Source organism: Geminicoccus harenae (assembly GCF_019800005.1).
Taxonomy (GTDB): Bacteria; Pseudomonadota; Alphaproteobacteria; order Geminicoccales; family Geminicoccaceae; genus Geminicoccus; species Geminicoccus harenae.
Map to the genome: position 1 here is coordinate 56249 of NZ_JABGCL010000013.1, position 56929 is coordinate 113177.

General features: G+C 67.6%; 55 protein-coding genes (2 of these 55 cut by a window edge). 40 read left to right on the forward strand and 15 right to left on the reverse strand.

Annotation, left to right across the window (positions count from 1 at the left end):
* Positions 1–1547: the 3' portion of an ABC transporter permease gene (locus HLA95_RS14070; protein ID WP_191059416.1), read on the forward strand. Its footprint begins 97 nt before the window's first position; the window shows 1547 of its 1644 coding nt (coding positions 98–1644); its start codon lies beyond the left edge, outside the window; its stop codon occupies positions 1545–1547.
* Here HLA95_RS14070 and HLA95_RS14075 read toward each other — a convergent pair.
* The 9 genes from HLA95_RS14075 to HLA95_RS14115 form a co-directional block, all read right to left on the reverse strand.
* Complete coding sequence (locus HLA95_RS14075; RefSeq protein ID WP_222183668.1) at positions 1528–2319, reverse strand: ABC transporter ATP-binding protein; 792 nt, start codon at positions 2317–2319, stop codon at positions 1528–1530. The genes HLA95_RS14070 and HLA95_RS14075 overlap by 20 nt on opposite strands.
* On the reverse strand, positions 2316–3107 hold the full coding sequence (locus HLA95_RS14080; protein WP_222183669.1) for an ATP-binding cassette domain-containing protein: 792 nt from the start codon (positions 3105–3107) through the stop codon (positions 2316–2318). Before HLA95_RS14080 ends, HLA95_RS14075 begins: the two co-directional genes overlap by 4 nt.
* Positions 3104–3925, reverse strand: a complete 822-nt coding sequence (gene nikC, locus HLA95_RS14085; RefSeq protein ID WP_191060419.1) for a nickel ABC transporter permease subunit NikC — start codon at positions 3923–3925, stop codon at positions 3104–3106. Before nikC ends, HLA95_RS14080 begins: the two co-directional genes overlap by 4 nt.
* The gene (gene nikB / locus HLA95_RS14090; protein WP_191060418.1) at positions 3922–4863 is read right to left on the reverse strand and encodes a nickel ABC transporter permease subunit NikB; all 942 of its coding nucleotides are present in this window, start codon (positions 4861–4863) and stop codon (positions 3922–3924) included. Before nikB ends, nikC begins: the two co-directional genes overlap by 4 nt.
* Position 4864: 1 nt before the next feature.
* On the reverse strand, positions 4865–6436 hold the full coding sequence (gene nikA / locus HLA95_RS14095) for a nickel ABC transporter substrate-binding protein (RefSeq protein ID WP_191060417.1): 1572 nt from the start codon (positions 6434–6436) through the stop codon (positions 4865–4867).
* Positions 6437–6582: 146 nt separating this feature from the next.
* A complete protein-coding gene (locus HLA95_RS14100) occupies positions 6583–7599 on the reverse strand; it encodes an aldo/keto reductase (RefSeq protein WP_191060416.1) in 1017 nt (338 codons plus the stop codon).
* A gap of 322 nt (positions 7600–7921) precedes the next feature.
* Positions 7922–8329: a VOC family protein gene (locus HLA95_RS14105; RefSeq protein WP_191060415.1), complete on the reverse strand. Its 408-nt coding sequence runs from the start codon at positions 8327–8329 to the stop codon at positions 7922–7924.
* A gap of 115 nt (positions 8330–8444) precedes the next feature.
* On the reverse strand, positions 8445–8822 hold the full coding sequence (locus HLA95_RS14110) for a DUF6481 family protein (RefSeq protein ID WP_222183670.1): 378 nt from the start codon (positions 8820–8822) through the stop codon (positions 8445–8447).
* A gap of 90 nt (positions 8823–8912) precedes the next feature.
* Positions 8913–9701, reverse strand: coding sequence for an SDR family NAD(P)-dependent oxidoreductase (locus HLA95_RS14115; RefSeq protein ID WP_191059965.1), 789 nt, complete (start codon positions 9699–9701; stop codon positions 8913–8915).
* Between the two features lie 181 nt (positions 9702–9882).
* Between HLA95_RS14115 and uxaC the strand changes: the two genes are divergently transcribed.
* From uxaC to HLA95_RS14140, 5 genes are all read left to right on the forward strand, one after another.
* Positions 9883–11286: a glucuronate isomerase gene (gene uxaC / locus HLA95_RS14120; protein ID WP_223861534.1), complete on the forward strand. Its 1404-nt coding sequence runs from the start codon at positions 9883–9885 to the stop codon at positions 11284–11286.
* A 26-nt stretch (positions 11287–11312) separates the two neighbouring features.
* Entirely contained in the window at positions 11313–12302 is a 990-nt protein-coding gene (locus HLA95_RS14125) for a TRAP transporter substrate-binding protein (RefSeq protein ID WP_222183671.1), read from the forward strand.
* Between the two features lie 40 nt (positions 12303–12342).
* Positions 12343–12897 carry a TRAP transporter small permease gene (locus tag HLA95_RS14130; protein ID WP_191059967.1) on the forward strand — a complete coding sequence of 185 codons (555 nt, stop codon included), beginning with the start codon at positions 12343–12345 and terminating at the stop codon, positions 12895–12897.
* A 4-nt stretch (positions 12898–12901) separates the two neighbouring features.
* Positions 12902–14182 carry a TRAP transporter large permease gene (locus HLA95_RS14135; RefSeq protein ID WP_191059968.1) on the forward strand — a complete coding sequence of 427 codons (1281 nt, stop codon included), beginning with the start codon at positions 12902–12904 and terminating at the stop codon, positions 14180–14182.
* 73 nt (positions 14183–14255) lie between these two features.
* The gene (locus HLA95_RS14140; RefSeq protein ID WP_191059969.1) at positions 14256–14582 is read left to right on the forward strand and encodes a cupin domain-containing protein; all 327 of its coding nucleotides are present in this window, start codon (positions 14256–14258) and stop codon (positions 14580–14582) included.
* On the opposite strand, the gene HLA95_RS14145 is transcribed toward HLA95_RS14140, so the two are convergent.
* Together HLA95_RS14145 and wrbA are read right to left on the reverse strand one after the other, a co-directional pair.
* Positions 14579–15790 (reverse strand): MFS transporter, encoded by a 1212-nt coding sequence (locus HLA95_RS14145; RefSeq protein WP_191059970.1) that lies wholly within the window; start codon positions 15788–15790, stop codon positions 14579–14581. The two genes, HLA95_RS14140 and HLA95_RS14145, sit on opposite strands and share 4 nt — an antisense overlap.
* Positions 15790–16416, reverse strand: coding sequence for an NAD(P)H:quinone oxidoreductase (wrbA, locus tag HLA95_RS14150; protein ID WP_191062051.1), 627 nt, complete (start codon positions 16414–16416; stop codon positions 15790–15792). The genes HLA95_RS14145 and wrbA overlap by 1 nt, the downstream gene beginning before the upstream one ends.
* 97 nt (positions 16417–16513) lie before the next feature.
* Between wrbA and HLA95_RS14155 the strand changes: the two genes are divergently transcribed.
* Entirely contained in the window at positions 16514–17419 is a 906-nt protein-coding gene (locus HLA95_RS14155; protein WP_191062050.1) for a LysR family transcriptional regulator, read from the forward strand.
* 8 nt (positions 17420–17427) lie between these two features.
* Here the strand turns inward: HLA95_RS14155 and HLA95_RS14160 are convergent, their stop codons facing one another.
* Complete coding sequence (locus tag HLA95_RS14160) at positions 17428–18501, reverse strand: adenylate/guanylate cyclase domain-containing protein (RefSeq protein WP_222183673.1); 1074 nt, start codon at positions 18499–18501, stop codon at positions 17428–17430.
* An 84-nt stretch (positions 18502–18585) separates the two neighbouring features.
* Between HLA95_RS14160 and HLA95_RS14165 the strand changes: the two genes are divergently transcribed.
* The 7 genes from HLA95_RS14165 (at position 18586) to HLA95_RS14195 (ending at position 25709) form a co-directional block, all read left to right on the forward strand.
* On the forward strand, positions 18586–19509 hold the full coding sequence (locus tag HLA95_RS14165; protein WP_191060193.1) for a LysR family transcriptional regulator: 924 nt from the start codon (positions 18586–18588) through the stop codon (positions 19507–19509).
* Between the two features lie 156 nt (positions 19510–19665).
* Entirely contained in the window at positions 19666–20091 is a 426-nt protein-coding gene (locus HLA95_RS14170; protein WP_191060196.1) for a formate dehydrogenase subunit gamma, read from the forward strand.
* Positions 20088–21647, forward strand: a complete 1560-nt coding sequence (locus HLA95_RS14175; RefSeq protein WP_191060194.1) for a formate dehydrogenase beta subunit — start codon at positions 20088–20090, stop codon at positions 21645–21647. Before HLA95_RS14170 ends, HLA95_RS14175 begins: the two co-directional genes overlap by 4 nt.
* A 14-nt stretch (positions 21648–21661) precedes the next feature.
* Entirely contained in the window at positions 21662–24502 is a 2841-nt protein-coding gene (gene fdhF, locus HLA95_RS14180; RefSeq protein WP_222183674.1) for a formate dehydrogenase subunit alpha, read from the forward strand.
* Positions 24499–25338, forward strand: a complete 840-nt coding sequence (gene fdhD / locus HLA95_RS14185) for a formate dehydrogenase accessory sulfurtransferase FdhD (RefSeq protein ID WP_222183675.1) — start codon at positions 24499–24501, stop codon at positions 25336–25338. The genes fdhF and fdhD overlap by 4 nt, the downstream gene beginning before the upstream one ends.
* Positions 25335–25559: a formate dehydrogenase subunit delta gene (locus HLA95_RS14190; RefSeq protein WP_191062340.1), complete on the forward strand. Its 225-nt coding sequence runs from the start codon at positions 25335–25337 to the stop codon at positions 25557–25559. The genes fdhD and HLA95_RS14190 overlap by 4 nt, the downstream gene beginning before the upstream one ends.
* 12 nt (positions 25560–25571) lie before the next feature.
* A complete protein-coding gene (locus HLA95_RS14195; protein ID WP_191062341.1) occupies positions 25572–25709 on the forward strand; it encodes a hypothetical protein in 138 nt (45 codons plus the stop codon).
* Between the two features lie 85 nt (positions 25710–25794).
* Here the strand turns inward: HLA95_RS14195 and curA are convergent, their stop codons facing one another.
* The gene (curA, locus tag HLA95_RS14200; protein ID WP_222183676.1) at positions 25795–26820 is read right to left on the reverse strand and encodes an NADPH-dependent curcumin/dihydrocurcumin reductase; all 1026 of its coding nucleotides are present in this window, start codon (positions 26818–26820) and stop codon (positions 25795–25797) included.
* Positions 26821–27244: 424 nt separating this feature from the next.
* On the opposite strand from curA, the gene HLA95_RS29150 reads away from it, so the two are divergent.
* From HLA95_RS29150 to HLA95_RS14220, 4 genes are all read left to right on the forward strand, one after another.
* Positions 27245–28474: an MFS transporter gene (locus tag HLA95_RS29150; RefSeq protein ID WP_222183677.1), complete on the forward strand. Its 1230-nt coding sequence runs from the start codon at positions 27245–27247 to the stop codon at positions 28472–28474.
* 72 nt (positions 28475–28546) lie between these two features.
* The gene (gene msrQ, locus HLA95_RS14210) at positions 28547–29431 is read left to right on the forward strand and encodes a protein-methionine-sulfoxide reductase heme-binding subunit MsrQ (RefSeq protein ID WP_222183679.1); all 885 of its coding nucleotides are present in this window, start codon (positions 28547–28549) and stop codon (positions 29429–29431) included.
* A gap of 382 nt (positions 29432–29813) precedes the next feature.
* Positions 29814–31259: an MBOAT family O-acyltransferase gene (locus tag HLA95_RS14215; protein WP_191057923.1), complete on the forward strand. Its 1446-nt coding sequence runs from the start codon at positions 29814–29816 to the stop codon at positions 31257–31259.
* On the forward strand, positions 31231–32337 hold the full coding sequence (locus HLA95_RS14220) for an alginate O-acetyltransferase AlgX-related protein (RefSeq protein WP_191057922.1): 1107 nt from the start codon (positions 31231–31233) through the stop codon (positions 32335–32337). Before HLA95_RS14215 ends, HLA95_RS14220 begins: the two co-directional genes overlap by 29 nt.
* Before the next feature lie 8 nt (positions 32338–32345).
* On the opposite strand, the gene HLA95_RS14225 is transcribed toward HLA95_RS14220, so the two are convergent.
* Positions 32346–33401 (reverse strand): alkene reductase, encoded by a 1056-nt coding sequence (locus HLA95_RS14225; protein ID WP_191057925.1) that lies wholly within the window; start codon positions 33399–33401, stop codon positions 32346–32348.
* Between the two features lie 134 nt (positions 33402–33535).
* Between HLA95_RS14225 and HLA95_RS14230 the strand changes: the two genes are divergently transcribed.
* On the forward strand, positions 33536–33850 hold the full coding sequence (locus HLA95_RS14230; RefSeq protein ID WP_191057921.1) for an ArsR/SmtB family transcription factor: 315 nt from the start codon (positions 33536–33538) through the stop codon (positions 33848–33850).
* 102 nt (positions 33851–33952) lie between these two features.
* Positions 33953–34780 carry an SAM-dependent methyltransferase gene (locus HLA95_RS14235; protein ID WP_191057920.1) on the forward strand — a complete coding sequence of 276 codons (828 nt, stop codon included), beginning with the start codon at positions 33953–33955 and terminating at the stop codon, positions 34778–34780.
* Positions 34781–34784: 4 nt separating this feature from the next.
* On the opposite strand, the gene HLA95_RS14240 is transcribed toward HLA95_RS14235, so the two are convergent.
* Positions 34785–35948, reverse strand: coding sequence for a dihydrodipicolinate synthase family protein (locus HLA95_RS14240; RefSeq protein ID WP_191057919.1), 1164 nt, complete (start codon positions 35946–35948; stop codon positions 34785–34787).
* Between the two features lie 138 nt (positions 35949–36086).
* Between HLA95_RS14240 and HLA95_RS14245 the strand changes: the two genes are divergently transcribed.
* The 20 genes from HLA95_RS14245 to HLA95_RS14340 all read left to right on the forward strand — a co-directional run.
* Entirely contained in the window at positions 36087–37112 is a 1026-nt protein-coding gene (locus HLA95_RS14245) for a nucleotidyltransferase family protein (protein WP_191057918.1), read from the forward strand.
* 93 nt (positions 37113–37205) lie between these two features.
* The gene (locus HLA95_RS14250) at positions 37206–37913 is read left to right on the forward strand and encodes a ribulose-phosphate 3-epimerase (RefSeq protein ID WP_191057917.1); all 708 of its coding nucleotides are present in this window, start codon (positions 37206–37208) and stop codon (positions 37911–37913) included.
* Between the two features lie 8 nt (positions 37914–37921).
* Complete coding sequence (locus HLA95_RS14255) at positions 37922–38884, forward strand: ROK family protein (protein ID WP_191057916.1); 963 nt, start codon at positions 37922–37924, stop codon at positions 38882–38884.
* Positions 38881–40077: an ROK family transcriptional regulator gene (locus HLA95_RS14260; protein WP_191057915.1), complete on the forward strand. Its 1197-nt coding sequence runs from the start codon at positions 38881–38883 to the stop codon at positions 40075–40077. Before HLA95_RS14255 ends, HLA95_RS14260 begins: the two co-directional genes overlap by 4 nt.
* 139 nt (positions 40078–40216) lie before the next feature.
* Complete coding sequence (locus HLA95_RS14265; RefSeq protein ID WP_191057914.1) at positions 40217–41482, forward strand: ABC transporter substrate-binding protein; 1266 nt, start codon at positions 40217–40219, stop codon at positions 41480–41482.
* A gap of 86 nt (positions 41483–41568) precedes the next feature.
* On the forward strand, positions 41569–42450 hold the full coding sequence (locus tag HLA95_RS14270) for a carbohydrate ABC transporter permease (protein WP_223861357.1): 882 nt from the start codon (positions 41569–41571) through the stop codon (positions 42448–42450).
* Entirely contained in the window at positions 42434–43327 is an 894-nt protein-coding gene (locus tag HLA95_RS14275) for a carbohydrate ABC transporter permease (RefSeq protein ID WP_191057912.1), read from the forward strand. The genes HLA95_RS14270 and HLA95_RS14275 overlap by 17 nt, the downstream gene beginning before the upstream one ends.
* Before the next feature lie 129 nt (positions 43328–43456).
* Entirely contained in the window at positions 43457–44596 is a 1140-nt protein-coding gene (locus HLA95_RS14280) for an ABC transporter ATP-binding protein (protein WP_191057911.1), read from the forward strand.
* A 14-nt stretch (positions 44597–44610) separates the two neighbouring features.
* The gene (locus HLA95_RS14285) at positions 44611–45687 is read left to right on the forward strand and encodes a Gfo/Idh/MocA family protein (protein WP_191057910.1); all 1077 of its coding nucleotides are present in this window, start codon (positions 44611–44613) and stop codon (positions 45685–45687) included.
* A gap of 2 nt (positions 45688–45689) precedes the next feature.
* On the forward strand, positions 45690–46511 hold the full coding sequence (locus tag HLA95_RS14290; protein WP_191057924.1) for a sugar phosphate isomerase/epimerase family protein: 822 nt from the start codon (positions 45690–45692) through the stop codon (positions 46509–46511).
* The gene (locus HLA95_RS14295) at positions 46508–47317 is read left to right on the forward strand and encodes an alpha/beta fold hydrolase (RefSeq protein WP_222183682.1); all 810 of its coding nucleotides are present in this window, start codon (positions 46508–46510) and stop codon (positions 47315–47317) included. The genes HLA95_RS14290 and HLA95_RS14295 overlap by 4 nt, the downstream gene beginning before the upstream one ends.
* Before the next feature lie 339 nt (positions 47318–47656).
* Positions 47657–49123, forward strand: coding sequence for an undecaprenyl-phosphate glucose phosphotransferase (locus HLA95_RS14300; RefSeq protein ID WP_191057938.1), 1467 nt, complete (start codon positions 47657–47659; stop codon positions 49121–49123).
* Positions 49124–49214: 91 nt separating this feature from the next.
* Positions 49215–49784 carry a dTDP-4-dehydrorhamnose 3,5-epimerase gene (rfbC, locus tag HLA95_RS14305; RefSeq protein ID WP_191057937.1) on the forward strand — a complete coding sequence of 190 codons (570 nt, stop codon included), beginning with the start codon at positions 49215–49217 and terminating at the stop codon, positions 49782–49784.
* Between the two features lie 24 nt (positions 49785–49808).
* Complete coding sequence (gene rfbB / locus HLA95_RS14310) at positions 49809–50870, forward strand: dTDP-glucose 4,6-dehydratase (protein WP_191057936.1); 1062 nt, start codon at positions 49809–49811, stop codon at positions 50868–50870.
* Positions 50870–51796 (forward strand): dTDP-4-dehydrorhamnose reductase, encoded by a 927-nt coding sequence (rfbD, locus tag HLA95_RS14315; RefSeq protein ID WP_191057939.1) that lies wholly within the window; start codon positions 50870–50872, stop codon positions 51794–51796. Before rfbB ends, rfbD begins: the two co-directional genes overlap by 1 nt.
* Positions 51793–52668 carry a glucose-1-phosphate thymidylyltransferase RfbA gene (gene rfbA / locus HLA95_RS14320; protein WP_191057935.1) on the forward strand — a complete coding sequence of 292 codons (876 nt, stop codon included), beginning with the start codon at positions 51793–51795 and terminating at the stop codon, positions 52666–52668. Before rfbD ends, rfbA begins: the two co-directional genes overlap by 4 nt.
* Before the next feature lie 119 nt (positions 52669–52787).
* On the forward strand, positions 52788–53921 hold the full coding sequence (locus tag HLA95_RS14325) for a glycosyltransferase (RefSeq protein ID WP_191057934.1): 1134 nt from the start codon (positions 52788–52790) through the stop codon (positions 53919–53921).
* Positions 53918–54949: a glycosyltransferase family 2 protein gene (locus HLA95_RS14330; RefSeq protein WP_191057933.1), complete on the forward strand. Its 1032-nt coding sequence runs from the start codon at positions 53918–53920 to the stop codon at positions 54947–54949. Before HLA95_RS14325 ends, HLA95_RS14330 begins: the two co-directional genes overlap by 4 nt.
* 1 nt (position 54950) lies before the next feature.
* Positions 54951–56120, forward strand: a complete 1170-nt coding sequence (locus HLA95_RS14335; RefSeq protein ID WP_191057932.1) for a DUF1972 domain-containing protein — start codon at positions 54951–54953, stop codon at positions 56118–56120.
* Between the two features lie 68 nt (positions 56121–56188).
* A protein-coding gene (locus HLA95_RS14340; RefSeq protein ID WP_222183685.1) for a right-handed parallel beta-helix repeat-containing protein crosses the window boundary here: on the forward strand, positions 56189–56929 show its 5' portion. It continues 264 nt past the right edge of the window; 741 of the gene's 1005 nt are visible here — the first part of the coding sequence; its start codon is at positions 56189–56191; its stop codon lies beyond the right edge, outside the window.

Consider the following 56929-nt stretch of genomic DNA (forward strand, 5'->3'; position numbering starts at 1 on the left):
TGCCGATCCTGGCCCTGCTCGCGATCGCGACGCAGAGCTCGGGCGATCTCTGGCCGCATCTGATCTCCTACGTGCTGCCGCACGCGCTCACCCAGACCGCGCTGCTGCTGCTGGGCGTCAGCCTGATCGTGGTGAGCCTCGGTACCGGCAGCGCCTGGCTGGTCACCGCCTACGACTTCCCGCTGCGCCGCATGTTCGAATGGGCGCTGCTCCTGCCGCTAGCCATTCCGACCTATATCATCGCGTTCGCCTATCTTGACCTGATGCACCCGATCGGGCCGGTGCAGAGCGTGCTGCGCGCCCTGTTCGGCCTCGCCCCGCGCGACCTCCGCTTTCTGGAGATGCGCTCGCTCACCGGCTGCATCTTCGTGCTGGGCATCGTGCTCTATCCCTATGTCTACCTGTTCGCCCGGGCGATGTTCCTGATGCAGGCGGCGAGCGTGGTGGATGCCGCGCGGATGCTGGGTGCCGGGCCGCTCAAGGTGTTCTTCCGGGTGGTGCTGCCGATGGCGCGGCCGGCGATCGCGGTCGGCACCAGCCTAGCGCTGATGGAGGCGATCAACGATATCGGCGCCTCCGAGTTCCTGGGCGTGCAGACCCTCACCGTCTCGATCTATGCCACCTGGATCAACCGGACGAGCCTGCCGGGTGCCGCCCAGATCGCCATCGCCATGCTGGTCGTGGTGGTGGCGCTGATCGTGCTGGAGCGCACTGCGCGGACCCGCCAGCGCTACGCCGCCGAGGCCAGCCGTGCGCGGCGCCTCCAGCCGGTGCGCCTGACGGGGCCGATGGCCCTGCTCGCCGTGCTGCTCTGCCTGGTCCCGGTCCTGCTGGGCTTCGTGGCGCCGGCCGTTCATCTAGCCAACGAAGCCTGGAAGCGGCTGAGCTTCGCCGGCTTCTCCTCACGTCTCGTGGAGGAAACGCTCAACACCATGCTGCTCGCCGGCACGGCCACGGTCGTGATCATCCTGGCCGGTCTGGTGGTGGCGTTCGCCGCGCGCCAGTCGCGGCTGGGCCTCCAGCTCCTGCGCGTCGCGAGCCTGGGCTATGCCGTGCCCGGCACGGTGCTGGCGATCGGCCTGCTCTGGCCGATGGCGGCGCTCGACCAGGGGCTGAACCGGCTGGGCCTAGTGAGCGGCATGTTCCTGTCCGGCTCGGTGGCAGCCCTGATCTATGCCTATGCCGCCCGGTTCATGGCGATCTCGGCGGGCGGCATCGAGGCAGGGCTGGCGCGCATCCCGCCCTCCTACGACCAGGCCGCCCGGCTGCTCGGCCGGACCAGGGCCGGCACGATCCGCGCCATCCACCTGCCGCTGGTCCGCCCGGCCCTGCTCACCGCGGCGCTGCTGGTGTTCGTGGACTGCATGAAGGAGCTGCCGGCGACCTTGCTGCTGCGCCCGCTCGCGTTCGAGACCCTGGCGACGCATCTCTATGGCGAGGCGGCGCGCGGCACCTATGAGGACGGCGCCATCGCCGCCCTCCTGATCGTGCTGTTCGGCCTGATCCCGGTGATCCTGCTCGCCAGGCTCAGCCGGAAGGAGGGCTGAGGCCGCCGGCCGGCCAGGCCGGCAGGACCGCCGCCTGCAGCCGCGCCAGGGCCGGCGGCACCTCGGCCGCCCGCGGGTCCGCCTCGACCGGCCGGCGCTCGGCCATCACGTAGAGCCGGTCGGCAAAGCCCCGGACCAGGCGCAAATCGTGGGTGACGAACAGGTAGGCGACCCCGGTCTCCTGGCGCAGCCGGTGGAGGAGACGAAGGATCTGCGCCTGGGTCAGGAGGTCCTGGCTGCTGACCGCCTCGTCGAGCAGGACCAGGCGCGGCGAGAGCGCCAGCGCCCGAGCGATGCACAGGCGCTGGAGCTGGCCGCCGCTGAAGCGATGCGCGGGCCGGTCCATCTCCAGAGGATCAAGCCCCACGGACTGAGCCAGTCCAGCCACCCGCTCCCGCAGCCCATCACGCTGCCCGGCATGGCGCAGTGGCTCGGCCACCACCTCGAAGGCGGAAAAGCGCGGGTTGGTGGCGCCGAACGGGTCCTGGAACACCGCCTGGACGGATCGGCGCAGCTCCGGCCGGATGCGGCCCCGCCGGTCGTGCAGCGGGGCTCCTTCGAACCGCACCTCGCCCCGGTCGGGCCGTTCCAGCCCCAGGAGGATTCGCCCGAGCGTGCTCTTGCCCGAGCCGGAGGCGCCGACCAGGGCCACGCACTCGCCGGGCTCGATCCGGAGATCGGCATCCTCCAGGACCTGCACCGGCGGCGAACGCCCGAACGGCCCGCCGCCCCGATAGGCCTTGGCGACCCGGCGCAGCTCGATCAGGCTCATGCCGCGAGTCCGGCCGGCTCGTCCCGGCAGAGCGCCAGATGCGCCTCCAGCAGGGCACGGGTCACGGGCTGGCTGGGCCTGTGGAACAGTTCGCCGACGGCAGCCTGCTCCACCATCCGCCCGCCTGCCATGACCGCCACATGGTCGGCCAGGCGCGCCACCACCGACAGGTCATGGGTCACCAGCAGGATGCCCAGGCCGCGCCTTGCCCGCAGCCGGCCCAGCAGGTCCAGCACCTGCGCCTGCAGCACGGTGTCGAGGTCGGTGGTGGGCTCGTCGGCCAGGAGGAAGCGCGGGTCCAGGGCCAGCGCCAGGGCGATCATCACCCGCTGCAGCATCCCGCCGCTGAGCTGGAACGGGTAGCGCCCGACGATCTCGGCCGGGCGGTCGAACCCGACCTCGGCCAGCAGTTCCAGGGCACGCGCCCGCGCCGCTCCCCGCCGCAGCCCCGCCAGCGCCAGGGTCTCGCGGAAATGTCGCTCGATCGTGACGACCGGGTTGAACGAGCTGCGCGGGCTCTGCTGTACCAGCCCGATCGTCCGCCCGCGCAGGGCCGCGAGGCCGGCCGTGTCCTGCGCCACGCCATCCAGGATGATCCGCCCGCCCGTCCGCCGCACGCCCGGCGGCAGGAGGTCCAGCAGCGCCAGCGTGGTCAGGCTCTTGCCGCTGCCGCTCGCCCCCACTAGGGCCAGCACTTTCCCTGCCTCCAGGCTCAGCGCCACGTCATCCACCAGCACGCGGCCGGAGGCTTCCAGGCGCAGCCCGGTGAGGTCGAGCCGCTCGGTCAATGGACCCGCTCCGCCAGCATCGGGTCGAGCCGGTCGCGCAGGGCGTCGCCCAGCAGGTTGAACGCCATCACCGCGACGAAGATCGCCGCACCCGGCAGGATGATCAGCATGGGCGAGGTCCAGACGAACGGCCGGGCGTCGTTGATCATGATGCCCCATTCCGGGGTGGGCGGTGCGACGCCCAGCCCCAGGAAGGACAGGCCGGAGACGTGCAGCATCCAGTGGCCGAGATCGAGGCTGGCCAGCACGGCGAGCTGGCCCAGCACGCCCGGCAGGATGTGGCGGCGCAGGATCGCGAAGCGCGATCCGCCGGCGACCACCGCTGCGGCGACGTAGTCGCGGTTCTTCAGCGACAAGGTCAGCCCGCGCACCAGCCGCGCATACCAGGCCCAGTGCGACAGGATCACCGCGATGATGACATTGGCAAGGCCGGTGCCGAGCACGCCGATCATGAACAGCGCCAGCACCAGGGTCGGCACGGTCATGAAGGCGTCGCAGACCCGCATCAGCACCGCGTCGACGGTGCCGCCGGCATAGCCCGCGACCGAGCCCACCAGGATCGCGATGGCGAGCACGCCCAGGAGGATGAGCGCCACCGAGCCCAACGAGGCGCGGGTGCCGGCCAGGATCCGGGAGAACAGGTCGCGGCCCAGATGATCGGTGCCGAGCCAGTGGGTGAGCGAGGGCGCGAGCAGCCGCCGCTCCAGGTCCGCCTCGGCGGGGTCGTAGGGCGTGATCCAGGGGCCGACCACCGCCAGGGCCAGCAGCAGCAGGACCAGACCCAGCGAGAGCCAGAGCAGCCAGTCCTGCCGGGTCATGACGTGCTCGCTCCGAAACGGATCCGCGGATCGAGCCAGGCATAGGCCAGGTCGACCAGGAGGTTGCAGAGCACGAACACCGTCGTCATCAGCAGGATGAAGCCCTGGAGTGCCGGGAAGTCGCGGCTGGTGATTGCCTGGAGCGCGTAGCGGCCGACGCCTGGCCAGCCGAACACGATCTCCACGATCATGGCCCCCCCGATCAGCTCGCCGACGTGCAGGCCGATCGCGGTGACCGGCGGGATCAGGGCGTTGCGCACCACATGGCGGCCGATCACGGCGCGCTCGGGCAGGCCGCGGGCCCGGGCGAACAGGAGGTGGCGCTCGCCCAGCTGCGCCAGCACGGAGGCACGCATCAGGCGCAGGTTGATCGCGGTCGACATGAGTGCGGTGGCGGTCGCCGGCAGGACCAGATGCTCCAGCCCGCCCCGGCCCATCGGCGGCAGCCAGCCGAGCTGGACGGAGAAGAGGAGGACCAGGAGGAAAGCCAGCCAGAAGTTCGGGATCGAGGCGCCGACGAAGGCGAACAGCCGGGTGAGCTGGTCCGGCCAGCGGTCCTTGGTGAGCGCCGCCAGGATGCCCAGCGGGATGCCCACCACGATCACCAGGAACAGGGCGGCACCGGCCAGCTCGAGCGTGGCCGGCAGGTAGTGGAGCAGCTCGTCCAGGACCGGCCGGCGGGTGACCCAGGACGTGCCGAAATCGAGCCGGACGGCACCTCCCAGCCAGTGAAGGTACTGGACGGGGATCGGCCGATCGAGGCCGAGTTCCATCCGGGCCTGCGCCAGGGCGGCCTCGCTCGGCGGGATCTGCGCCAGGCGCAGATAGTCCAGCGCCGGGTCGCCCTGCCCCAGGCGCAGCACCAGGAACACCGCCACCGAGACGATCAGCAGCAGCGGCAGGAGGGTGAGGATCCGGCGGAGCGCGAAGCGCAGCATCTCAGAGGGCGGCCGAAGATGGCCGGAAGCTCTCGAACGGGATCTCGTTCACGGTCGGGCCGAAGCCCACCTCCTTCAGCCTGGGCCCGGCGACATAGCTGGAGGTCGTGTAGGAGATCGGCAGGTAGACCGCCTGCTCGTGCAGGATCGTGAGCAGCCAGGCATAGGTGTCGCGCCTGGCCGCCTCGTCGGTCTCGACCAGCACCTCGCCGATCCGCCGGTCGATCTCCGCCTTCATCGGCAGGCCGGACTGGGCCTGGAAGTCGGCATGGGTCGGCACGCGCATCCCGCTCATGAAGGAGTGCGGGTCATAGGGCGCACCCCAGGTGTCGCCGAAGATCATCCCGAACTCGCCCGACTGCTGGCGCGCTGTCATGCCGCTCTCGTCCAGGCCCACCAGCCGGGCCTGCATGCCGATGGCGCGCAGTTCCGCCTGCACCGCCTCGGCCAATGCCTTCTGCACCGCGTCGCTGCCGACAAAGCACAGGTCGAGTTCCAGGGGCTGGCCATCCCTGGCCCGCATTGCCCGTTCCTCGGGCCGGTGCCAGCCAGCCTCCTCCAGCAGCGCCTGTGCCAGCGCGCGGTCGAACGCGAAGGGCTCCAGCGGCACGTCGGTATAGGGGAAGTTGCGGGCGAACAGGGTTTCGGCCGGCTCTTCCAGGTCCAGCAGCACGTTTTTGACCAGCGACTGGCGGTTCACCCCGTGCAGGATCGCCCGGCGGACCTTGAGGTCGTCCGTGGGTGACCTGCCGCTGTTGAGCGCCAGGTTGCGCGATGCCAGGGGTGGCGAGACCGCGCAGGCAAAGCGCGGGTCGGCGGCAAAGCGCTGGAACGCCATCGCACTGAGCTGGTCGCTGCCGAAGACCAGGTCGATCTCGCCGGTCTCCAGGGCCAGCGCCCGCGTGTTCGGGTCGGGCACGACCTTGACCAGCAGTTCGGCAAACGCAGGCCGGCTGCCCCAGTAGGTCTCGTTGCGCACGAACCGGTCATGCTCGCCAGGCGCCGTCTCCACGAGCCGCCAGGGGCCGGTGCCCACCGGCGCGAAGCCCGCCTCGCCCCTGGCCAGCACCGCCGGTGACAGGAAGCGGACCGGGCGGATCAGGGCCAGCTCGAACAGGACCGGGTAGTAGGGATCGTTCAGCCGGAGGCGCACGCGGTCAGGTGCGGTCACCTCGACCGCCTGGATCTGCGCGATCAGCTCCAGCCAGCCATGCTGCGCCTTATCCGCGACCAGGGCATCGAGATTGGCCTTGACCGCCTGGGCGTCGAACGGCGTGCCGTCGGTGAAGGTGACGCCCTGGCGCAGGGTGAAGTCCCAGGTCCGGCCGTCATCGCTCACCGCCCAACCGGTCGCGAGCCAGGGCTCGATCCGGCCGCCTTCCACGTAGCGGACCAGCGGCTCGTAGACCATCGCCTGGGCGAACATCTGGTTCGGCGCGTAGCCGTGCGGATGGAGCGGGCCGACATTGCGGGGATATGAATAGACCAGCACGTCCTGCGGGACGGCGCGGGCGGCCAAGCTCGGCAGGGTCGCCAGCGCGGCACCGGCCAGCAGGAGCTCTCGGCGCAGCATGGGCGGGCTTCCACTTCCGCAGGACGCCGGCGCCGCCCGACGCGCCCGGAGGTCACGAGCAGGTTCGGCCGGCAGAGGTATGAAGTTTTGCAGAAAACCTCATACCGATCGGCCAGCCGGCCTGTCCAGCCGCTTGTCGCCTGCCCTCAGCCCGGCACGGGCGCGTCCTCGCGCACCAGCCCTTCCCGCTTCAGCTCCGCCCAGAACGCCGCCGGGATGTCGGTGCGGAAGATCGCGAGATTCTCTTCCAGCTGCGCCACCGTGCGCGTGCCGGGGATGTTCGACACGATCGCCGGGTGGGCCAGGACGAACTGCAGCGACGCGGCCTTGAGTGGTACCTGGTGGCGCTGGCAGACCGCCTCGATCCGCCGGACCCGCTCCATGATCACTTCCGGTGCGGGCTGGTAGTTGTACTTGGCACCGGGCACTGCACCGGTCGCAAGGATGCCGGAATTGTAGCCGCCGCCCAGCACCACCGAGGCGCCCCGTTCGACGCACAAGGGCAGGAACCCGTCCAGCGCCTCCTGCTCCAGCAGCGTGTAGCGCCCGGCCAGGAGGAAGCAGTCGAAGTCGTGGCGCTTCAGCCCCTCGTGGCAGACCTGCCACTCGTTGACGCCCAGGCCCACGGCCTTGACCACGCCCTCGTCGCGCAGCTTCAGGATCGCCCGGGCGCAGCCGTCCATCGCCTGCTCGAACACTTCCGGCTGCTCGTCGCCGAAGTTGAACCGGTCGATGTCGTGGATGAACAATATGTCGATCCACTCGATCGCCAGGCGCTGCAGACTGTCCTCGAAGGCACGCATCGTGCCGTCATAGGAGAAGTCGAACTGGAGGCGGAACGGGGCCGCGTTCACCCAGGGCGTGAAGTCGATCGAATCGCGCCTGGCCGGCACCAGCCGCCGTCCGACCTTGGAGGACACCACCAGCTCGTCGCGCGGATACCAGCGCAGCCCCTGGCCCAGCCGCAGCTCGCTCAGGCCATGGCCATAGAGCGGCGCGGTATCGAAATAGCGCACGCCCGCGTCCCAGGCCGCCGCGATCATGGCGGCACTGGTCTCCTCGGTGATCGGCTTCAGGAAATTGCCGATCGGCGCAGCACCGAAGCCGATCTGGGTCACTTCGAGGCCGCTTTTCGGCATGCGGCGCCTGGCGATGGGATCCATCCGTTCCTCCCCTCCGTACAGTTTAGGTAACCGTACGGTTACTTGCCGGGGCTGGCAAGCCGCGGCGAGGCGCCGGATCGGGCAAGGATCTTGCTGTTTCGTGGCTGCCTGGGACGCGCCGGGAGACGGGTCCGAGACGTGCGCATACCGAACCGCATGCCTCGCACTATGCTGGCCGAGTTCGGGCACGAGGTGCCGGACGAGGTCGAGCTGCCGGTCTGGAACGACAATGCCGAGCTGCGCTGCCCGGCCCTCAGCACGCCCACCACCACGACCAGGATCGTCCGCCGCGCCGATCACCAGAGCCCGTCGCGGCTCCCGCCTACTCGTCCGCCGGCTGGGCGATCACTTCCCAGACCAGCCCGTCCGGATCGGCGAAGTAGCCGGCAAAGCCACCCCAGGCCTGAGCCTGCGGCTGGCCGGCCGGCAGCTTGCCGCCCGCAGCGGCGGCCCGCTCGACCACGGCCGCCACCTCGGCCTCACTGGCCACGAGCATGCTGAGCACCATCCCGCCGGCCCGGTCGGGGATGCCCAGCTGGCCGAACTGCCGGGTGAAGAATTCCCGCTCGTAGAGCAGCAGGGACAGGCCGCGATCCAGGTCGATCTTCACATAGACGTCGCCGGCGCTGACCCGCTCCGCGGGCCAGCCCAGGCCGTCGCGATAGAAGGCGGCCGTTCGCTGGAGGTCGTCCACCGCGACGCTGATGAGGTCGAGGCCGGGCTTGGTCATGCGCGTCTCCGTGGAAGCAGGATGCATCCAGGCTGCGGCAGGGACACCAGGCGGTAAAGCCCGGGCCGGGTCCACGAGCGACCACGATCGCGCGAACCCGGCGTGCCGGATCAGCCTACTTGCGCGCCTTGCGCTTGGCGTAGCGCGCATCGCGGGCCGCCTTCTGCGCTGCCAGGAGATCCTGCTCCTGCTGGCGCTCCAGGGCAGCCTGGGCCTCCAGGGCGGTCTTCTCGGCCTCGGCCTCGGCCGCCAGCCGCGCCCGCTCGGCAGCCTGGGCGGCTTCCTGCTCGCGCTTGATCGCGTCGCGCTCGGCCTTGCGAGCCTCGCGCGCCTGCGCGATGGCTACGCGCTCCGCCTGACGGGCGGCTGCGGCCGGATCGTTCGCGGACGCCTTGGCCCGGAAGCGCTCGAGGAGCGCCCGCTTCGCGGCCGCCGAAGCGTTGCTCCTCTCGGTAAAGCCGACATTGCTGGATTCGATGGGACTATTTCTCATCGGCGTGATGTGGTGGCTCGCGGGCCGATTTCAACACTGCAACCGCACCGGCCCGCTCAGTTCCTCAGCCCCGCCGCAAAGCCGCCGCGACTACCAGATCAGGTAGCCGCCATCGATCACGAAGGCGGAGCCGGTCACGAAGTCGGAGGCCGGGCTGGCGAGGTAGAGGGCGAGCGGTCCGATCTCCTCCGGGTTGCCCGGCCGGCCCATCGGGATCTGGTGGACGAAGGTCTCGATCACCTCGGGCTTCAGCTCGTTCCAGCGCTTGTTGGCGTCGGTCATGAACAGGCCCGGGCAGATCGCGTTGACGTTGACGCCGCGCTGCGCCCAGTCGGCCGCGGTCGCCCGCGTGAAGTGGAGCAGGGCCGCCTTGGTGGCCTCGTAGTGCCGGCCGTGGATGCCGCGATTGGCGATGATGGCGCTGATCGAGGCGATGTTGACGATCTTGCGGCGCGCCGGCCCCGGACGGTCGAGCATGGCACCGCCGATCAGCTTGGTCGTCAGGAACGCGCTGGTCAGGTTCAGGTCGACCAGCTTCTGCCAGGTCTCGAGCGGCATCTCCTCCGTCGGGATGTTGGCCTCGCGGTTGCCGACATTGTTGATCAGGATGTCGATCCCGCCGGGGATCGCCAGCGCCTCGCGGCAGGCCCGCTCGCAGTCCGCCGGGTCGGCCATGTCGGCCGCGATCGTCCAGACCTGACGGCCGAGCGCCCGGATCTCGTCGGCAGTGGCGGCCAGGGTCTCCTCGGTGCGCCCGGTGAGGATCACGTCGGCCCCGGCCTCGGCGATCGCCAGCGCCATCGCCCGGCCGAGCCCACGGCTACCGCCGGTGACCATCAGCCGCCTGCCCTCGACCCGGAACTTGTCCAGCACGCCCACTACCGTTCTCCCCTCACTCGTGGCGGGGCAGAGCGACTCACGCAGGGCGCACCCGCGTCAAGAGGGCACGTCCCCCGGGAGCCTGCGTAACGTCATCATGGTGCTTGTCGGGACAGGACTGATATATTACCTTTTTCGGCAATACTGGTCATCAAGACACCAGACTTTCAGGGAGGCAGGCTTGCTGCTCGATCCGAACCGGCTGCTGCCGTTCGATCCCGCTGCCCGCAGCTTGGCGCGCCGGCTCCTGGCCGAGGTGGCGCCCTTGCCGATCGTCAGCCCGCACGGCCACACCGATCCCAGCTGGTACGCGCTGGACCAGCCCTTCCCCGACCCCGCCCAGCTCTTCGTGGTGCCCGACCACTACGTGTTCCGCATGCTCTACAGCCAGGGCGTGCGGCTGGAGGAACTGGGCGTGCCGAGCGTGGACGGCACGCCGGTCGAGACCGACGGGCGCCGGATCTGGCGGCGCTTTGCCGAGCACTACCACCTGTTCCGCGGCACCCCGACTAGGCTCTGGCTGGACCATGCCTTTGCCACCCTGTTCGGCCTGGAGGAGCGGCTGTCGGCCCACAACGCCGATTCCCACTATGACCGCATCGCCGACTGCCTGGCCCGGCCGGAGTTCCGGCCGCGCGCCTTGTTCGAGCGGTTCAATATCGAGGTGATCGCCACCACCGAGAGCCCGCTCGACGATCTGCGCTGGCACAAGCAGATCCGGGAATCCGGCTGGGGCGGCCGGGTGGTCACCGCGTACCGGCCCGACCCGGTGGTCGATCCCGACTTCCAGGGCTTTGCCGCCAATCTCGACCGGTTCGGCGAGCTCACCGGCTGCGATACCGGGAACTGGCAGGGCTATCTCGATGCCCACCGCCAGCGCCGCGCCTTCTTCAAGACGATGGGCGCCACCTCCACCGATCACGGCCACCCGACCGCCCGCACGCTCGACCTGGACGGGCCGGCTGCGGCCGACCTGTTCGCCAGGGTGCGCGGTGGCGAGGCCTCGGCCGCCGAGCGCGAGGCGTTCCGCGCGCAGATGCTGACCGAGATGGCGCGGATGAGCCTGGACGACGGGCTGGTCATGCAGATCCATCCAGGATCCTGGCGCAACCACGACCCGCATCTGTTCGCCTGCTTCGGCCGGGACAAGGGTGCCGACATCCCGACCCGCACCGACTATGTCGAGGCGCTGCGCCCGCTGCTGGCTGCCGTCGGCCACCGCGCCGACCTGACCGTGATCCTGTTCACGCTGGACGAGAGCGCCTACGCGCGCGAGCTGGCGCCTTTGGCCGGCGTCTATCCCTGCCTGAGGCTGGGCCCTGCCTGGTGGTTCTTCGACAGCCCCGAGGGCATGCGGCGCTATCGCGAGCTCACCACCGAGACGGCCGGCTTCTACAACACGGTCGGCTTCAACGACGACACCCGCGCCTTCCCCTCGATCCCGGCCCGCCACGACATGGCGCGGCGGGTCGATTGCGCCTTTCTCGCCGAGCTCGTCCTGACCGGGCGGCTGGACGAGGACGAGGCGTTCGAGCTCGCGCATGACCTAGCCTACGGCCTCGCCAAGAAGGCCTACCGCCTCTGAACCCCGGATCAGGGAGTTTACGGACGATGATGCTCAACCGACGCACGGCGCTGGCCGCCGGCACCGCCCTTGCCACCACCGGCCTGATGGGCGGTACCGCTCGCGCGCAGACCGTCACGCTGCGCTCCGCCGACATCCACCCGGAAGGCTATCCGACCGTGGCGGCGGTCCAGTTCATGGGCGAGCTGATCAAGGAGCGCACCGGCGGCCGGCTGGAGATCCAGCTCTTCCCGTCCGGCCAGCTGGGCGGCGAGAAGGACACGATCGAGCAGACGCGCTTTGGCGTCATCGACATGAACCGGATCAACTTCGCGCCCTTCAACAACCTGATCCCCGAGACCCAGATCCTCTCGCTGCCCTTCCTGTTCCGCTCCGAGGACCACATGCACCAGGTCATCGACGGCGAGATCGGCGAGGAGATCGCGGCCGCCTTCGAGCCGCATGATCTCGTGGTGTTGGCCTTCTACGATTCGGGGGCGCGCTCCTTCTACAACGCCAAGCACCCGATCCAGACGCTCGACGACATGAAGGGGCTGAAGATCCGGGTCCAGCAGTCCGACCTGTTCATCGCCATGATCCAGGCACTGGGCGCCAACGCCACGCCGATCCCGTTCGGCGAGGTCTATTCCGCCCTGCAGACCGGCGTGGTCGACGGGGCGGAGAACAACTGGCCGTCCTATGATTCGGTGAAGCATTACGAGGTCGCGAAGTTCTACTCGCAGACCGAGCACTCCATGTCGCCGGAAGCCCTGGTCATGTCCAAGGCCAGCTATGACCGCCTCACCCCGGAGGACCAGGCGATCGTCAAGGCGGCGGCCAAGGAGTCGGTGCCGAAGATGCGCGAGCTGTGGGTGGCGCGCGAGAAGGAGGCCCGCACGCGGGCCGAGGCCGGCGGCGCGGTCGCCAACCCGGTGGACAAGGCGCCGTTCATCGCCGCCATGGAGCCGGTCTATGCCGAGTTCGTGACCGACGCGAAGCTCCAGGACCTGGTCCAGCGCATCCGCGCCATGGCCTGAGCCGGCCCTGTCCCGCCAGTTCCCCCAGCCGGATCGCGCCATGCCCGTTGCCGCCACCGTTCCGGGGGATCCGACCGCCCCGCCTGCTTCCCCGCTGGTCCGGCCAGTGGGCCCGCTCGCCCGGCTGCACCGGGTGCTCGACCGAATTGCGGCGGTGGCGCTCTGGTCGGCCGCGGCGGGCCTGATCGCCATGACCGCCGCGATCGCCTGGCAGGTGTTCGGCCGCTACGTGCTGAATGACAGCCCGCACTGGACCGAGCCCGGCTCGCTCCTGCTGATGAGCTGGTTCATCCTGCTGGGTGCCGCGGTGGGGGTGCGCGAGAGCGATCATTTGGGCTTCGAGATCGGCCTCACCCTCGCCCCCCCGAAGCTGCGCAAGGCGATGCAGTGCACCAGCTTCGCGCTGATCACCCTGTTCGGCCTGGGCATGGCCTTCTATGGCGCCAAGCTCGCCGCCGGCACCTGGGGCGCCACCATGTCGGGTCTGGGCATCCCGCAGGGCGTGGACTACCTCCCGCTGGTGCTGGGCGGCCTGCTCATCGCCCTGTTCGCCCTGGAGAAACTGCTCCAGCGCCTGATCGCGCGGGCGGACTGACCCCATGGCGATGGCGATCCTGTTCGGCGCGTTCTCCTTCCTCCTGCTGATCGGCATGCCGGTCGCCTTCTGCCTGGGCATCGCCTCGGTGGCGACCGTGTTCTACATGGGCATCCCGCCGGTCGTGGTGTTCCAGCAGCTCAACTCGGGCATCAACGTCTTCGCGATGATGGCGATCCCGTTCTTCATCTTCGCCGGCGACCTGATGATCCGCGGCGGCATCGCCGAGCGGCTGATCCGCTTCGCCGCCAGCCTGGTGGGCCACCTGCGCGGCGGCCTGGGCCAGGTCAACGTGCTGACCTCGACCATGTTCGGCGGCATCTCTGGCTCGGCCGTGGCCGACGCCTCGGCGGTGGGCGGCATCATGATCCCGCAGATGGCCAGGCGCGGCTATGACCGGGACTATGCGGTCAACGTCACGGTCAACTCGGCGATCATCGCCCTGCTGGTCCCGCCCTCGCACAACATGATCATCTACTCGGTGACCGCGGGCGGCAGCATCTCGATCGCCGACCTGTTCACCGCCGGCATCATCCCGGGCCTGCTGCTGGCGCTGGCGCTCATGGTCACCGCCTGGATCGTCGCGGTGCGCCGCGGCTATCCCGCCGGCATGTTCCCGGGCTTCGCCGCGATCGGCCGCTACCTGCTGGCCGCCCTGCCGGGCCTCCTCCTGATCGGCATCATCTTCGGCGGCGTGCGCTCGGGCGTGTTCACCGCGACCGAGAGTTCCTGCATCGCCGTGGTCTATGCGCTGCTGGTCACCGTGCTGGTCTATCGCGAGCTGGACTGGCGGGGCTTCTGCGAGGCGACGCTGGGGGCGGTGCGCACCACCGCCATGGTCCTGCTGGTGATCGGCACGGCTGCCTCGTTCGGCTGGCTGATGGCCTTCATGCAGGTGCCCGCCGCCACGATCCAGCTGATGCAGGCGATCTCCTCGGACCCGATCGTCATCCTCCTGCTGATCAACCTGGCGCTTTTGTTCCTCGGCACCTTCATGGACATGGCGCCACTCATCATCATCACCACGCCGATCTTCCTGCCGCTGGTGAAGAGCTTCGGCATCGACCCGGTCCATTTCGGCGTGATCCTGATCCTGAACGCTGGGATCGGCCTGAACACGCCGCCGGTGGGCTCGGTGCTGTTCGTCGGCTGCGCGGTAGGCGGCATCACGATCGGCCAGGCGATGAAGACGATCTGGCCGTTCTTCGGCGCCTCGATCGCCGTGCTCCTGCTGGTCACCTACGTGCCGGCCTTGTCCTTGTGGCTGCCGGCCCTGTTCCGGTGAGCCTCCCCGCCGCCCGCCACCAGCGCCACTCGCATCCCCTCCAGATCCACGCAGCCAAAAAGGGAACCGCCCGATGCCCCTGTTCGCCACCACCGCCGACGCACCCTGGCAGGAGGTGGCGCCCGGCGTGCACCGTCAGGTGCTCAGCCATGACGAGAACATGATGACCGTGCGGGTCCGGTTCGAGAAGGGTGCCGTCGGCGCCATGCACCACCACCCCCACACCCAGGTGAGCCTGGTGGAATCCGGCCTGTTCGAGGCCACGATCGCGGGCGAGACCCGCCGCCTCCAGCCGGGCGACATCTACCATGTGCCGCCGAATGCGCCGCATGGCTGCGTCGCCCTGGAAGCCGGGGCGCTGGTGGACGTGTTCACGCCCAGGCGGGACGATTTTCTTTAGGTCGATACGCCGGGAGGTCCGGCTTTGAGCCGGCCAGTAAGCAGCGCCGCCACGCCCAGGGCCATTGCCGCCGCCGCTACGACGACGACGGTCGCTGCCGGCCAGCCCCATGTCTCGATCACTTCACCGACCAGCACCGGGCCCAGCATCTGGCCGAGATTGCTGCCCTGCATCAGCAGGCCGACGACGATTGCCGTCAGCGCGGGAACAGGTACTGCGAGCGGGGCGGAGGCCAGGAGCGTGGCCGGTATCAGTCCGCCGATCGCCGAGAACAGGAGGCAGAGCAGCAGGGCCGGTCCGTTGCCCACTACGGCCGGAAAGATGCCGAGCGCGCACAGGCCCATCAGCAGGGCGGCAGCACCGATCAGCCCCGGGCGGGACATGCCTCGGGCGAGCAGCCGGCCCGCCGCCAGGTTGCCCAGCACGTTCACGGCAGTGGCGAGCGCGCTCAGCAGGCCCGCCATACCGTGGCCCATCTCCATCCGGTCCATCAGCAGGATCGGCAGGAAACTGAACAGGGCGAAGAACATCAGGCTGTAGAGCACGAAGCAGAGCGCCAGGAGCACGGGTGCCGGAGCCTTGAGCGCATGCACCACGTCCTGCAGGAGCCCGGCTCCGGGCGCGGCCGGCTGCGCGTCCCCTGCCGGCACGACCCGCAGCACCGCCACCAGGACGAGTGCCGCTACCACCGCGGTGGCCCACCAGAACGCGCGCCAGCTCTCGAACAAGGGTCCGACCAGCATCGCGAGCGCCATGCCGGTCGGCATGAAGCAGCTCCACAGCGACAGCGTCCCGTCCCGCGCTTGGGGTGGAGCAATCCGCTGCAGCACGGCCGGCGCTGCGACCACGATCAGGAGGAAGCCCAGTCCCTCCACGACCCGCGAGCCCAGGAGCAGCGGGAATGAGGCGGCACCGGCTCCGCCAGCGGCCCCGCCCAGGATCGCCAGGAGCCCCAGGGACAACACGAGCCGGTCACCCAGCGCCCGGACTACGGCGCCGACGGGAATGCCGCCGGCAGCTCCGAGCAGCGCGAACACCGCCGTCAGCCAGCCGATCGAGGCCAGATCGACGTGAAGATCAGCCTGCAGGAGTGGTGCCGCGATCGCGGCCTTGCCGACCTGCACCGCGGCGACCACACCGGCCCCGACGATGGCGGCCACGGCCAGCCGGTCCACGGCCGGCGTCGGCAGGCCGATCGCCCTTGCCATCAGGCCGCCTCCGTCATCCTGGCAGCGGCCAGGGCTCGCGCCAGCGTCGCGACGTGGCGCCCCTGGAAGCGGGCACCCGCCAGCTCGTTCTCGCTCGGCTGGCGGTCGCCGCCCTGGCCGTCATCGGCAAGCGTCGAGGCGCCATAGGGCGAGCCGCCGGTCACCTCGTCCATGCGCAACTGCCCCTTGAAGCTATAGGGCAGGCCGGCGACGACCATGCCGAGATGCAGGAGCACGGTGTGGATGGAGACGAGCGTGGTCTCCTGTCCGCCATGCTGGCTGCCAGTGGAGGTGAAGGCACTGCCAAGCCGCCCGACCAGCGCGTCGCGCGCCCACAGGCCACCAGCTTGGTCCAGGAAGTTCTTCATCTGGGCAGCCATGTTACCAAAGCGCGTGGGCGTCCCAATCACGATGGCATCGTAGTCTGCCAGTTCCTCGACCGTCGCAACCTCGGCCGGCTGATCCAGCCGGTAGCCCTTCCGATGGGCGACGGCTTCGGGCACCAGCTCGGGCACCCGCTTCACCACGACCGCGGCACCCGCCTCCCGAGCGCCCGCGGCCACCGCCTGCGCCAACCGCTCGACATGGCCGAAGGCCGAATAATAGAGCACCAGCACCCTGGTCATTCCGTGTCCTCCGAATCTGCTGTTGCCGGAGGATATGACTGCCACCTGATCTACTGGAGTGCGATAATTCGCATCGAACTGATGCACGGGATCGATCATGTTGGACGTCCTGACCCTGGACCAGCTCCGCACCTTCGTGGCCGTGGCCGAAAGCGGCAGCTTTCGCCAAGGCGCGACACGTCTCGCCCGGGCACAGTCCGCGGTCAGCCATGCCATTGCCAACCTGGAGCGGGAACTGGGCCTCAGCCTGTTCGACCGTGCCGGCCATCGCCCGCGGCTGACGCCGGAGGGAGAGGCCCTGCTCGCCAACGCGCGGGACATCCTGCTGCGGGTCGACGCGATGCGTGCCCGTGCCCGGGGACTGGGCCAGGGTGTCGAACTGGAACTGTCGCTGGTAGTCGACACCCTGTTCCCGCTGGACCTGATAGGCGCGGCACTGGCCGAGGTTCACGCAACCTACCCGACCGTTGCCTTCCATCTCGACGTGGCGCCCATGGGCGGGCCCGCCTCCGCCCTGCTTGAGCGGCGCAGCACCCTGGCGATCATGGCGGGCGAGGATTTCCGCGACCCGCGCCTGTCCTTCACCGCGCTCAGCCCGATCGAGCAGGTGGCGGTGGTGGCGGACAGCCATCCTCTCGCCCGCCAGCCTGCCGATAGGCCGCTCGACGTGGCGCAGCTCTTCGACCATCTGCAGATCGTGCTGGCCGATCCCACGCCCATGTCCGAAGGGCGCAGTTTCGGCGTGCTGTCGCCCCAGACCTGCCGGGTCGGCAGCCAGGAGGCCAAGCACGCCATGATCCTGGCGGGGCTCGGCTGGGGCAGGCTACCCAGCTGGCTGGTCGCGCGCGATCTACGGGAAGGCCGGCTCCACCGGCTGGATACGAGTGCACTCGGTCGCGGCGGCCAGACCCGCTACGAGGTCTATCTGGCCCACCGCCTGGACCAGCCGCTGGGCCCCGCTGCCCGCACGTTCGCCAAGGCATTGGCCGAAAGCACTGGCTGATGGCCCGCTCACGCCTCGCCCAGCAGCTCGAACACCCGCTCGGTCCGCGCCCTGCCCGGCAGCTCGATCACGCCGTGCGGGCGGAAGCGGAACTGCGTTTCCGCCTGGGCGTGGGTCGCTTCCGAGACCAGGATCCGGCTGCCCAGGCGCTTGTTGGCGGCCTCCAGCCGGGCGGCGAGGTTCACCGCGTCGCCGATCACCGTGTAGGTGCGGGCATGCTGGGGCCCCAGGCTGCCGGCGATCACCTCGCCCGTGGCGATGCCGCAGCGGATCTCGATCGCGTCGGCCGACAGGCCGAACTGGTCGCGGACCCGGGCCCGCAGGTCGCCCAGGCGGGCGCGCTGGGCAAGGGCCGCCCGGCAGGCCAGCACGGCCGGCTCGCCCTGCGGGGTGAAAAGATGCGACCAGAACGCCATGATCCCGTCGCCGATATATTTGTCGGTGACGCCCTGATGCGCGCCGATCGGCGCCGACATTTCCTCCAGATAGGCGTTCAGGAAGGCGACGATCCCGGAGGGCGGCAGTTCCTCGGCCAGGTGGCTGAAGCCCTGCAGGTCGAGAAAGGCGATGGTCGCCTCCTGCCGGCTGCCCTCGTCGATCTGGTCGGCCTGAGCGATCAGCCGCTCGACGATGCGCGGGTCGATATAGGAGCCGAACAGGCTCTTCAGCTTGCGCCGCTGCCGCTCGACCGAGATGTCGGCCAGCAGCACGATCACCCCGCCCGGGTCCTCGCCCTCGCCGCGCAGCAGGGTGGTGCGCACCAGCAGATCGCGCACCGTGGCGAGTTCCAGGGTCACCTCGCGCTCATGGGTGACCGCGGGCTCGTAGATCGCCTGGAGCAGCACCTCGTTCAGCGGCTCGAACGCCTCGTCCAGGAGGAACAGCTCGGCATAGCTCCGGCCGGTGGCGCTGACCGCATCCAGGTCGAGCAGCCGGGCCGCGGCCGGGTTGATGGTGATCAGCCGGCCTTCCAGGTCGAGCGTCAGTACGCCGTCCTGCAGGTCGGCCAGGATCCGCTCGTGGATCTGCAGCTCGACGGCCAATGCGGCTTCCCCCATCGCGAGCCCGTGCCGCCGGATCATGGCAGGCCAGCCGGCGCTTGTCGCCTCCGCCCGGGCACCGCATCGTGGCCCGGCACGACCGCACCGCCGAGAACAGAGCGTCCGATGCAGCTTCGCCACCTGGCCTATTTCGCTTCGCTCGGGCGCGAGCTGCATTTCGGCCGCGCCGCGGCTGCCTGCAACATCACCCAGTCCACGCTCTCCGCGGCGATCCGCCAGCTCGAGGAGGAGGTGGGCGCACCGCTGGTCGAGCGCGACCGGCGCTTTCGCGACTTCACCCCGGAAGGCCGGGTCCTGCTCGGCTGGGCCAGGCGGATGCTGGCCGAGCGCGACCTGCTCGATCAGGAACTGGGTGCGCTGCGCGAGGGGCTGACCGGGCACCTGCGGATCGGCGCCATCCCGATGGCCCTGCCGATCGTGGGCATGGTGACCACGCCCTTGCTGGAGGCCTATCCGGGCGTGCGCATGACCGTGACCTCGCGCACCTCCACCGAGATCCAGCGCGGCCTGGACGAGTTCCACCTGGAAGCCGGCCTGACCTATCTCGACAACGAGCCTTTGCACGGGCTGCGCGCCGTGCCGCTCTATCGCGAGCGCTACCTGCTGGTGACGCCCAAGGACGGGCCGTTCGCCGGGCGCAAGGAAGCGGCCTGGTCGGAGCTGGCGCCGCTGCCGCTCTGCCTGCTGACCCCGGACATGCAGAACCGGCGCATCCTGAACGGCATCTTCACCGAGATGGGCCTCACCCCGGCGCCGCGCCTGGAAACCAACTCGGTGATGGCGCTCTATTCGCAGATGCGCGCGGGTGCCTGGTCCAGCGTCCTGCCGCACAGCTTCCTCTGGGTCGCCGGCATCCCGCCCGGGATGATCGCCGTGCCGCTGGCCAGGCCCGACCGGTCCCACAAGATCGGGCTGGTGCTGCGCGACCAGTCGCCGATCCCGCCGCTGGTGGCCGCTCTCGAAAAAGCGGCATCCGGGTTGCGGCTTCAGGACATGATCGAGCAATTGGAAGCTGATGATCGAGAATAGCGATCATACCATCGATTTTCCCCGTTTGATCATCGGGCTGAACCGGTGGATAGAATTAGTCGAACTCTGAAGGGCGGTTCGCTGCGGGAGGCTGGCGGCTTGCTGGTGCAGGAACGGTATCGAGAATTCGACCCGGCGGAAGTGCGGGCGGTGGCGATGGAGCTGAAGGGCCTGGAGGGTCCGCTCCTGCCGATCCTCCACGCGCTGGTCGACCGGTTCGGCCATGTCGATCGCCGCGCGGTCCCGATCGTGGCCGAGGTCCTGAACCTGTCGCGCGCCGACGTGCATGGCGTCGTGACCTTCTACCATGACTTCCGGCAGGAGCCGGCCGGGCGCCATGTGATCAAGCTCTGCCAGGCGGAGGCCTGCCAGTCGATGGGCTCGGACCGGGTGCTGGCGGCGCTCGAGACCGCGCTCGGCATCCGTATGGGCGAGACCAGCCCGGATGGCAGGGTCACGCTGGAGCCGGTCTACTGCCTGGGCCTGTGCGCCAGCGCACCGTCGGCCATGCTGGACGGCGAACTCCACGCCCGGCTCGATCCGGTGAACGTGCTGGCGCTTGCCCAGGAGGTGGCGGCATGAGCCGGGTGCGCGTCTTCATTCCCCAGGATGCCGCGGCGCTGGCAGTGGGTGCCGGCCAGGTGGTGGCCCGGATCCGCGCCGAGGCGCTGACCCGCGGGCTCGACATCGAGATCGTGCGCAACGGCAGCCGGGGCATGCTCTGGCTGGAGCCGCTGGTCGAGGTCGAGCTGCCGCAAGGCCGGGTGGGCTATGGCCCGATGACCGCGGCCGAAATCCCTTCCCTGTTCGACGCCGGCTTCCTCCAGGGCGGCAGCCATCCGCGCGGGATCGGCCTCGTCGCCGACCATCCCTGGCTCACCTGCCAGCAGCGCCTGACCTTTGCACGCTGCGGGCTGACTGCCCCGCTCTCGCTCGACGATTATCGCGCGCATGGGGGGCTGGCGGGTCTGGCCAAGGCGCTGCAGATGGCGCCAGCGGCGATCATCGAGGAGGTAACCCGCTCGGGCCTGCGCGGCCGGGGCGGTGCCGGCTTTCCTACCGGCATCAAGTGGCGCACCGCTGCCCAGACCGAAGCCGACCAGCGCTACATCGTCTGCAACGCGGACGAGGGCGACAGCGGCACGTTCGCCGACCGGATGATCATGGAGGGCGACCCCTACCTCCTGATCGAGGGCATGGTGATCGCCGGCCTGGCCGTGGGCGCCACCAAGGGCTTCGTCTATATCCGCTCCGAATATCCGCACGCCTTCAAGACCTTCGTCGAGGCGATCCGGATCGCCGAGGCGGCGGGCATCCTGGGCGACGACATCCTGGGCAGCGGCCGGGTCTTCCACCTGGAAGCGCGCCTGGGGGCCGGCGCCTATATCTGCGGCGAGGAGACCTCGCTGCTGGACAGCCTGGAGGGCAAGCGCGGCACGGTGCGCAAGAAGCCGCCGCTGCCCGCGATCCAGGGCCTGTTCGGCCGCCCGACCATCATCAACAACGTGCTGTCATTGACGGCCGTGCCGACCATCCTGGCGATGGGCGGCGACTTCTACCAGGAGTTCGGGATGGGCCGCTCGCGCGGCACCATGCCGATCCAGCTGGCCGGCAACATCAAGCATGGCGGACTGATCGAGCGCGCCTTCGGCCTGACGCTGGGCGAACTGGTCGAGGACCTGGGCGGCGGCACCCGCACCGGCCGGCCGATCCGTGCGGTGCAGGTGGGCGGCCCGCTCGGCGCCTACTGGCCGACCTCGCTGTTCGACACGCCGTTCGACTACGAGGCGTTCGCCGCCAGGGGCGGGATGATCGGCCATGGCGGCATCGTCGTGTTCGACGACACGGTGGATCTGGCGAAGCAGGCCCGCTTCGCGCTGGAGTTCTGCGCGATCGAATCCTGCGGCAAGTGCACGCCCTGCCGGATCGGCTCGACCCGTGGTGTCGAGGTGATGGACCGGATCCTGGCCGGACAGGACGTCGTGCACCAGATCAACCTGTTGCAGGACCTGGCCGAGGTGATGCGCGACGGCTCGCTCTGCGCGCTGGGCGGCCTCACCCCGATGCCGGTCATGAGTGCGCTCACCCACTTCCCCGAAGACTTCGACCGCGCGCAGAGCGCGCAGGCTGCCGAGTGAGAAGGACCGACATCATGACCCTCATCAAGGAGCAGGATCTCGGCACCCCCGCCGTCGTCAGCGACGTATCGGTGACCCTGGAGATCGACGGCCACCCGGTCACGGTGCCGGCCGGCACCACGGTGATGCGCGCGGCGGCGCTCGCGGGCGTCTCGGTGCCGAAACTGTGCGCCACCGACACGCTGGAGGAATTCGGCTCCTGCCGGCTTTGCTTGGTCGAGATCGAGGGCCGCCGCGGCACGCCCGCTTCCTGCACCACGCTGGTCGAGCCGGGCATGAAGGTCGTCACCCAGAACGAGCGGCTGGGCAGGCTGCGCCGCGGGGTGATGGAACTCTACATGTCCGACTTCCCCACGGACAATCTGGCGGTCCCGTCCAGCGGCGACTGCGAGATGCAGGACATGGTGGCCGCGGTCGGCCTGCGCGAGGTCCGCTACGGCTTTGCCGGCGCCAACCACCAGGACCTGCCCAAGGACGAGAGCAACCCCTACTTCACCTTCGACCCGGCCAAGTGCATCGTCTGCTCGCGCTGCGTGCGCGCCTGCGCCGAGGTCCAGGGCACGTTCGCGCTCACCATCGAGAATCGCGGCTTCGCGTCCAAGGTGTCGGCCGGCGTGGCCGAGCCCTTCCTCGAATCCGAATGCGTGTCCTGCGGCGCCTGCGTGGATGCCTGCCCGACCTCGTCCTTGATGGACAAGGCGATCATCGACAACGGGATGCCCAACCGCAGCGTGGTGACGACCTGCGCCTATTGCGGGGTCGGCTGCTCGTTCAAGGCCGAGCTGCAGGGCAACCAGGTCCTGCGCATGCGCCCGCACAAGGACGGCAAGGCCAATCACGGCCATAGCTGCGTCAAGGGCCGCTTCGCCTGGGGCTATGTCACGCACAAGGACCGGATCACCAAGCCGATGATCCGCGCCTCGATCCACGAGCCCTGGCAGGAAGTCTCCTGGGAAACCGCGATCAACCACGCGGCGTCCGAGTTCAAGCGCATCCAGGCCAAGTACGGGCGCGGCTCGATCGGCGGCATCACCAGCTCGCGCTGCACCAACGAGGAAACCTTCCTCGTCCAGAAGATGGTCCGCGCCGCATTCGGCAACAACAATGTCGATACCTGCGCGCGCGTCTGCCACTCGCCGACCGGCTATGGCCTGCGCACCGCGTTCGGCACGTCGGCCGGCACCCAGGACTTCGATTCGGTGATGGACGCCGACGTCATCCTGGTGATCGGCGCCAACCCGACCGACGCCCACCCGGTGTTCGGCTCACGCATGAAGAAGCGGCTGCGCCAGGGTGCCCGGCTGATCGTGATCGACCCGCGCCGGATCGACCTGGTGCGCACGCCCCATGTGGAGGCCGAGCATCATCTCCAGCTCCTGCCCGGCACCAATGTCGCGGTCCTGAACGCGCTGGCCCATGTGATCGCGACCGAGGGCATGGTCGACGAGGCCTTCGTCGCCGAGCGCTGCGACCCTGCCGACTTCGCGGTCTGGCTGGACTTCATCAAGCGCCCGGAGAATGCGCCCGAGGCGGTCGAGGGCATGACCGGCGTGCCGGCGGCCACGATCCGGGCGGCAGCACGCCTCTATGCCATGGGCGGCAATGCCGCGATCTATTACGGCCTGGGGGTGACCGAGCACAGCCAGGGCTCGACCGCGGTGATGGCCATGGCCAACCTCGCCATGGCCACCGGCAATCTCGGCCGGCCCGGCGTGGGCGTGAACCCGCTGCGCGGCCAGAACAACGTGCAGGGCTCCTGCGACATGGGCTCGTTCCCGCACGAGCTCTCGGGCTACCGCCATGTCGCCGACGAGGGCGTGCGGGCGCTGTTCGACCAGGCCTGGGGGGTCACCATCGACCACGAGCCCGGCCTGCGCATCCCGAACATGCTGGACGCCGCGATCGACGGCTCGTTCAAGGGCCTCTACATCCAGGGCGAGGACATCGCCCAGAGCGACCCGAACATCCAGCACGTGACGGCCGGTCTGGCTGCCATGGAATGCGTGGTCATCCAGGACATCTTCCTGAATGAGACCGCCAACTACGCCCATGTCTTCCTGCCGGGCTCCTCCTTCCTGGAGAAGGACGGCACCTTCACCAATGCAGAGCGCCGCATCTCCCGCGTGCGCAAGGCAATCCCGCCCATGGCCGGCATGGCCGACTGGGAAGTCACCATGGCCCTGTCCCGGGCGCTCGGCTACCCGATGGACTATACCCATCCGTCCGAGATCATGGACGAGATCGCGGCACTCACCCCGACCTTCGCGGGCGTGAGCTTCGAGCGGCTGGACCAGCTGGGCTCGATCCAGTGGCCGTGCAACGAGAAGGCGCCCGAAGGCACGCCCACCATGCATGTCGGCGGCTTCGCCCGCGGCAGGGGCAAGTTCGTGGTCACCGCCTATGTGCCGACCGAGGAGCGCACTGGCCCGCGCTTCCCGCTCCTGCTCACCACCGGCCGCATCCTCAGCCAGTACAATGTCGGCGCCCAGACCCGTCGGACCGCCAACACGGTCTGGCATGGCGAGGACGTCTTGGAGATCCATCCGCACGATGCCGAGCAGCGCGGCATCCAGGACGGCGACGTGGTGCTGCTGGCCAGCCGGGCCGGCGAGACCACGCTCACCGCGCTGATCTCCGAGCGGATGCAGCCGGGCGTGGTCTACACGACCTTCCACCACCCGATGAGCGGCGCCAACGTCGTCACCACCGAGAATTCCGACTGGGCGACCAACTGTCCGGAATACAAGGTCACGGCGGTCGAGGTGCGGCTCACCAACCAGCCCTCGCGCTGGCAGGAGGAGTACGAGCAGTTCCGCGAGGCGGCCCGGCAGATCGCGGCCGTGGCCGCCGAGTGACGGCGGGGCGGCTGGCTGGCGGCAGGCAGCGCCGCGACCGGCCGCTGGCACCCGGCCGGAAGGTGCGTCGCTACGAGGGCGGACGCTTCGTCGAGCGGATCGAGACGGTGGCCGGCGAGTGCGCCACGGCAATGGTCTATAACGGCCAGGACTTCGCCGTGCTGATGACCTCGCCCGAGCATCTGGAGGACTTCGCCACCGGCTTCACGCTGGCCGAGGGCATCGTCGACCATGCGAGCGAGATCGAGGCGGTCGAGATCGAGGACGTGGTGCTGGGCGTCGAGATCCGCATCACGATCCCGGCTGCGCGGATGGCGGCCCTGGCCGATCGCCAGCGCCACGTCACCGCCGGCACGTCCTGCGGCATGTGCGGCATCCTCAGCATCGAGCGGGCGCTGCGCCCGCTGCCGACCCTGCCGCCCGCCCCGCCCATCCCTGCCCCTTCCATCGAACGGGCCCTGGCGGCCCTGCCCGCCACCCAGACGCTCAACCGCCAGAGCGGCGCGGTCCATGCCGCGGCGTTCGCCACGCGCGAGGGCCGGGTGGCGCTGGTCCGCGAGGATGTCGGCCGGCACAACGCGCTCGACAAGCTGACCGGCGCCATGGCCCGGACCGGCACCGCAGCGGAGGACGGCTTCCTCGTGCTGACCAGCCGCTGCAGCACCGAGATGGTACAGAAGGCCGCCCTCGCCGGCTTCGCGGTGGTGGTCGCGATCTCCGCACCGACCACGCTGGCGGTCGAGCTGGCCGATGCCGCCGGCCAGGCCCTGATCGGCTTTGCCCGGCAGGGCGGCTTCAACATCTACACCCACGAGCAGCGGATCAGCGCCGGATGAACGTCAGGCACCTCGCCAACATGGCCAACCAGATCGCCACCTTCTTCGCCACCCAGCCGGGTGACGCCGCAGAGGCCACCGCCCAGCATATCCGCCAGTTCTGGGACCCGCGAATGCGCACCGCGATCAGCAAGCATGCGGAAGCCGGCGGCGAAGGGCTGGATCCGGTGGCGCTGGCAGCGGTGCGGCTGCTGGCCGAGACGAAGCAGCCGGCTGGCTGACGGCGGCTTCGGATGGCCGGCATCGTGACGGTTCGAGGCGGGGCGGAACCGGCCGGCTGCGATTGCTTCTTCATCATGGCCGGCCTCGAGCCGGCCATCCAGGAATGGTCGAGAAGACTGGATGGCCGGGTCAAGCCCGGTCATGATTGATAGGAGAAGACACAAGCTGTCAGGAGATGGTCGACCCCAGCAGGAAGCAGTTGCTGACCCGCCGGTTCATGCCTGGCCCGGCCTGTTACTCGGCCACCCGCACCAGGAGCTTGCCGAAGTTCTTCCCCTCCAGCAGGCCCCGTAGCGCGTCGGGCGCATTCTCCAGCCCGTCTACCACGTCCTCCTTGTACCGCAGCCGCCCGTCCTTCAGCCATTGTGCGGCTTCCCCGTAGAACTGCGGACGCAGCTCTGCGAACTCGCGCTGGATGAAGCCGCGGATCAGCAGGCTGCGGCTCAAGACCTCGCGCATCACCTGCGGCAGCCGGTCAGGCCCCTGCTTCGGCCCGGCCGGATCGTTGTACTGGGCGATCAGGCCGCAGACCGGGATGCGCGCGAACTCGTTGAGCAGCGGCAGCACTGCGTCGAAGACATGGCCGCCGACATTCTCGAAATACACATCGATCCCATCCGGGCAGGCCGCCGACAGCCGCTCCGGAAAGTCGGCGGCCCGGTGGTCCACCACAGCATCGAAGCCGAGCTCGTCCTTCACGAAGGCGCATTTCTCCGGCCCGCCGGCGATCCCGACCGCCCGTGCCCCCTTGATCCGGGCGATCTGGCCCACCACCGAGCCGACCGCACCGCTGGCGGCCGCCACCACCACGGTCTCGCCCGGCTGCGGCCGGCCGATCTGGAGCAGGCCGGACCAGGCGGTGAAGCCCGGCATGCCGAGCACGCCCAGGGCCGTGCTGACCGGGGCCAGCTCGGGGTCGAGCTTGCGCAGGCCGGTCCCGTCCGAAAGGGCGAAGCGTTGCCAGCCGGCATGGGACAGGACGATCTCGCCTTCCCGGTAGTCGGGGTGGCGGGAGCGCCGGATGCGCGCCACCGTCCCGCCTTCCATCACCGCCCCCAGCTCCACCGGCGGCGCGTAGGACTTCCGGGCGTCCATCCGGCCGCGCATGTAGGGATCGAGCGAAAGATAGAGGACCTCCAGCAGCACCTGCCCGTCCGCCGGCTCCGGCACGGGCGCGGTCTCGATGCGGAAATGCTCCGGCCCTGGCTGCCCTTCGGGCCGCGCCGCCAGGACGATCCGCTGGTTGATGTCGTTCCGCATCGTCTTCTCCCAAACCTCGCCCGCCGGCCGGATCATCGCCCAGGGCACCCGGCCCTGACATGCTCACCGTTCGTCCCACCGGCAAGCGGCCCGAGGTATCATGCCGAGGACACAGGCCCCAGGGGAGGACAGCGCATGTGGTCCCCTACGCCCGGCGATGCCGCCGAGCCTCTGGCCCAGCTCGGCTGCCCCTGTCCCGGCGCGGCTTCGTCGCGGCACTCGGCACGTCCGCAGCCATCCTCGCCCTGCCCGGTCGGGCCCTGGCCCAGGAACCGCCGGCAGCCGACACCCCCCTGCTTCGGACGCCGGTGCAGACTACTGGCTGGCGGGATTGACACGAGCGATGCCGGCTCCCTAGGTCGGCCGGCTGCGGATGACGGGCCCACGGGCCGGCCCGACCGGTCAGCCGAGCGCGGAGTGCAGCGTGGCCAATCCCTATCGTGCGGTCTTCGCCGCCCCCGGCACCCTGGCCTTCTCCATGGCCGGGCTGGTGGCGCGCATGCCGATGTCGATGCTGGCGATCGGCATCGTCACCATGCTGGGCCAGCTGCGCGGCGCCTACTGGCTGGCCGGCGCGGTGGCGGCGACCTTCGCGCTGTCCAGCGCGCTGATCGCCCCCCAGGTTTCCCGGCTGGTCGACCGGCTGGGGCAGGCCCGGGTGCTGCGGCCGGCCACCGGCCTGAGCGTGCTGGGCATGCTCTTGCTGCTCCTGGCGGTCCGCCTGGACCTGCCGGGCTGGACCCTGTTCCCCTGCGCGGTGCTGGCCGGCTGCATGCCGAGCATCCCGGCCATGGTCCGGGCGCGCTGGTCCGGGCTCTACCGGGGCACGCCGATGCTCCACACCGCGTTCGCCCTGGAATCGGTGCTGGACGAGATCTGCTTCATCATCGGCCCGATCCTGTCGGTGAGCCTGAGCGTGCTGGTCTTCCCCGAGGCCGGCCCTCTGGCCGCGGCTCTCCTGCTCCTGGTCGGCACCCTGCTGCTGGCCGCCCAGCGCCGGACCGAGCCGCCGGTCCTGCCGGCGGCCGCGGGGCCACGCCGCTCGGTGATCGGCCGGCCGTCCGTCCTGATCCTGGTCGCCACCATGGTGGCGGTCGGCATGATCTTCGGCTCGATCGACGTCACCACCATCGCGTTCGCCGGCCTGCTGGGCCAGCCGGTGGCGGCGAGCTGGGCGCTGTCCATCTGCGCGGTAGGCTCGGGTTTGGCCGGGATCACCTTCGGCGCGATGCGTCCGGCCCTCCCCCCGCGCCAGCTCCTGGCAATCGCGATCGCCTTCATGCTGCTCACCGTGCTGCCCCTGCCGGTTGCCGGCAGCATCCCCGTCCTGGCGGCGATCCTGTTCGTCGTCGGCATCTCGGTCTCGCCCACCATCATCCTGACGATGAACCTGGTGGAACGGATCGTGCCGCCCTCGGAGCTCACCGAGGGCATGACCTGGGCCATGACCGGGCTCGGCATCGGTGTGGCGATCGGCTCCGCGGCGGCCGGCTGGACGGTGGATGCGCATGGCACCGCCGCCGCCTTCGCCCTGGCCGGGCTCGCCGCAGCGCTGGCCCTGCTCGTCGTGCTGTCCGGCCAGAAGCGGCTCAAGGGCAGTGACCAGGCACCGCCGCAACCGGCAGCCGGCGTGGAACTCGCCGCCTGCCGCTGACGAGCGGGTCCGGCCGCTGATCCACGCATCGTGGCTTGCATCCGGACGGGGTCGAGTGCCGTATTAGGAGGCATGAAAGGCAAAGCCGTCCGCAAGCTGCCCTGGCTCGACCGGTCCGGGCAGCTCTCCTTCCTGAAGCTCGCCACGCTCGTGCTGGTGACGCTGCCCGCTGCCTGGATCCTCGGCCAGCTCCTGGCCGGCACGCTGATGCCCCGGCCGCTGGAGGAGATGATCCACCAGACCGGCAACTGGGCGGTCCGGCTCCTGGTGGCCTCGCTCTGCATCACGCCGCTGCGCGGGGTGCTGCGCTGGCCGCGGCTGATGCTGGTCCGCCGGATGGTCGGCGTGGCGGCGCTCTGCTACGCGCTCTGCCACCTGCTGCTCTACGTGGCGGACCAGGGGTTCGACCTCCTGCGGGTCGGCAGCGAGATCGTGCTGCGCTTCTACCTCACCATCGGCTTCGTCGCCCTGCTCGGCCTGGCGGCACTGGGCGCCACCTCGACCGATGCCGCCATCCGCCGGATGGGTGGCTGGTGGCGCCGGCTGCACCGTCTGGCCTACCCAATCACCGCCCTGGCACTCCTGCACTTCTTCATCCAGTCCAAGATCGACGTGACCGAGCCGGTCCTGCTCACCGGCCTGTTCCTGCTGCTGATGGGCTACCGGCTCCTGGCGCTCCGCGGCGTGCCGGGGCCGCTGCGCCTGGCCGCGCTGGCGCTCGCCGCCGCCCTGCTCTGCGCCCTGGTCGAGACCACCTGGTACGCGACGATGCGCAATGCGCCGCCGCTTCGCGTGCTGGGCGCCAACCTCCAGCTCGCCTACACGATCCGGCCCGCCTGGTGGGTGCTGCTGGCCGGGCTGTCCGCGGCGGGTGCTGCATGGTGGCGGCAGCGCCAGGACGCGCCGCCTGCCCGGTCCCGGCCGCTCGCCCGCACCGCCGGCCGCCTGGCCGGCTGATCAGAACACCCGGTTCCGCCGAATTTTCACCGGATCGGGGCCCTCAGGTACGAAGACGGATTGCACATACGCGTGCGATTCGTTACAGTCTGTACATGTTCAAGGACACGGGGAGTAGAGCTGCTGATGTCGCAGCACCCCCGGCAGAGTGGTTGCAGTCGACATCATGATATTCGCTATGTGCGCGAACTCTTCTTTCCGTTTTTGACTTATTGATCGACCAGCCTAGCGCAGGATGATCCTGCGCCATGGCTGGCGTCGTCGGCTTCATCAGGCGGCGACGGCAATATGATAATCGGCCCGCCTGGCACTCCATGAGGATTCCCGCGCTCCGGTCCGTCCGGGCAGGTCCCGGTGCCCGCGCGGCGCGTGGAGTGCGACATTGCTGTTCAACTCGCTCCCGTTCGTGTTCGGCTTCCTGCCGATCACCCTGATCCTGTTCTTCCTGGTCGGGCAGCTCGACCGGAACGGGCAGCGGCGGATCGCGGCGCGGGTCCGGCTGATCCTGGCGGCCTCCCTGTTCTTCTATGCCTGGTGGAAGCCGTTCACGCTCCTGCTGCTGGTCGTCTCGATCGCGTTCAACTGGGCCATGGGCCTGGCGATCGCCGACCGGAACCCGCGCAAGAAATGGCTGCTGGTCCTGACCGTGGCGGCCGACCTCTGCTCGATCGGCTTCTTCAAGTACGGCATGTTCGTCACCGCCAACCTGGCGCCGGTCGCGGGCGACTGGATCCGGCTGGAGAACATCCTCCTGCCGATCGGCATCTCGTTCTTCACCTTCCAGCAGATCGCCTACGTGGTCGATGTCTGGCGGGGCGACGTCCAGGCCGAGCGTGACCCCTGGCGCTTCGCCCTCTCCGTCAGCTTCTTCCCCCACCTGATCGCCGGGCCGATCATCCACTACCGGCAGATCGGTCCGCAGTTCGATCAGTGGTCGTTCCTGCGCCCGAGTGCCGCCCAGCTCAAGCTCGGCTTCGGCATCTTCCTGATCGGCCTGATCAAGAAGATGGGCATCGCCGACACGCTCTCCTTCTATGTCGACCCGACCTTCGCGGCGGCCGACGGCCTCATGGCGGTGGGCTTCGTCGAGAGCTGGCAGGCCGCCACCGCCTACACCTTCCAGCTTTACTTCGACTTCTCTGCCTATTCCGACATGGCGATCGGCCTGGGCCTGATGTTCGGCATCCAGATCCCGGACAATTTCAACAACCCCTACCAGTCGACCAGCATCATCGAGTTCTGGCAGCGCTGGCACATGTCCCTGTCCAGCTTCCTGCGCAACTATCTCTACATCCCGCTGGGCGGCAACCGGCAGGGCAAGGTCCGCCGCTACGTCAACCTGATGATCACCATGCTGCTGGGCGGGCTGTGGCACGGCGCGTCCTGGAACTTCGTGATCTGGGGCGGGCTGAACGGCGTCTTCCTGATGATCGCCCATGGCTGGCGGGCCCTCACCAAGGGCTGGCAGCTCCAGCTCCATCCCCTGGCCCCGCTCGGCCGGGTCGGCGGGCACCTGCTCACCATGCTGGCGGTGATCGTGGTGCGGGTGTTCTTCCGCGCCACCACGTTCGACGGCGCCTGGGTCATGCTGGCTGGGATGACCGATCTCTCCAGCTTCCGCGCCGAGGCGGTCGATTCCTTCCTGCTCCTGGCGCTGGGCGCCGCCTACGCGCTCTGCCTGCACGGCGCCGAGGCCAAGGATCTCGTGAAGCTCCGCTGGTTCTCCCTGCCCCTGGTGCGCTCCGCCGCCGCGGCCTGGGTGATCCTGGTCATGCACCATCAGGAACTGTTCGATCTCGATGCAAGCTTCCTGTACTTCAACTTCTGACCTCACGGCCGCACCGGCCGCACGGTCATCACGGCTCCGGACGGCCCTGGAATGGGGCTGGCGGATCCCGCTGGCGGTCTGCCTGGCGCTGGTGCTGTTCGAGGCGTTCCTGCGCACGCCGCCGCTTAGGGTCGGCGTCTCGCCGGTCACCTACCACCCGGAGCTGGGCTACTGGCACAAGGCCGGCTACCAGGGGCAGTCCTTCTCGGCCTGCTACTCGGTGCCCTACGGCCTGGACGCCCAGGGCCTGCGCCCATCCCGCGGCCCGGTGCCGGGCAAGAAGGCGATCCTGCTGGGCGACAGCCAGGTCGAGGCGGTCATGGTCGCCGACGAGCAGGTCATGCACCAGCGCCTCCAGGCCCATCTGGGCGACCGGATCGAGGTGCTGAACTATGGCCTGGCCGGCAGCGGCGCCGACCTGCAGCACCTGGTCCTCCGGCACCTGGCCGATCTCGACCAGGTCGGCTGGGTCGTGCAGCTGGTCAACCTGGACAGCGACGTCTACGAGGCCAACCCGAACAACGACAAGCCGGGCCAGCGCCCGCGCGCGCGGCTCCTGTTCGACGACCCGGCCGACCTCGACCATTTCCGCCTGATCCCGCCGGAGCCCTTCACCGGGATGGAGCAGTTCCGCGAGGTCTTCTCGGGCTTCCAGCTCTATTCCTATTCCCGTGCCGCCCTCCTGCCGGTGCGCAGGCTGATCCGCGAGGTGCGGCAGACGCTCAAGGGCGCCCCGCCGCCGCCCGTGGCCGGCGCGCCCCAGCCGGCCCGTACCGGCCCCTCGGAACTGTCCTGGACCAACCTGATCGGGGCGATCCGGCAGAACCAGAAGCTGGTGACCGCCCATGGCGCCCGCTACCTTGCGCTGGTCTGGAACCGCGACCCGCATTTGCTCGCCGAGTGGCAGCGCCGCACCGCACCGCTGGGCCTCCAGACGCTGGACCTGGCGCCGGCACTCGCAGCATCCGGCGTGGACCCGGCCGGGGTCTCCTTCCCCTGCGACCACCACTTCACCGCCGCCACCCATGACGCGATCGCCAAGGTGCTGGCCAGGAGCGGCTTCTTCGACCGCTCCTGACCGGCAGGTCACGCAGCCAGTGCCGGATAGTCCGTGTAGCCCTCGGGCCCACCGACATAGAAGGTGTCGGCGTTCCAGGGGTTCAGCGGCGCGTTCTCGGCAAAGCGGCGCGGCAGGTCCGGGTTGGCGATGAACGCCTTGCCGAACGCCACCGCATCCGCCTCGCCCCGGGCCAGCACCTCGTCGCCGGCCGCCTGGTCGAAGCTCTCATTGGCGACGAAGATGCCGCCGAACGCCTTCTTGATGGCCGGCCCCAGCCGCGGCTCCTCCAGCCGCTCGCGGGCGCAGATGAAGGCGATCTTGCGCCGGCCGAGCTCGGCGGCGACATAGCCGAAGGTGCCGGCGAGATCGCTGTCGCCCATGTCGTGGGAATCGGCACGCGGCGCCAGGTGCATGCCCACCCGGTCCGCCCCCCAGACCGAGACCACTGCATCCGTTACTTCCAGCATCAGCCGGGCGCGGTTCTCGATCGGCCCACCATACGCGTCGGTGCGGCGGTTGGTGCTGTCCTGCAGGAACTGGTCGAGCAGGTAGCCGTTGGCGCCGTGGATCTCGACCCCGTCGAAGCCCGCGGCCTGCGCGTTCTGCGCCCCCTTGCGGTAGGCCTCGATCACGCCCGGGATCTCGGCCAGCTCCAGCGGGCGCGGCGTCGCATAAGGCCGCTGCGGCCGCAGCAGGCTGACATGGCCCTTGGGCTGGACCGCACTGGGGGCGACCGGCAGCTCGCCGTTCAGGAAGACCGGGTCGGAGATCCGCCCGACATGCCAGAGCTGCAGGAAGATATGGCCGCCCGCGTCATGGACCGCGCGGGTGATCGTCCGCCAGCCTTCGACCTGCTCCTTGGACCAGATCCCGGGCGTGCCGGCATAGCCCACGCCCTGCGGGGTAACCGAGGTCGCCTCGGACAGGATCAGGCCGGCACTGGCGCGCTGGACGTAATAGTCGCGCATCAGCACGTTCGGCACGCGGCTCTCGCCGGCGCGGGCGCGGGTGAGCGGCGCCATCCAGATGCGGTTCTTCAGGCGCAGCGAACCGACATTGATCGGATCGAACAGGTTGGGCATCGTCGCGTTCCGGCTGGCCGTGCAGCCTCGCGGCTGGACGGGGTCGACCGGATCGGCCGGCAGGCCCTTGCCTCCCCGACCGATCAGGCCAAGTTTCATGTTCGTCGAACATCGAACATGGTGAGACACAGGACGTGAGGCAACCCGACCATCCGGCGATCGATACGGTGCAGCTCACCGAGGTGCTGGCGGCCCTGGCCGACCCGGTCCGCCTGTCCCTGGTCGCGACGCTGGCGGATGGCGGTGCCCGCACTTGCGGCGAGTTCGACCTGCCGGTCGCCAAGTCCACGCTCAGCCATCACATGAAGGTGCTGCGCGAAGCCGGCATCCTGACGAGCCGGGTGGAAGGGACCCGCTGCTTCGTGGCGCTGCGCCCGGAGCTGGAGGACCGCTTCCCGGGCCTGTTGGGCCGCATCCTGGCCCTGGCGGCTCCACCGCTGACGGGCTGAAGCCCCGCCTGCCCCTGCGCCTTTCGATGGAGAAGGTCGCTCGTCCAGCTAGAATGACCGCCGCTCGCCCGGCATCGGGCGGGCAGACAACCGGGAGGCGTCATGGACACGGAAGCGCAGGTCGCGCGCCACTATACGCACGGTGCCCTGGAGCGCTCGATCCTCGACGCGCTGGCAAGGGCCGGCAAGGATCCCGACCGGCTCACCGCCGCCGATCTCGCCGGGGTCGACGAGTTCCACCTGGGCTGGCGCCCGTCCACGATCGCCCTTTCCCAGGACCTGCGGCTGGCCCCAGGCCAGCGCGTGCTGGATGTCGGCAGCGGCATTGGCGGGCCGGCCCGCTACATGGCGGAGGCGCATGGCTGCCAGGTCACCGGCATCGACCTGACCGAGGAATTCGTGGCGGTCGCCACCGCCCTTACCCGGCGCTGCGGCTTGGCCGACCGGGTCACGTTCCGGCAGGGCAGCGGCCTGGCCCTGCCGTTCCCGGACGGCAACTTCGACGCTGCCACCCTGATCCATGTCGGCATGAACATCGAGCGCAAGGACCTGCTGTTCCGCGAGGTGCGCCGGGTCCTGAGGCCCGGCGGCCGGTTCGGGATCTACGACGTCATGTGCACCGACGAGACGCCGCTGCCCTACCCGATGCCCTGGGCCGCCGATGCCGTGACCAGCTTCGTGGAGCCGCCCGTTACCTATCGGACGCTGCTCGGCCAGGCCGGCTTCGAGGTCGAGCAGGAGGTCAACCGGCGCGACTTCGTGCTGGCGCGCTGGCAGGAGATGCGCGCCGAGGCGGCGGCCCGGGGTCAGCCGCCCCTGAGCCTGCGCAACCTGGTGGGCCCCGCCTTCGAGGAGCGTTTTGCCAACGTCCTGCGCACCCTGCAGGCCGGCAGCATCGCACCCATCCAGATGATCGCCCGGGCGATCTAGCGCGTCACTCGATCCCGAACGTCGCCATCAGCCGCGCCATGCGCCGGCTGGCCAGCTCCGGATCGTCCAGCACGCCCGCCTGGTCCGCCAGGCGGAACACTTCGGCATAGTGCAGGGCCGAGCGCGCCGCCTGCTGCCCGCCCAGCATGGCGAAATGGTCCTGGTGCCCGTTCAGCCAGGCCAGCAGCACCACGCCCGACTTGTAGAACCGGGTGGGCGCCTCGAAGATCTTGCGCGAGAGCGGCACGGTCGGCCGGAGGATCGCCCGGTAGTCCTCCACCCTGCCCTCATCCAGCGCCGCCAGCGCTGCGGCCGCCGCCCGCGCGATCGGGTCGAAGATGCCCAGCAGCGCGTCGCTGTGCCGTGCGCCGTCGCCCTCGATCAGCTCGGCATAGTTGAAGTCGTCGCCGGTGAAGCACTTCACGCCCTCGGGCAGGGACCGGCGGAAGCCCAGCTCGCGCTCCTTGTCGAGGAGCGACATCTTCACCCCGTCGATCCGCCCGGCATGGTCCCGGATCAGCCCCAGCAACGTGGCCTGCGCTTCGTCCAGATCGTGCGATCCCCAGTAACCTTCGAGCTGTGGGTCGAACATCGGCCCCAGCCAGTGCAGCACGACCTTGTCCCGCGCCTGGCCGATCAGCTCGCCGTAGAGCCGCCGGTAGTCGTCCGGCCCCTTCGCCGCCAGCACCAGCGCCCGGCTGGCCATCAGGATCGCCCGCCCCCCGGCCTTCTCCACCACTTCGAGCTGCTCCAAATAGGCCCGGCGCACCTCGTCCAGCGTCACGCCTGGCCGCGGCGGCAGCTGATCCGTGCCGACCCCGCAGGCCAGATCCGCCCCCGGCACCGTTTTCGCCTCGGCCACCGAGCGGCGGATCAGCGCCGCCGCATCCGGCCAAGCCAGCCCCATGCCGCGCTGCGAGGTGTCCATCGCCTCGGCGACCTTGAAGCCCAGCCCCCAGAGATGGTGGCGAAAGCGCAAGGTCGCCCCCCAGTCGACCTTGCCGCCCTCGAACGGCACGGCCTCGGCCAGCGGGTCCGCCACCACATGCGCCGCGGCATAGGCCACGCGGTTGCGCGGTACGGCGGACTTGGCCGGGTAGGGGCAGGCCTTGCCTGGCGTGTAAGTTTCGACGCGCCGGTCGGCGCCAGGAAGCAGCACGGCTTGCATGGGTCCAGCCATCCCTGAATAAGTAACTGTTGAGTTACTTTCTGGACCCGGAATGGTCAAGCACGCAAGCGCTGCACCGCGCTACGGCAGCCTTCCTCCGGTTATAGACAGTATTTCAAAACTATCTATAACCGGGACATGGACCGGATCGACCCTGCCCTCCTCACCATGTTCGCCGAACTCGACGAGCGCACGGCACAGGCGGCGCTCGTCGAAGGGCTTCCCTTGGACGGCAGCTTCTACCGGCATGAGGTCAAGGGCCGGCGCTACTGGTATCATCGTGCCTATGACCGCGCAGCCGGCAAGCCGGTGGCACGCTATGTCGGCCCGTCCGAGCCGAAGCTCGACGCCAGGATCGAACGCTACCGCGAGCTGGCACCGATGCGCACCGAGCGCCGCCGCATGGTCACGCTCCTCAAGCGCGCCGGCTTTCCTGCACCCGACGCCTATACTGGCGATATCATCGCGGCCCTGGCCGAGGCCGGGCTGTTTCGCCTGCGCGCGGTACTGGTCGGCACGGCCGCCTATCCGGCCTATGCCGCCCTCCTGGGAGCTCGCCTGCCTTCAGCGAACATGATGACCCAGGACGTCGATGTCGCCCAGTTCCACGGCATCGCTCTGGCGGTTGGCGACGTCTCGGCCCCCATCCAGGAAAGCCTGGCGCGGGTGGACAAGAGCTTCCGCCCTGTCCCGACCCTGAAAAGTCCGCTGGACTGCTTCGCCTATGTCGACGCCCGCGGCTTCCGTGTCGAGTTCCTGACACCCCACCAGGGCTCGGATGATCAGGCCGCGACGCTCACCCGCCTTCCTGACCTGGATGGGCCGAAGGGCCAGCCGCTCCGCTTCCTGGACTTTCTCATCTACCAGGAGATGCCCACCACGCTGCTGCACGGACCGGGCGTGCGCGTGAACGTTCCGGCCCCCGAGCGCTTCACGGTGCACAAGCTGATCATCGCGGCGCGCCGCTCAGGTGCGGGCCGGCTGAAGGCCGCCAAGGACCTCGCCCAGGCTGGTGCGCTCATCGAGGCGCATGCTGCCAGCCGTCAAATGGACGTGCTACATGAAACGCTCGAGGAGGCACGAGCCCGCGGGCCCGCCTGGCGCGAAGCGCTGGACCGTTCGTTCGGCCGGCTGCCTCCCCCGATCCGCGCGCTGTTGCCCTGAACGCACCCAAGCGTCTGGACACGCCGAGATTTTGTATTGTATCCGAACAAAAGAACGACGCCCAGAGGGCGCACGAGGCACGGGAACGGGATCATGGCCACGCAAACGACCGGTGGGGCGCGCTTCGCCAGCCTGCCGAAGGACCGGCTGCTCGCCGAGTTCTCGCTCTGGTCGGCCGATCTCGCGGATCTCGCCGCGGAGGTCGCCCGGGTCGAGGGCCATGCCGACATCCACCATATCGACGTGGCGGACGGCCATTTCGCCCCGGCCTTCCTGTTCTTCCCCGACCTGGTGGCCCGGCTGCGCAAGCTGACCGACACGCCGTTCCACGTCCACCTGATGACGACCGACGACATCCTTTCCAGCCAGGCCCGGCAGTTCGCCGAGGCGGGTGCCGACCTGATCTCGGTCCATGCCGAGAACGGCAAGGCCGGCCTCGACGTGGTGGCCGAACTGAAGGCCAGCGGCGTGCGCACCGGCGTGGTCGCCCGGGTCGAGACCGACCTGGCGGCGCTTGCCCCCTTCCTCGGCTCGGTCGACATGGTGACCCTGCTCGGCACCCGGATCGGGGTGAAGGGCCAGGACCTGGACCCGAACGCCTGCGCCCGCCTGGAACAGGCCGGCGCCATGCTGCGCGAGGCTGGGCGGCGCAACCAGGTCCTGCTCGCGGCCGATGGCGGCATCCGCGAGCATACCGTGCCGAAGCTGCGCGCCGCCGGCGCCGACACGGTGGTGATGGGCTCGCTCGCCTTCGGCGCTGCCGATCTCGCCCAGCGCATCGCCTGGTCACGCGGGCTCTGAGCGCGGCGATGCCGGCCCCGCTGGTCATTGCGGTGGACCTGGGCGGCACCTCGCTGCGCGCCGCCTTGGCCACGTCGGATGGGCAGCTCGGCCGGATCAGCCGGATTCGCACCGACGCCCAGGGCGGGCCGGACAAGGTGGTCGCCCAGATCGCCGACTTGGTCGCCCAGGTCCGGGCCGAGGCCGGTGACGCACTGGTCCAGGGCATCGGCCTGTCCTCGCCCGGCCCCCTCGACCCCTTCACCGGTACGGTCTTCACCCTGCCGACCTTCCAGGGCTGGCGGGACGTGCCGCTGCGCGCCCTGCTCGCCGAGCGGACCGGCCTGCCGGTGACGCTGGAGAACGACGCCGCCTCGGCCGCGATCGGCGAATGGCGCTATGGCGCCGGCAAGGGCGTGGACAGCCTCGTCTATGTCACCGTTTCCACCGGTCTCGGCGGCGGTGTCATCGTCGATGGCCGGCTGCTGCACGGCCGCATGGGCATGGCCGGCCATATCGGCCACATGACCCTGGACCCGGACGGCCCGCGCTGCGGCTGCGGCAACCCCGGCTGCTGGGAAGCGCTCGCATCCGGGACCGGGCTCGCCCGCATCGCCCGGGAGCGGCTGGCGGAAGGCGCCGCGTCGTCCCTGCAGGACATCACCGACCGGCCGGTCAGCGCCGAGGACGTGGTCACCGCGGCCCGTGCCGGCGATCCGCTGGGGGTGGCGCTGATCGCTGACGAGGCCCGCTGGCTGGGGATCGGCATCGTTTCCCTGCTGCATTTGTTCTCGCCCGAGCGGGTAATCCTGGGCGGCGGCGTCAGCAATGCCCTGGACCTGATGCGCGACGGCATCGCCCGCGAGATCCAGGCAAGGGCGATGGCGCCGTTCCGCTCGGTACCGTTCATGGCGGCCTCGCTCGGCGGCAATGCCGGTCTCGCCGGTGCTGCCGCCCTCGCCTTCGAGGCGGCCGGGACCGGGCTGGCGTGACCACCCCCCAGGCGGTCCGCTTCCTGAACGAGGCGCGCGCCCTGTCGCTGCTCTACCGGCAGGGTGCGATGAGCCGAGCCGATCTGGCCCGCGGCTTAAGCATGACCCGCTCCACCGCCAGCAGCCTGATCAGCCAGCTCCTGGCCGACGGCTTGGTCGTGGAGCGCCCCGACGCCGCGCGCAGTGAGGTCCGCGCCGGCCGCCCCGGCATCGCCATCGCGATCCAGCCCGAGGGCGCGTTCTTCATCGGCGCGGAGATCGGCGTCGGCTATGTCGTCGTGATCGGCCTGAACCTCGCGGCTGAACTCGTCACCCGCCGCCGTGCCAGCTTCGAACTATCCGGCAACCGACCGGAGGAAGTCGTCCAGCTTGCCTGCGGCCTCGTCCGCCAGGTGGTGGCAGACCTGCCCGATCTCTCCCGCATCCGCGGCCTGTGCGTGACCGTGCCGGGGCTGCACGACCATGACGGCGTCCTGCTGACCGGCCCGTTCCTCGGCTGGCGCAACGTCCCGATCGCCGATCTGGTCCGCACCGGGCTGGGCCTGGACATCCCGGTCAGCTCGGAAAACGACGCCAATGCCTCGGCCATCGCCGAGATCTATGCGGCCGGCACCGACGGCCCGAACGACCTGCTCTGCCTGTTCCTGGATTTCGGGATCGGTGCGGGGATCGTGGCGGGCGGGCGGCTGTTCCGCGGCCATCACGGCTTTGCCGGGGAGGTCGGCCACATGGTGGTGGCGGATGCCGGCATCACCCACCGCCTCGACCCGCCCGGCCGCTGGGAGAACCTGATCGGCGCCGAGGCGGTGCTGCAGGTCTGGCAGAACAAGGGCGGTGCCGGCGACACGATCGGCAGCCTGGTCCGGGCTCTGCAAGCAAAGGAGCCGGCCGCCTGGGAAGCCTCCCGGCACTTCGCCTATTGGCTGGGCCGCGGCCTGGCCTCGGTCGCCAACATCATCGACCCCGGCCATGTCGTGCTGAGCGGGTCGGTCGCCCGCCTCTACCCCTTCGTCACGGGCGAGGTACAGGACGCCCTGCGCCGCCACGTGTTCGAGGACTACCAGGTGCCGACCCTGGCCCTGGCCCGCCATGCCGAGGACGGCCCCGCGATCGGTGCCGCCTGTCTCCTCCACCAGGAAATGCTATCGTTGGACATGGTAGGCCGCCATCGCGAGCGATGGCGCATGCCCTGAAAGCATGGCCCCTTGACGACGCCCCGCCGATCGGGCGATTTGTTTGGACAGTTGACAAACCAAGCGCCGTGCTGGCGCACCAATAGATCACCTGCCTGGGGCAACGGATCCGGGCGGCTGGCTCAGGGAGATGACCAAGATGAAGCGGATATTGCTGTCGACCGTCTGCGTCGCCGTGCTGGGCCTGGCCGCAGCCGCCGTGGAGCCGGCGCAGGCCCAGGACCAGGGCAGCGTCGAGGTGCTGCACTGGTGGACGTCCGGCGGCGAGGCCGCGGCGGTGGGTGTCCTGAAGCAGGACATGGAGTCCAAGGGTGTCGCCTGGCAGGACATGCCGGTGGCCGGCGGTGCCGGCGAGGCCGCCATGACCGCACTGCGCGCCCGGGTCACCTCCGGCAACCCGCCGACTGCCGCCCAGCTGCTCGGCATGTCGCTGCGCGCCTGGGCCGAGGAAGGCTATCTGGGCGATCTGACCGAGGTCGCCGAGCCGGAAGGCTGGGACAGCGTGATCCCCGAGCCGCTCCAGGCATTCGCCAAGTATGACGGCCATTATGTCGCCGCCCCGGTCAACATCCACCGGCCGAACTGGCTGTGGTCGAACGCCAAGATCTTCGAGGAGAACGGCCTGACCCCGCCCAAGACCTGGGACGAGTTCAACCAGGTCGCCGAGGCGCTCCAGGCCAAGGGCATCCAGCCGCTCGCCCATGGCGGCCAGAACTGGCAGGACACCACCGTGTTCGACGATGTCGTGCTCGGCATCGGCGGCCCGGAATTCTACCAGAAGGCCATCATCGAGGCCGATCCGGAAGCGCTGGGCTCGGACACCATGGTCAAGGTGTTCGACCAGATGCGCAAGATCCGGGGCTTCGTCGACCCGAACTTCTCCGGCCGCGACTGGAACCTCGCCACCGCCATGGTGCTGAACGGCGAGGCCGCCATGCAGCTCATGGGCGACTGGGCCAAAGGCGAGATCATCGCCGCCGGCAAGACGCCCGGTGTCGACATCCTCTGCACCCCCGCCCCCGGCACCGAGGGCTCGTTCCTGTTCAACACCGACTTCTTCGCCATGTTCGACGTGGGCGAGGAGCGGCGCCCGGCCCAGCTGATCATGGCATCCGCCGCCATGTCGCCCTCCTTCCAGGAGACCTTCAACCTGGCCAAGGGCTCGATCCCGGCGCGCACCGACGTGCCCGGCGACAAGTTCGACGAATGCGGCAAGCAGTCGATGGCCGACATCAAGGCCGCCCAGGAGAAGGGCACGCTGATGGGCTCGCTGGCCCACGGCCACGCCCAGCCGCCGGCCGTCCAGGGTGCGATGTTCGACGTGGTGACCAACCACTTCAACTCCGACCAGTCCTCGGCGGACGCGGCCAAGGCCCTGGTCGACGCGGTCGCCGCCGCCCAGTGAGCCGATCCGGCCCGGACGCAGCAGCGCCCGGGCCGGCCCATCTTCGCAACGCTCGAAAGCCGGCGCCGATGGCAGCAACCGAAAGAATGGCGGGCAAACGCAGGCTGGCGAACGCCCTGCCCTTGTTCGTGCTCTCGCCGAGCCTCCTGATGGTCACGATCGGCGTCTACGGCTTCATGCTGTTCTCGGTGATCCTGTCCTTCACCGGCTCCAAGATGTTCCCGCGCTTCGTCTTCACCGGCTTCGACCAGTACGAGCGCCTGTTCAGCAACCCGCGCTGGGGCGTGGCGGTCCAGAACATCTTCATCTTCGGCGGGCTCTATATCGTCCTGGCCACGATCCTGGGCCTGGGCCTGGCGATCCTGATCGACCAGCGGATCCGGGCGGAAGGGGCGTTCCGCACGATCTTCCTCTACCCGATGGCGCTGAGCTTCATCGTCACCGGCGTCATCTGGCAGTGGCTGCTCAACCCGGGCCTGGGCCTGGAGCGGCTGGTGCAGGGCTGGGGCTGGGAAAGCTTCTCGTTCAAGTGGCTGGTCGACCCGCAGATGGCGATCTACACGGTGGTGATCGCCGGGGTCTGGCAGGTCGCGGGCTTCGTCATGGCCCTGTTCCTGGCGGGCCTGCGCGGGATCAACACCGAGATCCTGAGTGCCGCCCGCATGGACGGGGCGCCCACGCACAAGATCTACACCCGCATCATCATCCCCGCCTTGCGCCCGGTCTTCCTCACCGCCTTCGTCGTGGAGGCGCATCTCGCCATCAAGTCCTACGACCTCGTGGTGGCGCTGACCAAGGGCGGCCCGGGCTTCGCCACCGAGCTGCCCTCGACCTTCATGTACACGACCACCTTCACCCGCAACGAGATGGGCTTAGGGGCTGCCAGCGCCACGGTGATGCTCATGACGCTCGCCGCCATCATCATCCCCTATCTCTATTCGGAGCTGCGCCATGAGCGTCGCGGCTGAGACCGTCATTCTCCGGCGCTCCGGCAGCGGCGTGAACCTCGCCCGCTTCGCCGTCTATGCGCTGCTGATCGTGGCCGCCGCCGTGTTCCTGGCGCCGCTGGTCTCCATGGTGTTCACCTCACTGAAATCCATGGACGAGATCCGCGCCGGCAACCTTCTCTCCCCGCCCGGTGCCGTCACCCTGGAGGCCTGGGCGACCGCCTGGAACAGCGCCTGCATCAGCGTCAGCTGTGCCGGCCTCAAGGGCTATTTCCTGAACTCGATCCGCATGGTCGTCCCCGCCGTCCTCCTCTCGGTGGGCCTGGGTGCGCTGAATGGCTACGTGCTCACCAAGTGGCGGTTTCGCGGCGACAATCTCCTGTTCGGCGCGATGATGTTCGGCTGCTTCATCCCGTTCCAGATCGTGCTGATCCCGATGGCGTTCACGCTGGGCAAGATCGGTCTGGCCGGCACCACGGCGGGCCTGGTCCTGGTCCATGTCGTCTACGGCGTCTGCTTCACCACGCTGTTCTTCCGCAACTTCTACGTTGCGGTCCCGGACGAGCTGGTGAAGGCCGCGCGCATGGACGGGGCCGGCTTCTGGCAGATCTTCACCCGCGTCCTCCTGCCGATCTCCTGGCCGATCATCGTGGTCTCGGTGATCTGGCAGTTCACCGGCATCTGGAACGACTTCCTGTTCGGCGCCTCGTTCGCCGGCGGCGAGAGCCAGCCGATCACGGTAGCGCTCAACAACCTGGTCAACACGTCCACCGGCGTGAAGCTCTACAATGTCGACATGGCGGCTGCGATGATCACCGCCGCCCCCACCATCCTGATCTACCTGTTCCTCGGCCGCTTCTTCCTGCGCGGCCTGATGGCCGGTGCGGTGAAGGGGTGAGGATGTTCGACCCGTCGGCGCACGTCTTCATTCTGTCATCCCCCGGCTCGTCCGGGGGATGACGCAAAGGGAAGCGCCGCTGTAGGCGGACGAAGCCAGCCGCCGGACCGGCAAAAGGAAAAGAGTACCGTGGCAAGCCTGGACATCGAGCATATCGGCAAGCGCTTCGGCCAGGTCGAGGTCCTGAAGGACATCCATATCGGCATCGGCCACGGCGACTTCCTGGTCCTGGTCGGCCCCTCCGGCTGCGGCAAGTCCACCCTCCTCAACATCATTGCCGGCCTGGACACCGCCTCCTCCGGCGCCATCCGTATCGACGGCAAGGTCGTCAACGACCTGGAGCCCAAGGAGCGGGACATCGCCATGGTGTTCCAGTCCTACGCCCTCTACCCCTCCATGACCGTGGCCGAGAATATCGGCTTCTCGCTCGAGATGGCCGGCATGCCCAAGGAGGAGCGCAAGAAGAAGATCGCCGCCGTCGCCGACCTGCTCAAGATCGGCCATCTGCTGGACCGCCGCCCCTCCCAGCTCTCCGGCGGGCAGCGCCAGCGCGTCGCCATGGGCCGGGCCCTGGTGCGCGAGCCCAAGATCTTCCTGTTCGACGAGCCCTTGTCCAACCTGGACGCCAAGCTGCGCGTCGAGATGCGCACCGAGATCAAGAAGCTCCACGCGCGCTTAGGCGCCACGATCGTCTACGTCACCCACGACCAGATCGAGGCCATGACCATGGCGACCCGGATCGCGGTGATGAAGGACGGCATCCTCCAGCAGTTCGGCACGCCCGCCGACATCTACGACCGCCCCGCCAACACCTTCGTCGCGACCTTCATGGGCTCGCCGGCCATGAACCTGCTGGACGCCGAGATCGTCACCCATGGCGGCCGCCCGGCCCTGCGCCTGGATGGCGTGGACGGCGACGCTGCGATCCTGCCGATCCCCGCCACCGCCGGTGCCGTCACGTTGCAGCCGGGCCAGAAAGTGGCGCTCGGCCTGCGCCCGGAATGGATCACCGAGCCCGGCACCAGCCGCAGCCGCGAGGTCCACTCCCTCCCCTTCACCGTGGACGTGCTGGAGCCCACCGGGCCGGACATCTTCCTGGCCCTGCGCTTAGGGGCGGTCGAAGTCATGGGCCGCCTGCCCGCTGATGCCCAGGTGCAGGCCGGCGAGACCCGCATCCTCGACATCGACTACACCAAGGCCGTGCTGTTCGACCGCCAGTCCGGCCAGGCCCTCTACGCCCGGCCCCAGCCCGCCCAAGCCGCCGCCTGACAGGATCCTCGATCATGCCGAAGAAACAAGACCGCCTCCTGCGCGTGGGCGTGCTCGGCTGCGGCCCCATCGCCCAGGCCGCCCATTTCGAGAGCTGCACCAAGGCGAGAAACGCGGAGCTGTTCGCGGTCTGCGACGTGGCCGACGACCTGCGCGAGCGCATGGCCGCCACCCACGCCCCGCGCAAATCCTATGCCGACTACGACACAATGCTGGCCGACCCCGAGCTGGAGGCGGTGATCATCGCCACCTCCGACGCCTTCCACGTGCCCGCCGCGATACGGGCTCTCCAGGCCGGCAAGCACGTGCTCTGCGAGAAGCCGCTGGGCGTCGCCGTCGAGGAGGTCGAGGCGCTCGCCGCCACCGTCCGGCAGACCGGCCTGACCCTCCAGGTCGGCCACATGAAGCGCTTCGACCCCGGCATCGAGGCCGCCAAGTCCTTCATCGCCACCGAGATGGGTGAGCTCCAGGCACTCAAGGCCTGGTACTGCGACAGTACCCACCGCTACGCCATGACCGACGCGGTCCAGCCGCTGATGGTCACCAGCCAGAACGCCCGCAAGCCCTCTGGCGACCCCAAGGCCGACAAGCGCCGCTACTTCATGCTGGCCCATGGCAGCCACCTGCTCGACACCGCCCGCCATCTGGCCGGCGAGATCACCGCCGTCCAGGCCCGCCTCTCCGAGCGCTTCGGCGCCTATTGCTGGTTCGTCGACCTCGAGTTCGCCAACGGCACGCTCGGCCACCTGGACCTCACCGTCGCCATCCGCGGCGACTGGCAGGAGGGCTTCACCATCTATGGCGAGCACGGCTCGATCCAGGCGAAAACCTATAATCCCTGGTACTACAAGAGCTCCGACGTCGAGATCTTCCACGAAAAGGATGCCTCCACGAGACGCGTGCTCGGCGCCGATGGCCATTTCTACCGCCGCCAGCTGGAAGGCTTCGCCGACACCATCCTCCACGGGCTCCCCCAGCAGGGCGCCGACGTGACCGACGGACTGGCCTCCGTGCGCGGCATGGTCGCGATCGCCCGCAGCGTCGAGCGTGGCCAGCCCGTGCGCCTGGCCGAGGTGGAGGGCCTGGTATGACCCTGCGTCTGGGCATCTTCGCCAAGACCTTCCCCGGCAGCGACCCCGCCGCCGTCCTGGCCGAGGTGAAGGCCGCCGGCTACGCCACCTGCCAGTTCAACATGGCCTGCTGCGGCCTCCCGGCCCTGCCCGACACGATCGACCAGGCCACGCTCGCCCGCATCGACGCTGCCCGCCAGCAGAGCGGCGTCGAGCTCTGCGCCATGTCCGGCACCTTCAACATGATCCACCCGGACGCTGCCGTCCGCGCCGACGGCCTGCGCCGCCTCCAGGTCCTGGCAGACGCCACCGCGGCTCTCCGCATCCCGATGATCACCCTGTGTACCGGCACGCGCGACCCGGACGACCAGTGGCGCCACCACCCCGCCAACACGGAGCCCGATGCCTGGCAGGACCTCCTCGCCAGCATGGAGCAGGCCATCCGCATCGCCGAGGCCCACGGCCTGAAGCTCGGCATCGAGCCGGAGCTGGCGAACGTCGTGGACAGCGCCCGCAAGGCCCGCCGCCTGATCGACGAGTTGCGCTCGCCCACGCTCGCCGTGGTCCTGGACCCCGCCAACCTGTTCGAGATCGCCCCACCCGACGAGCAGCGCCGCCTGGTCGACGAGGCGCTGGACCTGCTCGCCGACCGGATCGAGCTGGCCCACGCCAAGGACCGCCACCCCGACGGCTCGTTCGCCACCGCCGGCAAGGGCGTGCTCGATTTCGACCATTATCTGGCCGGCCTCCGGCGGATCGGCTTCGCCGGCCCCCTGGTCACCCACGGCCTCACCCCCGCGGAAACCCCGGAGGTCGCGGCCTTCCTGCGCGCCCGCCTCCCATGAGCCGCACCAGCTTCGGCCGCGACGGCCTGGACCTGTCCGCCTGGGACGATGGCGGCGATGGTCTCCCCGTCCTGTTCCAGCACGGCCTGTGCGGCGCGCAGCACCAGCCCGCCGAGATCTTCCCGACCGGCCCCGCCCTGCGCCGCCTGACCCTGGAATGCCGCGGCCACGGCACCTCCCCGCCCGGCCCCCTCGACCACCTGTCGATCCGCACCTTCACTGACGACGCCGCTGCCTTCCTCGAAGCCAGCACCGACCGCCCCGCCGTGGTCGGCGGCATCTCCATGGGCGCTGCCATTGCCCTGCGGCTGGCCGTCACCCGCCCGGACCTGGTCCGTGCCCTGGTCGTCGCCCGCCCTGCCTGGACCACCCGCCACGCACCCGCCAACATGGCCCCCAACGCCCTGGCCGGCCGCCTCCTCGCCCGGCATCCGCCCGACACCGCCCGCCGCCTGTTCCTCCAGAGCCCCCTGGCGACCCGGCTGCGCCGCCACGCCCCCGACAATCTCGCCTCCCTGCTCGGCTTCTTCACCCGCCCCCCGCAGGCCGTGACCGCCGCCCTGCTCGGGCGCATCTCCGGCGACGGCCCCGGCGTCGCCGCGACCGACCTCGCTCGCCTCCAGCTCCCGACCCTGGTCCTCGGCCACGGCCTGGACCTGATCCACCCGCTCCGCCACCTGCGCACGCTTGCCCGCGCGATCCCCGGCGCCAGGCTCGTCGAGATCACCCCCAAGGCCGTCAGCCCGCAACGCTACCGCGACGACTTCCGGGCGGCGCTCGCCGCCTTTCTCACGGGTCTTTCCTGAACGCCATCAATCACTTGACGATCATCCTCCCAGCGGCGCCTGAGCCCGGGCCATCTTCCTGCCCGGTTCCGGAAAAACCGCTGCGACACTGGGACCGCAGGCCATTGCTGCGCCGCAGTGTTGCGGTTCTACCGGCTTTGCCTAAAATGCCCGCAGTTGATCAGAGGGAGCGGCCGGTCATCATAGGAACAGTTGCCGATCTTCGAAGGGTGCTGGTCGAAGTTTCCCCGCTGATTTTTGAAGGTTATTGGCCTCGTTGCCGGAAATGACGCGGTCCCGTGGCCGCCGGTCATGGAACATGGCGCAGCCGGCAACGACACCGTCAGCCCGAGGTCGAGCATGGCACCGCGTGCGATAGATGCCGCCGCTCCGGACGGCTTCCGGATCCTCCCGGACTCCCGCCTGCGTGGCCGCCTCGGCCGCCGGCTCCTCTCCCCGGTCCTGCTCACCCACCTCCTGCGCTTCGCCGACCTCCTCGCGATCTTCGCCGGCGCCCTGATCGTGCCCTTCATCCGCGAAGGCGGCCCGAGCTTCGTCGCGACCGAGGCCTTCCTCCTCCTGGGCGTGGCCCTGTTCGCCAGCAACGCCTTCTCGCTCGCCGGCCTCTACGCCGAGGACCAGCTCCACCGCACCGGCCGCCAGATCCGCTACGCCCTGACCCTGTGGACCCTGGCCGCCGTGCTGGGCGTGGCCATCCTGTTCCTCGCCAAGGTCTCCACCGACGTTTCCCGCGTCTGGGCGTTCGGCTGGTATCTGTCCACCGCAGCCCTCCTGGTGCTGATCCGCCTGGCGCTGACCCGCGCGGTCGGCGCCCTCAAGGAAGCCGGCTTCCTGCTCCGCCGCGTCCTGGTGGTCGGCAACGGCACCCACGGCCACGCCACGCTGGAGCGCCTGCGCAAGCACGACCCGGACACCCTCGTCCTGGGCTACCTGGAAACCGAGCTCGACACCCCGCTCGGCCCCGACCAGGGCCGCTGGCTGTCCGGCTTCCTCCAGGCCAGGCGCGTCGAGCACGTGGTCATAGCACTCCCCTGGTCCGCCACCGAGCGCGTCGCCTCGCTGCTCGACAAGCTCCGCCGCCACCCGGTGAGCGTGAGCTTCCTGCCCGGCATCGACGCGAACGGCCGTGCCCTCCCGCTGCGCGGCATCACCACCTATGCCGACAGCCCGGCCTTGCGCCTGCTCGACCGCCCCCTCGACGAGCGCAAATACCTCCTGAAATCCCTGGAAGACCGGATCCTGGGCTCCCTCCTCCTGGTCGCGATCGCCCCCCTCCTCCTGGCCATCGCGGTCGCGATCAAGCTGACCTCCAAGGGCCCGGTCTTCTTCCGCCAGGCCCGCGTCGGCTTCCACGGCCAGCAGTTCCGCGTCTTCAAGTTCCGCTCCATGTACACCGACCTCTGCGACCGCGAAGGCCAAGGCTTCGTCGCCCACACCAGCAGGAACGACCCCCGCGTCACCCCGCTCGGCGCCTTCCTGCGCAAGACCTCGCTCGACGAGCTGCCGCAGCTCATCAACGTCGTGCTGGGCGACATGAGCCTGGTGGGGCCACGGCCGCACGCGGTGGCGCATGACGATCACTACAGTGCGTTGATCGACGAGTATCTGTCCCGGCACCGGGTGAAGCCGGGCATCACCGGTTGGGCGCAGGTGAACGGCGCGCGAGGAGAAATCAACAATATTACGCAGATGGAGCAGCGGATCAGATACGACTTGGAATATATCGAACAGTGTTCAGTAGGCTTTGATCTCTGGATCATGCTGCGGACAATTGGAATACTAGCCAGCGACGGCCAAGCGTACTGAAGGTACATCACAAATATTTGCTGCCCTCCATGCTGACATGGCAACGTGTCACTGCCTTCAGATCAGTCACTAGTCCTTGCTGGAGAAACGGATGACTGGCCGCGTCTTGTTGATCAACACACAGCGATTTTCCGATGATCGTGGCTGGTTCGCGGAAACTTGGAACAGCTTGAGATTCTCGCAGTTGGGAACTGAAAACCGATTTGTTCAGGATAATCAGTCGTTTTCACGTCACGTGAATACGATCCGCGGTCTTCATTTCCAGGCACCACCATACGCGCAGGCAAAGTTGGTCCGAGTTGTGCGTGGGAAGATCATTGACGTGGCCGTCGACATCCGCACCGGCTCCCCAACCTATGGCCACTGGGTATCCGCAGAATTGTCTGCTGATATCGGCAATCAGCTTTTTGTTCCTGTAGGTTTTGCCCACGGCTTCTGCACGTTGGAACCCGACACCGAAGTTCTTTACAAGGTGACGGACTTCTATGATCGCGCCTCTGATGGCGGAATCAGGTGGGATGATCCGGATGTTGCTGTGCAATGGCACCTCTCGGGTCCTCCTTGTCTCTCAGACAAGGATAGGCAACTACCATTCTTGTCTTCTTTCATTAGCCCGTTCACCTACGACGGTGACCCAATGTGCCTTGTCGAAGTCGAGTGACGATCCGCTATTAGAGGTAGTGCAATGCGTGTTCTTGTAACGGGCGGAGCGGGCTTCATCGGTTCGGCGGTTTGCCGATACCTTGTAGCGGACCTCGGTATCCAGGTGGTCAATGTTGATGCACTGACCTACGCCGCGAATCTTGAATCGCTGGCCGAGATCACGGAATCCCCGCTGTACAGCTTCGAGAAGGCCGACGTCCGTGATCGAGCGGCATTGGATGCCATACTGGCCCGGCATGAACCGGATGCAGTAATGCATCTTGCGGCTGAAAGCCATGTGGATCGATCCATTACAGGAGCGTCCATTTTTCTCGACACGAATATCATGGGGACAGCGACCCTCTTAGAAGCTGTTCGATCCTATCTGGACCACGGCACGGGCGCCAAGCGCGACAACTTCCGCCTCCTCCACATCTCGACCGACGAAGTGTACGGCTCGCTTGGGCCTGATGGGCTGTTTTGCGAGGATACGCCCTACGATCCCTCCTCACCCTATTCGGCAAGTAAGGCAGCATCGGACCACATCGTCCGCGCATGGACACGAACCTACGGCCTACCCTGCATTATATCGAACTGCTCGAACAATTACGGCCCATATCATTTTCCAGAAAAGCTCATCCCACTGGTGATCCTCAACGCGCTGGAAGGAAAGCCCCTCCCGATCTACGGCGACGGCTCGAACGTGCGCGACTGGCTCTATGTCACCGACCACGCCAAGGCGCTTTTCCTCGCCCTAACTAAGGGGCGGATCGGTCACAAGTACAACATTGGCGGTCGCAACGAGCGGACAAATCTGCAGGTTGTCCAGGAGATCTGTGGCATGATGGACCTGTTCGCTCCCAAGAAGGAGCCTTACAGCGCCTTGATTTCCTACGTTGCCGACCGGCCGGGTCATGATCATCGCTACGCCATCGATGCCACCAAGGTCGAGACGGAGTTGGGATGGCGTCCGGAAGAGTCATTCACTTCGGGAATAGAGAAGACCGTCCACTGGTACCTGAACAATGAGGACTGGTGGCGTCCGCTGCGCGACCGCGTGTACAGCGGAGAGCGCCTAGGCATTCTTAAACAGGCGGCCGCGTGATGCGCATTGCTGTAACCGGAACGAGTGGCCAGCTGGTAACTGCCCTGCTGCACGCGCAGGCGGGCAGTAGCACCACCATACTCGCTCTCGGTCGCCCTCTCCTTGACCTCACCAGGCACGAAACAATTGAGTCGACACTGAGGGCCGCGGCACCCGACGTCGTGATTTCAGCAGCCGCCTACACTGCCGTAGATCAAGCAGAAGAAGAACCCGACGCCGCCTTCGCAATCAACGCTCGCGGTGCTGGCGCGGTCGCCGAAGCCGCCGCTCAGCTTGGACTCCCCATCATCCATCTGTCCACCGACTATGTGTTCGATGGACGGAAGCCGACACCTTACCTTGAGACCGACGACACGAATCCCCTAGGAATCTACGGAGCCTCCAAGCTTCAGGGCGAACAGCTAGTTGCTGCCGCGACGCCCAATCATGCGATCATCCGAGTTGCTTGGGTCTACAGTCCGTTCAGAACAAACTTTGTGAAGACCATGCTCAGGCTAGCAGAGACTCGCCCGAGCCTCAGTGTAGTCTCCGACCAAATCGGCAGCCCGTCCTCTGCGCTCGATATCGCCGAAGCCCTCCTGAGCATATCAAAAAGGCTGGCCTCAGACGGGTCTGCGTATCTTCGAGGGGTATTCCACCTGCCATCAGCTGGCGAGGCAAGCTGGGCAGAGTTCGCCGATGCCATTTTCGAAGGCGCAGCCAAGCGCGGGCATCCGAGTTGCAAGATCAACCATATCTTGACTAGCGACTATCCCACTTTGGCAAAGCGTCCTGCCAATTCGCGGCTAGATGGCTCCAAAATTGCTGAAGTTTACGGCGTAAGAATGCCTCACTGGTGTCACAGTTTACAGGTATGCCTCGACACCCTGCTCGCACACTCGGCAGGCGCTCAACATCCGAACACGTCACCGGGAGATGAGCATTGAAAGGCATCATACTCGCAGGAGGCAGTGGCACTCGGCTGCATCCGATGACATTAGCGGCATCGAAGCAGATACTTCCCGTCTATGACAAACCAATGATCTACTATCCGCTTACGACCCTTATGTTGGCGGGTATTCGCGACATTCTCATAATTTCCACTCCCGCAGACATGCCCGTGTTTCAGCGTCTTCTTGGCAATGGCGAGAAGTGGGGCATATCCCTATCGTATGCTGTGCAGCCGAACCCGGATGGACTTGCCCAAGCTTACATCATTGGCGCGCCGTTTGTGGCAGGGCACTCTTCATGCTTGATTCTTGGTGACAACATTTTCTACGGGCACGGCCTGCCTGACCTTCTTTACCGTGCTACCCAAAGACCTCGAGGAGCCACTGTCTTCGGGTATCAGGTCACGGATCCAGAACGTTATGGAGTTGTTCAGTTCGACAATGACATGAAGGCAGTGTCCATTGAAGAGAAGCCCCGCGCTCCAAGATCTAACTGGGCAGTGACCGGTATCTATTTTTACGATCCCGAAGTCGTCAATATTGCCACCGACTTGAGGCCTTCTTCTCGTGGGGAGTTGGAGATTACCGACATCAACCGAGTTTATCTGGAACGTGGAACGCTGACCGTAGAAATCATGGGACGCGGCTTCGCTTGGTTCGATACCGGCACACCTGACAGTCTACTCGAAGCCGCTGAATTTGTTCGGACCCTGGAAAAACGTCAAGGCATGAAGATCGCGTGCCCGGAGGAAATTGCATATCTTCGGGGATGGATTGATCGCGCGCAGCTTGAGACCATCGGAAAGGTTTTGGAGAAGAGCAGCTATGGCCAGTACCTGCTTTATCGCGTGGTGAACGAGGGCACATAAGGCTGCGCGTGGATTAGTTCTGCCTATGGAGATCTGACCTCCGAGGCGTCCAAGAGCGACATCTGATGCCCCCCCTCACACGCGGAGGCATCCAGGCCTCATGCCTCTTCGGAGCTACGATGACCCTCAAGATTACCTGTGTGCATCAGGGATATGAGCTCTACGGCTCCGATCGCAGCTTCATTCAGTGCGTCGGTATACTCCGTAAACAAGTTCCCGACGCATCCGTCACGGTAATCATTCCCTCGAATGGTCCAATTGTCGCTCCGCTTGAGGCTCTCGGATGCGACGTGCGCATTGAGCGCCTCTTCGTCTTGCGCAAGAAGGACATATGGAAGAACGTGACCCTCGGCCTTCCGGAGGCACTGCGGGCTGTTTATCGTGCCGGTCGAACAATCGCCAAATCTGACTTTGTGTACGTTAACACGGCAGTAGTGGCAGACTACTATATCGCCGCGCGGGCCTATAGGGACCGAGTAGTCGGCCATGTTCGCGAGATTCCCGTCGGCCTGACACGGCTGCTGCTCGGCAATTTGCTGCGGTACTCCGGGGTAGGCCTCCTGGCGAACTCGCATGCCACGGCAAAAGCCTTCTCTATCGCCGGGCCGCGTCAGATAGCAGTCGTTTATAATGGCACTCGTCCTCCTCCGCTCCGGACTCCAACTGACTACGGCGGACAACGTGCTCTACGACTGCTGCTACTCGGTCGCCTGAACGCGTGGAAAGGGCAAGATCTGCTGCTCGAGGCTTTGCAGCTGCTTCCGCCTCACGCATTAGACAAAGTGAATGTGCGGCTAGTAGGAGATGCATTCGAAGGGCAGCCCTTTGGCGAGTCGTTACGAAGAACAATCGCGCAATTGCCGTCGGGGCATCAAGTTTCCATGACTCCATTTGACGCAGATCCGACGCAACATTTCACGTGGGCTGATGTAGTGGTTGTGCCATCCCGCGCCCCCGAGCCTTTCGGTCGAGTTGCGATCGAGGCGTTCTCCTTCTGCCGCCCGGTCATCGCAGCTGCGCATGGCGGCTTGGCCGAGGTAGTGACTGCGGGGCACACAGGATGGCATTTCGAGCCTAACAATGCTCACTCCCTCGCCTCCGCTATCATGGATGCCTTACTAAACCCGGCTCTAGTGAAGCAACGGGGCCTGGCAGGTCAGGAACGCTTTATGCAGCTGTTCACGTCTGAAGCAATGGAAGAGTCCTTTTGGCATGCCATCGAACCCAAGCTCCGAAAGGCTTTACGCTCATGACGGCGCAGCCTAACAAGATCCCTACTGGAGCCAGCCATCGATATCCCGCACTTTCGATCGTAATCGTCACATATCAATCAAAGCATTACATGGATCGCAATCTCAAGCCCATAACATCGGCTGACGGCGCACATGACATTGAAATAGTCGTTTGGGACAATGCCAGTACCGACGGTACCGCTGAGTTTGTACGGGAGCGGTATCCATCGGTTCGGGTCATCGCAAGTGACGTGAACCTAGGCTATGCCAGGGCAAATAATCAAGCTCTGAAGTGGTGTCGGGGGCGAAGTGTCCTTTTCCTCAACCCAGACGCGTTCATTGGGGACATCAGCGACATTCTTGAATTGGAGCGGTTGCTTTACCAGACAGACGACCTGGCCGCCGTCGGTCCTCGCCTTGTGAACGCGGATGGTTCGCATCAGGTCGGAGACGCGGGCTGGGCAACCACCCTCTTGAGCGTCGCCGGACATGCACTCTTTCTTCATCGGGTGTGCAAATCCATCCCGAGCATATATCTCACCAATCCGAAGCTACTGGCCAGCAATTCGGTCGAGGTTGACTGGATTTGCGGAGCTTGCATGCTCGCTCGCCGCCAAGTCATCGACGAAATTGGCGGATTCGACGATCAGATTTTTATGTACGGCGAAGACGTGGAGTGGGGCGAGAGGGCACGGAAGAGAGGTTATCGTCTAAACTATGTTCCATCTATAGGGGTCCTTCACATTCAGGGAGGATCCCAGCGGCACGAGCAGCTATCCTTTTTCTCGACCAAATGGATGGATAGCCGCGCCCTCCGCCTTCAGCAGCAGGGCTCGCGGCAAGCCTTTGTCGTCTTTAAGCTACTGCTAGTCGTCGGCTTTGGCCTTCGAAGCGCAATCCACCTCCTTAGGGCAGCGGTCACTGGCCGCGCCACTGCACGGCTAAGGAGCGCCAACATGTGGCGCTACGCCATCCATGCATGGCGACTTCTGCAGGAGCCGAAATCCGCCAGCTTTGATAACTCCCCCAACCTCACGAAGAGATATTAGGATGGCTCCTGCTCCAACCCTGCTAGTACTAGGTATCCGGGGAATCCCCGCACAGCATGGCGGATTCGAAACATTCGCGGAGCGCTTGGCGCTATACCTCGTCTCAAAACGATGGAACGTCATAGTCTATTGCCAGAAAGACGTGGCAGCGGGTTCGCCGGAGGACGGTCGGATCACCGTCGATCAATGGCGGGGTGTGCAGCGCGTCACGATTGCAGTCGGCGAGCGGGGTTCGTTTGGAACAGTTGTTTTTGACAACCGGTCCGTCCACCACGCGGCCCGATCAGACGGCATTCCTCTCGTCCTTGGATATAATACCGCGGTCTTGACGCTCAAGCTCCGCCTTCGTAGCCGCCCGGTCATTATGAACATGGATGGCATCGAGTGGAAACGTAGCAAGTGGAGCCGGGCCGTGCGCGCATGGTTCTGGCTCAATGAGTGGATTGGCAGCCTGGCGTCGTCGCTACTCGTGGCTGATCATCCGGAGATCGCGGAGCATCATGCCCGGCAACGGAGCAGGCGCAATATAGTTATGATTCCTTACGGGGCTGACGTAATTGACCAGGCTCCGGTCGCACCTCTTGAGCCTCTTGGAGTTGCACCGGGCAAGTATGTCATCTCCATCTGCCGGATCGAACCGGAGAATTCCGTCCTCCCTCTCATCAAGGCATTTTCATCCAGTAAGCGTAATATTAAGTTTTTATGTCTGGGTACACTTGACAGCGGCATTCCCTATCACCGGCAGGTTAGAGAGGCCGCGAGCGACGAGGTCATATTCCCTGGAGCAATTTATGATCACGACACCGTTCGTGCCTTGCGATTCCACGCGTCGGTGTACTGCCACGGGCATACAGTCGGGGGAACAAATCCGTCGCTTGTCGAGGCCCTTGGTGCAGGCAATGCGATATTGGCACACAGCAATAAGTACAACCGGTGGACGGCAGGTCGCGAGCAATTTTATTTCGAGTCGGAAGAGGAATGTCGCCGCCTGTTTGATACAATCCTCCACAACGATCATGCCCTGTCGCGTGCACGCGCAGGTGCTCGTGCTCGTCATGCCGCTCACTTCATGTGGGACGGCGTTTTGACGGCCTACGAGGAGGTGCTCAGGAAGTTCCACACCGACCCCGGTGTCAGGAGTTCTGAAATCGGCGCGGCAAGGTTGACATGATTAGTAGAGGCACATTGCTTCGCGCAGGGCTGAGCCTTCCGGCTATCGCAGTAGGTAGTGCGAGAGCGATGCCCGAGGAGCAGTCGGTGCAACCTGGTGAACGTGCTTCTGGTGAAGTGATTTCTGCCTCTGGCGTTGATGATACTGAGAGTATTCAAACTGCGATTTCCAAGACCCACGATGGGAAGAAGGGGATTATTTATCTTCCGGCAGGAAGATACTTCATCAGGAATCTTACGCTGAAAAGCGGGGTTTCGCTTCAGGGCGCCGGACGAGGCGCGACTGTATTGGAGGCGATTCCATCGGATCACCCAGCACTAATTACGATAGACCCTGGCCCTGTTCTACATGCAGGCATTTCTCGCCTTTCGCTGCGAGGAGGCGTCGATGGTGAGGCTACCAATCCGGAGCAATGGGCGGTCGCGTTCGCGGCGACGCCCGAAAGTGAAGGTAAGGCACATGGCGGCCTGTGGTGGTCCAAGATCGAGGAGGTATCTGTCATTGATTTTGACCGGGGCCTTAACTTTAGCGGTGGTCAATCCGACTACATGTTGCCTCACCAGTTCGTGACCATCAGAGACGTCAATATTCTGATGGGACATTTGTCGCCAGGCCCGCACCTCAAGCTTGAGGGTCAAGTCAATCAGTTCCTATTTCAGCAAGTTTATCTTGATGCTCGTGAGCGGTGTGGCGGATGCGCCGTACAACTCTTGCAAAGTGCCAGCGCTATCACTTCTCCCAAGCTACATCATTTTGATACAGTCACTATACAGAATGTATCGCGCGCAGTGGAAATGAAGGGTGCGCAT

Coding starts and splice junctions, on each gene's coding strand:
- HLA95_RS14075 (WP_222183668.1), bottom strand. CDS start 2,319: ATGAGCCTGATCGAGCTGCGCCGGGTCGCCAAGGCCTATCGGGGCGGC.
- nikC (WP_191060419.1), bottom strand. CDS start 3,925: ATGACCCGGCAGGACTGGCTGCTCTGGCTCTCGCTGGGTCTGGTCCTG.
- nikB (WP_191060418.1), bottom strand. CDS start 4,863: ATGCTGCGCTTCGCGCTCCGCCGGATCCTCACCCTCCTGCCGCTGCTG.
- nikA (WP_191060417.1), bottom strand. CDS start 6,436: ATGCTGCGCCGAGAGCTCCTGCTGGCCGGTGCCGCGCTGGCGACCCTG.
- HLA95_RS14100 (WP_191060416.1), bottom strand. CDS start 7,599: ATGGATCCCATCGCCAGGCGCCGCATGCCGAAAAGCGGCCTCGAAGTG.
- HLA95_RS14105 (WP_191060415.1), bottom strand. CDS start 8,329: ATGACCAAGCCCGGCCTCGACCTCATCAGCGTCGCGGTGGACGACCTC.
- HLA95_RS14110 (WP_222183670.1), bottom strand. CDS start 8,822: ATGAGAAATAGTCCCATCGAATCCAGCAATGTCGGCTTTACCGAGAGG.
- HLA95_RS14125 (WP_222183671.1), top strand. CDS start 11,313: ATGATGCTCAACCGACGCACGGCGCTGGCCGCCGGCACCGCCCTTGCC.
- HLA95_RS14130 (WP_191059967.1), top strand. CDS start 12,343: ATGCCCGTTGCCGCCACCGTTCCGGGGGATCCGACCGCCCCGCCTGCT.
- HLA95_RS14135 (WP_191059968.1), top strand. CDS start 12,902: ATGGCGATGGCGATCCTGTTCGGCGCGTTCTCCTTCCTCCTGCTGATC.
- HLA95_RS14140 (WP_191059969.1), top strand. CDS start 14,256: ATGCCCCTGTTCGCCACCACCGCCGACGCACCCTGGCAGGAGGTGGCG.
- HLA95_RS14145 (WP_191059970.1), bottom strand. CDS start 15,790: ATGGCAAGGGCGATCGGCCTGCCGACGCCGGCCGTGGACCGGCTGGCC.
- wrbA (WP_191062051.1), bottom strand. CDS start 16,416: ATGACCAGGGTGCTGGTGCTCTATTATTCGGCCTTCGGCCATGTCGAG.
- HLA95_RS14155 (WP_191062050.1), top strand. CDS start 16,514: ATGTTGGACGTCCTGACCCTGGACCAGCTCCGCACCTTCGTGGCCGTG.
- HLA95_RS14160 (WP_222183673.1), bottom strand. CDS start 18,501: ATGATCCGGCGGCACGGGCTCGCGATGGGGGAAGCCGCATTGGCCGTC.
- HLA95_RS14165 (WP_191060193.1), top strand. CDS start 18,586: ATGCAGCTTCGCCACCTGGCCTATTTCGCTTCGCTCGGGCGCGAGCTG.
- HLA95_RS14170 (WP_191060196.1), top strand. CDS start 19,666: ATGGAGCTGAAGGGCCTGGAGGGTCCGCTCCTGCCGATCCTCCACGCG.
- HLA95_RS14175 (WP_191060194.1), top strand. CDS start 20,088: ATGAGCCGGGTGCGCGTCTTCATTCCCCAGGATGCCGCGGCGCTGGCA.
- fdhF (WP_222183674.1), top strand. CDS start 21,662: ATGACCCTCATCAAGGAGCAGGATCTCGGCACCCCCGCCGTCGTCAGC.
- HLA95_RS14190 (WP_191062340.1), top strand. CDS start 25,335: ATGAACGTCAGGCACCTCGCCAACATGGCCAACCAGATCGCCACCTTC.
- HLA95_RS14195 (WP_191062341.1), top strand. CDS start 25,572: ATGGCCGGCATCGTGACGGTTCGAGGCGGGGCGGAACCGGCCGGCTGC.
- curA (WP_222183676.1), bottom strand. CDS start 26,820: ATGCGGAACGACATCAACCAGCGGATCGTCCTGGCGGCGCGGCCCGAA.
- msrQ (WP_222183679.1), top strand. CDS start 28,547: ATGAAAGGCAAAGCCGTCCGCAAGCTGCCCTGGCTCGACCGGTCCGGG.
- HLA95_RS14220 (WP_191057922.1), top strand. CDS start 31,231: ATGCAAGCTTCCTGTACTTCAACTTCTGACCTCACGGCCGCACCGGCC.
- HLA95_RS14225 (WP_191057925.1), bottom strand. CDS start 33,401: ATGCCCAACCTGTTCGATCCGATCAATGTCGGTTCGCTGCGCCTGAAG.
- HLA95_RS14235 (WP_191057920.1), top strand. CDS start 33,953: ATGGACACGGAAGCGCAGGTCGCGCGCCACTATACGCACGGTGCCCTG.
- HLA95_RS14240 (WP_191057919.1), bottom strand. CDS start 35,948: ATGCAAGCCGTGCTGCTTCCTGGCGCCGACCGGCGCGTCGAAACTTAC.
- HLA95_RS14245 (WP_191057918.1), top strand. CDS start 36,087: ATGGACCGGATCGACCCTGCCCTCCTCACCATGTTCGCCGAACTCGAC.
- HLA95_RS14250 (WP_191057917.1), top strand. CDS start 37,206: ATGGCCACGCAAACGACCGGTGGGGCGCGCTTCGCCAGCCTGCCGAAG.
- HLA95_RS14255 (WP_191057916.1), top strand. CDS start 37,922: ATGCCGGCCCCGCTGGTCATTGCGGTGGACCTGGGCGGCACCTCGCTG.
- HLA95_RS14265 (WP_191057914.1), top strand. CDS start 40,217: ATGAAGCGGATATTGCTGTCGACCGTCTGCGTCGCCGTGCTGGGCCTG.
- HLA95_RS14270 (WP_223861357.1), top strand. CDS start 41,569: ATGGCGGGCAAACGCAGGCTGGCGAACGCCCTGCCCTTGTTCGTGCTC.
- HLA95_RS14275 (WP_191057912.1), top strand. CDS start 42,434: ATGAGCGTCGCGGCTGAGACCGTCATTCTCCGGCGCTCCGGCAGCGGC.
- HLA95_RS14285 (WP_191057910.1), top strand. CDS start 44,611: ATGCCGAAGAAACAAGACCGCCTCCTGCGCGTGGGCGTGCTCGGCTGC.
- HLA95_RS14295 (WP_222183682.1), top strand. CDS start 46,508: ATGAGCCGCACCAGCTTCGGCCGCGACGGCCTGGACCTGTCCGCCTGG.
- HLA95_RS14300 (WP_191057938.1), top strand. CDS start 47,657: ATGGCACCGCGTGCGATAGATGCCGCCGCTCCGGACGGCTTCCGGATC.
- rfbC (WP_191057937.1), top strand. CDS start 49,215: ATGACTGGCCGCGTCTTGTTGATCAACACACAGCGATTTTCCGATGAT.
- rfbB (WP_191057936.1), top strand. CDS start 49,809: ATGCGTGTTCTTGTAACGGGCGGAGCGGGCTTCATCGGTTCGGCGGTT.
- rfbD (WP_191057939.1), top strand. CDS start 50,870: ATGCGCATTGCTGTAACCGGAACGAGTGGCCAGCTGGTAACTGCCCTG.
- HLA95_RS14325 (WP_191057934.1), top strand. CDS start 52,788: ATGACCCTCAAGATTACCTGTGTGCATCAGGGATATGAGCTCTACGGC.
- HLA95_RS14330 (WP_191057933.1), top strand. CDS start 53,918: ATGACGGCGCAGCCTAACAAGATCCCTACTGGAGCCAGCCATCGATAT.
- HLA95_RS14335 (WP_191057932.1), top strand. CDS start 54,951: ATGGCTCCTGCTCCAACCCTGCTAGTACTAGGTATCCGGGGAATCCCC.